The sequence below is a fragment of the Vreelandella massiliensis genome, from assembly GCF_900155385.1.
GTDB classification, from domain to species: Bacteria; Pseudomonadota; Gammaproteobacteria; order Pseudomonadales; family Halomonadaceae; genus Vreelandella; species Vreelandella massiliensis.
The window spans coordinates 650,398-707,218 of the sequence record NZ_LT699744.1 but is presented as its reverse complement, the minus strand read 5'-3'; the positions used below and the strand labels follow the sequence as shown (position 1 = coordinate 707,218).

Sequence of the window (56,821 nt, the reverse complement as noted above, 5' to 3'; positions counted from 1 at the left end):
GAACCGCGATAGCGCCAAGGCTGCCCCCAAGGGCAGCACCAAAGAGAGCGCCAAGCAGGACGAAAAAGCCAGCGCTAAACCCGAACCCAAAGCGAAGCGCCAAGGCGACGCCGAGGCGCGCAATACCCAACGCGATAGCACGGCAGACAAAGAGAGCGTCAGTAAGGGCGATAACGGCGAGAAGCGCAGCGGCCCAACCCGCACCCGCAACCGCCGCCGCCATCCGCAGCAGGAAAAAAGCGACGCCAAGGGTGGCCACCAGCGCAGCGAGACGCCTCAATCGCCACAGGCAGATAAGCCCGATAGCAGCAAAGAGCGCGAAAAAGAGAGCGCCAAACCGGCACGTAAACCAGCACCGGCTACCGCTGAAGCCGACACACCGGCGCAAGACGATGGCAAGCCGAAGCGCACGCGCAATAATCCGCGCAACCGCTCGCGCCAGCACGCCATCAATCCCAAGGCGGAAGCCGAGCAGCTAAAATTGCAAACCGAAGCCGCGCAAGCGCCAACTGAAGAGACGAAGCCCGACGCTCAGCCGGAAGCCAAGCCCGATGCTCAACCGGCTGCCCAAGCCAAACCTGAAGCAGCACCGCAACAGGCACAAGAGGCGGCAAAAACCGAGAGTGCGCCTGTTCAAGCGGAAAGCCGTGAACCAGCCGAGGCGGAGTCGGAGACGCCCAACGCGGTGACCAAGGCGCCAGCCGAAAGCCAAGCGGCGGCGCCCACGGAAGAAGCCAAGCAGCCGGTAATAGCACCTGAGGCCCAACCTGCTCAGCCGCAGGAAGCTGATGCTCAACCGGCAGCACAAGCCGACGCTGAGCCGCCTGCGGCACCTAAGGTTGAAGCAGACGCCAAGGTCGAACCGGCACCTCAGGATGAATCGGCCACCAAAGCTGAACCGACACCCAAGGATGAGCCTGCTCCCAAGGCGGAATCTGCCCCTCAGGATGAGCCTGCTCCAAAGGCGGAATCAGCTCCCGAGACGTCGCAGCTCAAGGCCAATGAGCCCGCCTCTAGCCAACCCGCCGTGGAGACAGAGAGCAGCGAGGCGCCCGCCACGCCGGCTCGCGACGAAAAACAGCCGACGCAAGCGACCGATGATGCCTCCGCTCCTGCCGAGCAGGCCCAAGGCAAAACGGAAAGCCGCTCTACGGCAACCAAATCGCGCCGTCGTCGTCGCGCACATAATGACCCGCGCGAGCTACGCAAGCGCCAGCAGCAGGACGCCAGCGGGGAATAACCCCTAAGCGTCGCCAAAAAAACCCGGCGTTCATACCGAACGCCGGGTTTTTTTATGCTTCCCCTTCCCAACCCTACAAGCAGCGCGGTTCGATCTCCAGCGCCACGCCAAAGCGTGCTTGAACCGTGGTGGCGATCTGTTCGGCCACCTGCAGAAGCTCATCGCGATCGCCACTGCCAAAGTGCACCAGCACCAGGGCCTGATGCGCATGCACGCCAAAGGCGCCGAAACGCGCGCCTTTCAAACCGCACTGATCAATCAACCAGCCCGCCGCGACTTTGTAGCGCCCATCCGCCTGAGCAAAGTGCGGCATGTCGGGGTGAAGTGTCAGCAGTTGCGCGGCTTTTTGGGCGCTCACCAAAGGGTTTTTAAAAAAACTGCCGGCATTGGCAAGCTGGGCCGGATCGGGAAGTTTCTGCCGACGAATATCGCAGACGCGCTGGGCAATTTCCAAGCTACTTGGCCGCTTGCTCACGCGGCTAGCCAAATCCCCATACCCCAGTACCGGCCGCGGCGTGCGCGAAAGGCGCAGCGCGAGTTGCGTAATAATGACCTTACCCGCCAGTGCGCGTTTGAACACGCTGTCGCGATAGCCAAAGGCGCACGCGTCACGGGAGAGCCAACGCAGGGTTTCATCGTCGCGCGACATCACCTGCACGCCATCCAGTACATCGGCAAGCTCCACGCCGTAAGCGCCGATATTCTGCACCGGCGCCGCTCCGCAGTCGCCGGGGATGAGGGCGAGATTTTCAACGCCCCACAGCTCCCGCTTAGCCAGGGCCATGACCAGCGAATGCCAGTTGACGCCTGCACCAACGTACGCCATCACGCCATCATGGTGCGCGTGTAGCCACCACTGGTTAAGCCGCGGGCGAATCACCGCTCCGCTCAAGCGTGCCGGCAGTAATACATTGCTCCCCCCGCCCAAAAGGTGAAGGGACAAACCACGCTCGCGCGCATCACGGACGCAAGCAGCAAGCGCGTCGTGGGTTTTAGGGGCGGCAAAGCGCGAAGCGACAGCGGGCAAACGCAGCGTATTGGCACCGCTAAGGTCGACGTCACGCTGCCAATGCGGTGCTGGGGTCATTTCGCCGACCGGATATGGTCCAGCAAACCGTGAGAGGCGCTTTCGATCAAATCAAGCACCTCTTCAAAACCCTGCTCACCGCCATAGTAAGGGTCCGGTACCTCGGCATCCGCGTGGCCAGCAAAGTCCAGCAAAAGCCCGACATGACCGGGGTAATCGCTCGGCTGCATCGCGCGAATCGCCCGCAGATTGTCGTGATCCATGGCCAAAACGTAATCGAAACGCGCAAAATCATCGGGGGCTAGCTGGCGCGCACGCAGCGCGCTAATATCGATGCCGCGCAGTTTGGCCGCGGCCTGGGCACGCAGATCGGGCGCTTTCCCCACGTGCCACGCGCCGATCCCGCAGGAGTCCACGCTCACCGGCTGCAGCAGGTTTTCGCTGTCGAGCACGTGACGAAAGACGCCCTCAGCGCTGGGCGAGCGACAAATATTGCCTAGGCAGACAAACAGCACGTTCATTCAGCCTCCTTATTATTCAGCCGTTGAAAATGCGCCCGTACCCGCGCCAGGTCCTCCGGGGTATCCACGCCGGGCGGGTTCACCTCGCACGCCAGCGCCACTTGAATCGCGTGCCCGTGCTGCAGCGCGCGCAACTGCTCAAGCTGCTCCAACTGCTCAAGGCTTGACGGCGGCCAGTCGCGATAGGCGTACAAAAAGCTCGCCCGATAGGCATACAGGCCAATGTGGCGCAGCCAGGCATCGGTGGCCAGTAACTCAGGGCGCGCCGCGAAATGCTCGCGATCCCAAGGGATAGGGGCGCGCGAAAAGTACAGCGCGCGGCCGTCTAGCGCACGTACAACCTTGACCACGTTAGGGTTAAAGAGCGCCTCCACCTCCCCGATCGGCTCGGCCAGAGTGGCAATAGAAGCCTCGGCATCGTCCGCGAGCCGCCAAGCCACTTGATTGATCAACGCGCTGGGAATCAGCGGCTCATCGCCTTGGACATTGACCAGCAGCGCCTCGTCGTCAAGCTGTAAAGCGTTTGCGACCTCGGCCAGACGATCGGTGCCGGAGGGGTGATCATCGCGCGTCATCACGACTTCAGCGCCATAGGGGGCCAAGGCATCACGAATACGGCGATCGTCGGTCGCCACCACCACACGACTGGCCTGACTTTCGCAGGCGCGCCGCCAAACATGAGCGACCATCGGCTCGCCGGCAATGGGCAAAAGCGGCTTGCCCGGCAAGCGGGAAGAGCCAAAGCGCGCCGGGACAACAGCAATAAACTCCGCTGTCGCCATTTACGCCTCCCCGGTGCGGCCAGGTGAGGTGGGGAGCTTTTCGTCGGCGTCCATTTTGCGCGCCTCTTCCGGCAGCATCACCGGGATATCGTCTTGAATCGGATAGGCCAACCCGTCATAAAGACAGTGCAGCTCGCCCGTGTCGCGATCGTATTTGAGCTTGCCTTTACACAGCGGGCAGACCAGCATCGCCAACAGTTGTTTATCCATCACGTTATCTCCTCGGAAAGAGTTGCGAGCCGTGCGGTTAGCCACTGCTCGAATTCGGGCGTAAGCGTCGCCTCCACATCCAACACCCAGCTATCGGGCGGGGCGACATCCCGACATTTGACCGCATCTTTGGCCGTCATGACCAGCGGGCGGGGCTTCTCAGCGGGCGCAAAACAGAGCGAAGCGGCATCAAAGCGGTAGTGGTCGGGAAAGGCATGCCACTCACCATACACACCCAGCGCTTTCAGCGTGGCAAAAAAGCGCTCGGGACGGCCGATGCCCGCCAACGCGTGCACCGGTAGCGTAAACGGCAGCGGCGAAAGCGGCCAGCGCTTATTGGTCGCAAGCTCGCGCCAGCCGATGGGTTCAAGACGCATCGGCGTTGCGGCGCGCTTGTCCAATGCCTTTCCCAGTGAGGGCAGCGCGGTCTGCGGTCCGCCGTTGATCAGTAGCGCATCGACGCGCTTTAGGCGCTCGGGTGGTTCGCGAAGCGGCCCGGCGGGTAGGCAGCGGCCGTTGCCGAGTCCGCGCGCGCCGTCCACCACGGCCAACTCAATATCGCGCCCCAAGGCCAGGTGCTGCAAGCCATCGTCGCTGATGATCACGTCACACCCCGCCGCGACAAGCTGCTCTGCGCCGCGTGCGCGCTTGGGGTCTGCCACCACCGGCAAGCCGGTCTGCTGGGCGAGCATTAGCGGCTCGTCGCCGCTTTGTGATACAGGCGTGTCCGGCGTCACCCAGAGCGGGTATCGCGGCGCGCGACCGCCATAACCGCGTGTCACGATACCGGGGCGATAGCCCCGCTCACTTAGCCAGCGTGCAAGCCAAGCGACCAAGGGAGACTTACCCGTGCCGCCCAGGGTAATGTTGCCGACCACAATCACCGGCACCGGCGCCCGCCACACGGGGCGTTTTCCACGATGGTATGCGGCCTCGCGGCGCGCCATCACGGCGGCGTACAGCGCACCCAGTGGGCGCAGGGGGTAAAGCCAAACACTGCCCCGGTAAGCGGCTTTCAGCCAGCGCTCGGCCAAGCTCATTCTGGCGTCTCTTGTGACCGCGACTCCTCTTGAAACTGCAGCTGATGGAGGGCGGCATAAGCCCCGTCTTTCGCCAGTAGCGCCGCGTGGCTGCCCTCTTCAATAATGCGGCCCTGCTCCATCACCACAATGCGATCAGCGCGCTCAATGGTCGAAAGCCGGTGGGCTATTACCAGGGTGGTACGGCCCTTGCACACCGTCTCTAGCGCCTGCTGGATATAGCGCTCCGATTCGGTATCCAGCGCGGAGGTGGCCTCGTCCAGAATCAGAATCGGCGCGTCTTTAAAAATCGCGCGGGCGATGGCCAAACGCTGGCGCTGCCCGCCGGAAAGCATCACGCCGTTATCCCCCACCAGGGTTTGGTAGCCGTGGGGCAGCTTTTCGATAAACTCGTGGGCATACGCCGCCTGTGCCGCTGCCTCGATCGCTTGTGGGTCAGCGTTATCCGCGCCGTAGGCAATATTATCGGCAATCGTGGTGTTAAATAGCGTGACCTGCTGGGAGACAAGCGCGATTTGTCGACGCAGCGGCCCTAACTGATACTCGCGAATATCCACCCCGTCGATCGCGATGCTCCCTTCAGTGGGACGATAAAAGCGCGGCAGAAGGCTCACCAGCGTCGATTTACCACTCCCCGAGCGCCCGACGATCGCCACCATCTCGCCCGCCGCGACGTGCAAGTTAATCCCATGGAGTACCTCGGGCTGCTCTTGGGCGTAGCGAAAACGCACGTTGTCCAACTCCACCTTGCCCTGCAGACGCTGGGGCTGTATCTGCCCCTCATCGCGCTCGGCGGGTTCGTCTAGCAGTCCGAACAACTCGGTAGCCGCCGCGATTCCCTTCTGGATTTCGCTGTTGATTTCGGTCAGTTGGCGCACCGGCTTGATCATCAGCGCCGCGGCGGTAATAAAGGCGACAAACTCGCCTGGGGTCATGTTCTCCAAAAGCGCCGGCGCCATCGCCAGCCACACCAAAATCGCCATGGAGATCGCGACCAGCATCAGGATCACCGGCGAACTGATCGCCTTGGTCATCGCCTCTTTCATGCTTTGGCGGCGGTTCTCCTCGCTGACGCGAGTAAAGCGTTGTTTCTCGAAGTTTTCCGCGCCGTGGGTGCGCACCACGCGGTGGCCAGAGAGCGCCTCGGAGGCGACGTGGGTCACATCACCCATGGAGTGCTGAATACGCTTGGAGATGCGCCGAAAGCGCTTGCTGACATAGTTGACCACCAGCGCAATCAATGGCGTGACCGCTAGAAACAGCAGCGTTAATAGCCAGTTGGTCCAGAAAAGATACCCCAGCAGGCCGATCACAAAGAGGCCTTCACGCAGCAGGATAGTAACCGACTTCGTGGCCGCCCCCGCGACCTGTTCAACGTGATAGGTCACCCGCGATACCAAGTGCCCACTTGAGTGGTGATCAAAGAATACGCCGGGAAGGTGCAGCAGGTGCGCGAAAACATCACAGCGCAGCGTATGGATGACATAGCGCCCGACATAGGCCATGAAATAGGTACTTAAAAACGTCCCCAGCCCGCGCGCCGCGAACATGAACACCACAAACAGTGGCAGAAAAAGACGAAAGCTGGCGTCGGGATTTTGAATCCCGTCGATAAGGCGCTTCATCAACTCGGCAAGCGCCGTGCTAGAGGCGGCATAGATGGTGAAGCCGACGACAGCCAGCGCAAAGGCGCGCCAGTGTGGCTTTACGTAGCTTAAAAGACGTTGGTAAATAGCCCAACCGGATTCCGTCACACGCGCTCCTGGCGATCAGTTAGTGGCAATACGTTGCTGGGAAGACATCATGCAAAGTGCCTGGTAACAAGGTGTTAGAAGCCCTGTTTTCAATCACTGTTTTCAGGACCCGTTTTTTACCTGCGCTACCGTGCGCAGGATTCTACCTTATCCCCCGCAGCATCAACACCGCTGAAGAGTTGCACCTCGGCCTCGCGTGGGCGTTACCGTCAGCGGCTCACCGGGGGTCAGCCAGAACGTCAGGGCGCCATCTTGCGCCGTGCTCCACAGGCAGCTTTCCTGGCGGCGAAAACGGCGCACGACTCGATCGTCCGGGTGCCCGAACGCATTATCTCGCCCAGCGCTGAAAACCACATGGCGAGGCGCGGTGTGGCGCACAAACTGCACGCCTGAACTGGTGTGGCTACCGTGATGACCCGCAACCAACACACTTAGCGGCGTATCAAGATCACCGAGCAAGCGGCGCTCCACCTCGGTGCCCACATCGCCAGTGATCAGCAGAGTATGCTCGCCCACGCTCACTTTAAGCACACAGGAGCGATCATTATTCGAGTACGTATCGGCCTCCCCTTTGGGCGGCCACAAAAGCGCATAACGCACGCCCTCTTGCTGCCACCGCTGACCGCGATGGCAGGGCGTGACCGCGGGTGTCTCTACCTTGGCGCCTTGAGGGGCTAGCCAGCGCGTCACGTCATGCTGCTCTATCAACCCTCCCACGCCACCGGCATGATCATTGTCGTCGTGACTGATAATCACGCGATCAAAGCGCTGCCCCGGCGGCCATAGCGTACTCAGTGGCATAAAGCCCGAGCGAAAGCGCGGCCCGGTATCAAACAACAGACGCGCGTTGGCACTTTCAAGTGCCACCAGCTGCCCCTGGCCAACATCCAATACACGCACCCGAAGCGCGCCCTCGGGCCAGGGCTCACTTCGCGGCACCACCACCATCAGAACTACCAGCACAAGCGCGCCGACGCGCAACGCCCAAGGTGTTGCGGGCAACCCCCAGCAAAGTGCAAGCCAGATCAACCCAAGCCCCAAGGGTACGCTCAGCCGTGCGCTGGGCTCCCAAAGCGGCGCCCAAGCAACAGCCAGCGCTAGTCCCTGATGTAGCCACTCAAGCAGCCAACTAAAGAGCCACCAGGGTATGTCACCTAACAGGGGCAGGGGTGCCAGCAGCCACCCCAAGAGCGCACTGGGCACCATTAGGGTGCTCACCCACGGCACCGCCAGCACGTTAATGAATGGGGCTGCCGGGGCAACGCGGCCAAATGCCAGCAGCACAGCCCCGGCCATCAGCGGTGCTAACAGCAGTTGCGTACGGCACAGCGCCCATAACCACCCGCGAACACCGCGCGGACGCGCCCTACCCTGCCAGATCACAATCAGCCAGGCGACTGCCACAAAGGAGAGCCAAAACCCGGGCCGCCATAAAGCGAGCGGATCAAGTAGCACTACCATGGCAAGCGCCAGCCACCACGCTTGCCATGCCCCAGGCGCGTGGCGACCGCTCAGCACCCAGAGCCCCATCAACGCCATGATCGTGGCCCGCATCACCGGCGGCCCCAATCCAGCCAAAACAGCGTAAGCCACCGTGAAACCCGCGGCTAACCACCAGGGCCAGGCGCTAAGCTTCCAGTTATGTGGCGCGATTAATCGGACCCACCTGCTTACCAGCAGCAGGCTAAAAGTGGCAATCAAGCCAATGTGAAGCCCCGAGATCACCACCAGATGCGTCGTGCCACTGGCATTAAGCAGCGACCAGTCATCCGCCGTCAGCGCATCGCTCGCCCCCAGTGTTAACGCCGCCAGCCAGCGTTTGGCAGACGGGTCGAGCGGTTGTCGGTCGAGGTAATCCAGAGCCTCGCGACGTAGGGAAAAGACGCCATCTGCTTGCAGCGAAGGCGTGGGCGTTTGGCGCACATAGCCGGTGGCATGGATCCCCTCGCGCCATAGCCAGGCGCGATAATCAAAGCTATGCGGGTTGCGAAAGCCGTGCGGCGGGCGCAGCCGGAGCGTCATTCGCCAGCGCTCACCGGGGAAGAAAGCGTGACTGCCGTAGGCGCTGACGCGCACTTTTCGCACCCTATCGCAAGCGGGCCGAGACAGCGGCGCGCCACATTCGAGCACGTTCAGCGTTAGACGCGACAGATCATTACTTTCGCTGACGCTGATCACCTTCGCCTCGACGAGCACGTCCTCCCCGCTGACACCGAGCGGCAGTATGCGCCCCTGCTCAAGGTAAATAGCTGCGAACACGCCTCCACTTAGGGCCCACCAAAACAGCGCGCGTGGTCGCCAAATAGCCAACAGTAGCGCTGTTAACAGCCAAAGGCTTAGCATTAACTCGGGACGAGACACCGCCACACCCGCGCCTGCCGCTCCCGCGCCACCCAAGACGGCTAGTCCCGCTGGTAGCGCCCTACCCAACCGCATACGCTTGCCCTCCTTGGCAAATCCACAGCGTTATCGTCCTACATAGCCGAATGCACTCACTATATGGATAATAGGCCTCTTCACTAGGCAAGAGTATTAGCCATGCCGCGCCGGTTTTTACAGCGCTACATGCCCAGGCCCGATACCCTCAAGCGGCAGCGCTCGTTGCGCTTAGTCGCCCCGTTGATCATTGATGCAAGGCTTTGGTTACTCACTCGGCGCAGCGTGGCGAACGCCTTCAGCGTGGGGCTTTTTTGCGCCATGCTGCCGATTCCTTTTCAAATGCTGGTAGCAGCCCTGGGCGCAAAATTCACCCGCTGCAATCTGGCGCTTTCGGTTGGGCTGGTATGGATTACTAACCCTTTGACCATGCCGCTGATTTTCTACGGCAATTACCGTGTCGGCGCGTTTTTTCTGGATACGCCGGTGCGTGAGGCGCCCGATCGAATTTCCACACGCTGGATCGCCGAGCAGATGCAAGACATCATGCCGGCCCTGCTATTGGGCTCACTGATTACCGCACTACTCCTAGCGCTACTTGCCAATGTCAGCATCCGCCTGATTTGGCGCTGGCATGTCTCGCGCAACTGGCGGCAGCGGCGGCTAAAACGCCAGCGCCGCCGAGCCCAAATTGAATCTGAATTTGATGATTAAACCTGGTGACTACTCTTCCTCGACCAACTGTCCGGCATCAAGTTTTAGGACGCGATCCTGGTGGGCGGCAAGGCTTGTGTCGTGAGTCACGATAACAAACGCACAAGCGCTCTCCTTGGCCAGCTCATCCATCAGCGCCAATATCGTCGCAGCCGTGGTTTGATCCAGATTCCCCGTGGGCTCGTCCATGAGCACCAGACTTGGGTCGGTCACCAAGGCCCGCGCAATTGCCACGCGTTGTCGCTCACCGCCGGATAACTCGCCGGGTTTGTGGTCTGCCCGCGCCTCCATGCCAACACTCGCGAGCAGCGCCAATGCCCGCTTCTGTGCATCATGCTTACGCTGCCCGCGAATAATCAGCGGCAGGGCGGCATTTTCCACCGCGGTGAACTCCGCCAGCAAGTGATGAAACTGATACACAAAGCCAATATAGCGATTGCGAAACCGCCCTAACGCTGCCTCATTCAAGCCCGCCAGCGACTCGCCGCCAATCACGACGCGCCCTGAGGTGGGGCGGTCCAAACCGCCCATCAAGTTGAGTAGTGTCGTTTTACCCGAGCCAGAACTGCCCACCACGGCGACACGCTCCCCGGCGCGCACGCTAAGCGATAGGTTATCCAGCACGGTGAGATCGCGAGGCCCTTCGCTATAGGTGCGCGTTAGGGCTTGGCACTCCAGCATCACTGGCGCGCCCTCTTCCGTGGACGAAGCGGGCATGGACGATGTTGACGAGGACGTATGTGACGAGGGCATAGCGGTATCCTTACTCATAGCGCAACACATCGGCAGGCTGTATGCGAGCAGCACGCCAAGCGGGATAAAGGGTCGAGAGGAACGTTAGCCCAAAGGCTGCCGCCACGATACGGCCGACATCGTCCCAGTGCAGGCGCGAAGGTAAATCGCTGATAAAGTAAACGCCGGCATCTAGGAATTGAATGCCCAGCACCGCTTCGATCCAGCCAATCACATCCGAGATAGTCAGCGCCAGCAGCACGCCCACCAGCACGCCAATGGCGATACCAATCACGCCGATGGTCACTCCCTGAACAATAAAAATGCCCATAATCGAGCGCGGGGTAGCACCAATGGTGCGTAAAATGGCGATATCCGCGCGTTTATCGGTCACCACCATGACAAGTGTCGAGACGATATTAAACGCGGCTACCGCGATAATCACCGTCAACAGCAGCGCGATCATGCGTTTTTCCATCTGGATCGCTTGGAACAGATTACCGTGGGAGTAGGTCCAGTCGCGGCCGCGATAGTTGGGTCCCAGCTCGTTGACGATATCCCGGGTGACTTGGCCCGCCACGAAAAGATCATCCAATTCGAGGCGTATACCACCAACCGCCTCCCCTAGCCGTGCCAAGCGCTGCATATCCTCTATGTGGGCATAGGCCAAATTGGCATCAAGATCCGCCCCTACGCTAAAAATCCCGCTGACAGTAAAGCGTTTCAAGCGCGGAAACACGCCGGCGGGCGTGATCGAGGCTTCCGGCACTAAGAGGGTAACGCGATCGCCCACGCCCACGCCAAGCTGGCGTGCGAGCATGGAGCCCAACACCACATTCCATTCGCCCGACTGAAGATCCTCCAAGCTCCCTTGGTGCATATGCTCACCAATAATCGAGACCTGATTTTCCCAGTCAGGGTGAATGCCGTTCACCATGGCCCCCTGGTTGCGGCCGTTGACGGAAAACATGCCCTGCTGCTCCACATAGGGTGCGGCGCCAATGACTTGTTCACGCGCCATCAGTTCGTTGGCCAGCGACTCCCACTCAACAAGCCCGCTACGCGACTCAATTTTGGTGTGCGGAACCATCCCCAAAATGCGGGTGCGCAGTTCGTGGTCGAAACCGTTCATCACCGATAGCACAAGAATTAAAACGGCAACCCCAAGCATCAGCCCCAGCATCGAGGTAAGGGAAATAAAGGAAATAAAATGGTTCCGGCGTTTAGCGCGCACGTAGCGCAGCCCCACCAGAAAAGGCAATCGATCGAGCATGGCGTTAATCCTTATCAGCGAGCGCTCATGGTACGGTTTTTTTCGCTTGTCTGCATGTGCCCGGCCGCGCCTTTGGGTTTATCATGGCGCGGTTTTTCCGGCATCGACCCACAAGAGGCTTCACGTTGGCCACGACGACTTTCCGCTTGCTACCTGAATGGCATCCACAGGACGCTGTTTTGCTCACCTGGCCGCGCCCCGAGGGCGATTGGGCGCCACTACTTTCCCGTATCGAGGCCACGCTTGAACGCATTGTCTTGGCCAGCGTGCGCTACCAACGCGTCTTGATTAGCGCCCCCGATAGGGCAACGCAAGCGCGCCTGATCAAGACCTTTGCCGCCTACGGTGTCGCGCCCCACCTGCTGTGTATCCTCGTCGCTGCAAGCGATGACACCTGGACACGAGATCACGGCCCGATCGGCGTCGCCAATGCTGAGGGCGCGCTTCGCCTTTACGACTACACCTTTACCGGCTGGGGGGGGAAATTCCCCGCGGCTCAGGATAATCAGCTTAACGGTAGGCTCAAAGAGGCAGGTGTCTGGGCTTGCCCGGTGATACCGCGCGACCTGGTGCTCGAAGGCGGCGGCATTGAAACCGATGGCCTGGGCACACTGCTCACCACCGAGGCGTGCCTGTTAAATCCTAACCGTAACACCGAGCCCTCCCAACATGATATCGAAGCCGCGCTGAAAGAGGACCTGGGTATTGAGCGCGTGCTGTGGCTGAAAAATGGCCACCTGGAAGGCGACGACACCGATAGCCATATCGATACCCTGGCCCGCTTTTGCGCCCCGGATACCATTGCCTACGTGCGCTGCGACAACCCCGCGGATCCGCACTTCCCGGCATTAAAAGCAATGGAAGAGGAACTTAGGGCGTTTCGTCAGTCAAACGGTGAGCCGTATCGCCTGATCCCCTTGCCGTGGCCGGAGCCAGCCCATGACCCTGAAGATGGTCATCGCCTGCCCGCCACTTACGCCAATTTTTTGATTATCAACGATGCAGTGCTCGTTCCCAGCTACGCTGACCCGGCCGATGTGGTGGCGTTAAATGCGCTGGCGCTGGCGTTCCCTGAACATACGCTAATTCCCATTGACTGCACCAGCGTGATTCGCCAACACGGCAGCCTGCACTGTCTGACCATGCAGCTGCCGCGAGGCAGCGTCAATGGCGCACTATTTGCACAGGAGTCATCATGACGAACAAGTTGACCGTGGGCCTCGTTCAACAGCGCGCATGGCCCGATAAAGCGCAGAGCCTGGACGAAAGCGAGACGGGCATCCGCGCGGCGGCCGCACAAGGTGCCAAACTGGTGCTGCTGCAGGAGCTGCACGCTACCCACTATTTCTGCCAATACGAAGACCCGGCCCTTTTCGATCTCGCCGAGCCCCTCGATGGCCCCACCGGTCAGCGCTTGGCCGCACTTGCCCGTGAGCTTGATATTGTGCTGGTGGGGTCGATCTTTGAGCGCCGCGCCGCGGGGCTCTACCACAACACCGCTGTGGTATACGACCGCGATAAAGGCCGCGTCGGTCACTATCGCAAGATGCACATCCCCGATGACCCGGGCTTTTATGAAAAATTCTACTTCACCCCGGGCGACGTGGATGATCGCCGCGACAGCGGTTTTACCCCCATCGACACCTCGGTGGGCAAACTCGGGGTACTGGTGTGCTGGGATCAGTGGTATCCAGAAGCGGCCCGCCTGATGGCGCTCGCCGGCGCCGAGCTTCTGCTCTACCCCACCGCCATCGGCTGGGATATCAACGATGATGACGCCGAGAAACAGCGGCAAAAGGATGCCTGGACGCTGATTCAGCGCGCCCACGGCGTTGCCAACGGTTTGCCGGTGCTCGCGGCTAACCGTGTAGGCTTTGAAGCGGATCTTTCCGGTGTGGGCGATGGCATTGCGTTTTGGGGTGGAAGCTTTATCAGCGGCCCTCAAGGCGAGCTTCTCGCCCATGCGGGCGAGGACACCGAGCAACTCGTCGTCACGCTGGACATGGCGCGGTGTGAGAACACAAGGCGCATTTGGCCGTATCTTCGCGACCGGCGTATCGACGCCTATGGCGACTTAACCCGCCGCTACCGCGACTAGCCCAAAACGCCACGGCCCGCTATCAAAGCGGGCCGTGATGATATAAGCAGATCAAAAGCGTTTCCGTCGGCTCGTTGGCGTCAGCTCACATACGCTTCACTCGTGGTCGCACTCCTTCCAAAAGTCGCGAATTGAGGCGATACCTTGAGCCCCCACGGCGCGGGCATGATTGGCATCAAAGCGCGTCATACCGCCTAACGCAAACACCGGCATCCCGGCACGCTCCACCAGCTGTTGGAAATCGTGCCAGCCCATTGGCGGCACATCGGGGTGCGAGGGCGTCGTGCGTAGCGGGGAGAGCGTGACAAAATCACAGCCTAGCACCGCGGCTTGATTGAGCTGCGCGGTGTCATGGGTGGAGGCCGACAGCCACTTGCTCTCCGCAATCGGCCGACGCTCAAGCTGCATCAGACGCTCACTGGTCAAGTGAATGCCGTCTGCATCCACCTCATCGAGTAGCGCCGGTTCGCCGTTGAGCAGCAGTCGCGCGCCGTGCTCGCGACATAGCGCAAGCGCACGCTGCGCCCGCGCGATAAAGCCATCGCGGTCAAGCGATTTGGCACGCAGCTGCACCAGGCGAATACTGTCCTCTTTTAAGGCGCGCTCAAGGCGGGCATCAAAGCGCGCCTCATCCGCTTCTTCCGCCGTGATTAAGTACTCCGTGGGCAGCATAACCGCGCGCAGAATCGGCAGATTTGCCGCCGGGAAGGGGTAGTTGACCAGCTCACTCATCGGCACCCAGCGCACCGCCTGCCCTTCGCGACCAAAGGGCTCACCCGAGAACGCATGCACTTGCCAAACATCGAGCAAGATATGCTTATCCGGGTATTCATGATGCACACGAATCAACGGCTGAGCACAGGTGATCTCCACCCCCAGCTCTTCGTGAAGCTCACGCTTTAACCCTTCCAGGCCGGTTTCGTAGGGGGCCAGCTTGCCGCCGGGAAACTCCCAAAGGCCGCCATGATCCACGTTAGAGGGCCGGCGTGCGATCAGTACTTTTTGTTTATCGGCACTGATCATGGCGGCCGCCGCGACGTGGACCCGTCGTTTTACCATTACATTCATTGCATCTTTATCCGCTAATTTGCTTACCGACCGGAACCGCGCTGTGCGCTTACTCAACTTGACGCACGCTTTAGCTGCGGTAGTCGGCGTTAATCGTCACGTACTCGTGGGAGAGATCCGATGTCCATACCGTGGCGCTCTCCTCTCCTCGGCCTAATGTAATCGCGATCGTGATCTCCTCACGCGCCATTACGGCACTCCCCGCCTCTTCGCTATAGCTCAACGCTCGTCCGCCGTTTTCCACAATGCGCACTTCATCGAGGTCGATCACGACGCGGTTCACATCGAAATCTGCCACCGGGGCACGACCGACAGCGGCGAGAATACGCCCCCAGTTCGCATCCGAGGCGTAAAGCGCGGTTTTGACCAGCGGCGAGTGCGCCACGGTGAACGCCACATCCAGCGCTTCCTGACGGGTTTCGGCTTCATCCACCTGCAGCGTGACGAATTTGGTCGCGCCTTCGCCATCGCGAATAATCGCCTGGGCGAGCGTTGTCATCACACGCTGCAAGGCGCTACGGAAAGCCGTGATCTCGTCATCCGTTTCAATCACGGCGGACTGGCCCGTCGCCGCCAACATGCAGGCATCATTGGTCGAGGTGTCGCTATCCACGGTGATGCAGTTAAACGAGCGATCCACCGTCTCGCGCAACAACTGCTGCAATAGCGGCTGCGCAATAGCGGCATCCGTTACCACAAACCCCAGCATGGTGGCCATGTTGGGTTTGATCATTCCGGATCCTTTGGCAATCCCGTTAATTGTGACACGCTTGCCACCCACCTCGAGTACGCCACTTGCCCCCTTGGCGAGGGTATCGGTAGTGAGAATCCCCTCGCCCGCTTGCTGCCAAGCGGTTTCCCCGCTATCGCAAGCGTTAAAGGCATCGGGAATGCCGGCGAGCAGCGCGTCCATCGGCAACGGCTCACCAATCACCCCAGTGGAGAAAGGCAGGACCGCCTCCGGCGCTACACCGGCCTGCTCAGCCAGTGCTTCACAGCTATTTTGCGCATCACGCATGCCAACGTCGCCTGTACCGGCATTGGCGTTGCCCGTGTTAATTAGCCAGTAACGCGGGGTTTGCTGATGCGCCTGACAGTGGGCCAAATGCGCTTTTGCCACGTGAACCGGCGCCGCGCAGAACGCGTTACGGGTAAAAACACCCGCCATCGTGGCGTTTTCGGGAAGCTCAATAACCACGAGATCGCGACGATCGGCCTTTTTAATCCCCGCCATGGTGCTGCCAAGGCGTACGCCTTGGATCGTGGGCATTGCTGGAAAAGGTATCTTTCCTACCGCCATATCGTCCTTCCTTCGCCAGTAAAGAGGGCTAAAAATGGGTTAGCTACGTTGGGCATTAACTCAGTTTACCGCAGCACTGCTTGTATTTTTTGCCGGAGCCACAGGGGCACGGGTCATTACGCCCGACCTTGGGGCCTTCACGCCGTACGGGACGACCGTCGGCGCCGGGAGGCGTCGCGGCGTTTTCCGCGTCGCTATCAACGGCTGGATCGCCGTGGCGACTGTCAGCGCTTGCCTGCTCACGCTCAAGGGTTTCGCGGCGCTTGCTCTCAAGGGCTTCAACCTCTTCGGGCTGGCGCACTTGAACGTGGCTCAAAATACGGGTCACGTCCGCTTTGATATTGGTCAGCAGGTGCTGGAAGAGTTCAAACGACTCGCGCTTGTACTCCTGCTTGGGGTTTTTCTGCGCATAGCCGCGTAGGTGAATACCCCGGCGCAGATGGTCCATCGACTGCAGGTGCTCTTTCCAGCGCGTATCGAGCACTTGCAGCATGACCTGCTTTTCAAATCGACGCATCAGTGTCTCACCCGCGGCTTCCACCTTGGCCGCGTAGGCGTCACGATGCATTTCATGCAGGCGTTCGCGCAGTTTCTCTTCGCTAAAGCGCTCATCTTCTTGGGCCCACTGCACCACTGGGGCTTCGAGATTGAACTCCGTTTTCAAGTGCGCTTCGAGCCCCGCTAGGTCCCACTGCTCTGCTAGGCTTTGCGGCGGCACAAAGTCGCTGATGGCATCCTCCATCACTTCTTCACGAATGCCGACCACCGCTTCCGACACATCGTCCGAGGCAAGAATTTCATTACGCTGCTCGTAGATCACGCGGCGCTGATCGTTGGCGACGTCGTCGTACTCAAGAAGCTGCTTACGGATATCAAAGTTGCGCCCTTCGACTTTCTTCTGGGCACGCTCCACCGCGTTGGAGACCATTTTATGCTCGATCGCCTCACCATGCTCAAGCCCTAACGCCTGCATCAGGCGTTTAACGCGGTCGGAGCCAAACAGCCGCATCAAGCTATCTTCCAAAGAGAGGAAGAAACGCGTGGAGCCTGGATCACCCTGACGCCCGGCACGGCCACGCAACTGGTTATCGATCCGGCGCGACTCGTGCCGCTCAGAGCCCACCACGTGCAAGCCACCCGCTTCCAGGACGGCGTCGTGGCGCTTCTGCCACTCGGCTTTTAGCGCGTCGACCTGTGCCTGGCTAGGATTATCAAGCTTGGCGACTTCGGCCTCCCAATTCCCCCCCAGCACGATGTCGGTACCCCGACCGGCCATATTGGTGGCAATCGTCACCGCCCCCGGCCGACCTGCCTGGGCGATAATTTCGGCTTCGCTTTGGTGCTGCTTGGCGTTGAGGACGTTAAAATCGATCTTTGCCTCTCGCATCAAGCCTGCCAGATACTCAGACGTTTCGATCGATGCCGTGCCGACCAGCACCGGGCGCCCCGCGTCGGTTTCCGCTTTCACATCTTTGATGATCGCTTCGAATTTCTCCTCAGCGCTGAGGAAAACCAGATCGTTTAAGTCTTTACGCACCAGCGGCCGATTGGTGGGAATCACCACAACGTCGAGACCGTAAATTTGGCGGAATTCGAACGCTTCGGTATCAGCGGTACCGGTCATGCCCGCGAGCTTGTCGTAGAGGCGGAAGTAGTTCTGAAATGTGGTCGAGGCGAGCGTTTGGCTTTCACGTTGAACGGTGACGCCCTCTTTCGCTTCAACGGCTTGGTGCAACCCTTCCGACCAGCGCCGCCCGGGCATACTGCGACCGGTATGCTCATCGACGATGACGACCTGTCCGTCGCTTACGATGTAATCAACGTCTTTGAGGTAAAGGTGACGGGCACGCAGGGCCGAGTGCATGTGCTGGAGCAAATTGAGGTTTTGCGCGGCATAAAGCGAATCCTCTTCGCCCAATAGCCCCTCTCCTCGCATCAGCTCTTCAACTTTATTGTGGCCCTGCTCGGTTAACTCGACCTGCTTATGCTTTTCATCGAGCAGAAAATCGCCGACAACCGTTGGCTCTTCGCCTTCAATCTCTTCGCCCTTTTCCAAGTGCTGGGCAAGCCGATTGACGATACCGTAAAGTTCGGTGTTTTCATCGACCGCGCCCGAGATAATCAAGGGCGTGCGCGCCTCATCGATCAAAATCGAGTCAACTTCATCAACGATCGCGTAGTGCAACCCGCGCTGGACTTTATCGTCAAGCGAGAAGGCCATGTTGTCACGCAAATAGTCGAAACCAAACTCATTGTTGGTGCCGTAGGTAATGTCGCACTGATACGCGTGACGCTTCTCGGGTCCGCTCTGGCCGGCAAAAATCACGCCGACCGATAACCCTAAAAACTCATACAGTGGCCGCATCCACTCGGCATCACGCCGCGCGAGATAGTCGTTAACCGTGACGACGTGGACGCCCTTCGCCGGCAAGGCGTTGAGATAAACCGCAAGGGTAGCCACCAGCGTTTTACCCTCACCGGTTTTCATCTCCGCAATGCGGCCACGGTTTAGCGTCATGCCGCCAATCATCTGGACGTCGAAATGACGCATACCCATCACGCGCTTGCTCGCCTCGCGAACCGCCGCAAACGCCGTGGGAAGCAAACTATCGAGCGGCTCATCGTCATTAAGCCGCTGACGCAGTTCCAGCGTTTTATTTTGTAACGCTTCATCGCTTAAGGCCTCGAACTCACCTTCAAGCGCATTGATGTGCTGGACGCTTTTGTGCATCCGTTTAACATCGCGGTCATTTTTTGAGCCGACCACTTTACGCAATAAATTATTGATCATGAAACATCCAGTTAACTAGGCAGTGTGGTGTACGCCTTGCAGAAAGCAGGCCAATAACATTAACGCATCACACTTCTGTAGGCGGGCCACGCCGAGTCTGCACATCTTGGGCAGCGACAAACGCCACCATCACTGCGCTCACAGACGCTTTGATGGATTTATGCCTCACGTGGCGCGGCGGGAGTAAATACGTCGCCAAATAGCGCCGCAGCTGACGTTTAAGCGCGATTCCACGCGAGTGCGCGCGCAACACCGCCGGCACCCACAGGTAGATACTCACGCTGCGCTCACCGTTTCGCAGCGCTTCCGCCGGGTGTAAACTTGCCGGCAATAAACAGCTCACGAGAAGCCCCGCTAACCACCAGCGCGCTGCGGCGTACCGGCGTGGCGACCGGAACGAACTCAACGTAGCATTAGGGGTGGCAGGCATGCAGTGGGGTGCTCCTCGGCGTGTTAGGCTGTTGATAATGAGACGTTACTCTCCCCTGCCAAGTTTCGGACGCTGAGGAGTTAAGCGCATGAGTATAAAGGTTAAGCGTTCTCGCGCACAGCCCATCGCCCAACTGCTCAATCAGCGCGGCGACCTAGGTCTTTTGATGCGCCAATCGCGCTTGATTGACCAAGCGCAACGCCACCTACGCGCGCACCTGCCCGAAGAGATGCGCGAGCATGTATTTGTTGGCGGCTTTCACCAGGGCAAACTTACCCTTATTAGCAGCCAAGCTAGCTGGCTAACCTGGCTGCGATTTGAGCAGTCGCGCCTGCTGGATTTGCTGCATCAGCTTCCAGGCTTCGAAGGTGTAACCGGGCTTGCCTTTAAAGTACGCCCCGTGCGGCCGGTCATTCCGCCAAAGCGCAATTCGAGAACGCTCTCATCCAGCGCGGCACAAACGCTTAACGCCTGTGCCGACGAGACCGATGACCCTGCGCTCAAACGTGCCCTGGCAAAACTGGCCTCGCACGCCAACCGGCCCTCAGATACATAAAAGCACCGCTTCAGCGGTGCTTTTAGCATGTCGTATAGCTTCTTTACCGGCCCTGTCACTCTAACACGTTGAAAGTTACGCCATGGCCGGGGCGGCATAAGAGATCGGCGCGACCGCGCGCTCTTCCTCAAATGTCACAATTTCATACGCCTCGGGCTGGGCGAGCAGTTCACGACACAGCTGATTATTCAGCGCATGGCCTGACTTAACGCCGCGGAACTCACCAATCAGGCTATAGCCCAGTTGATAAAGATCTCCGATGGCATCCAAGACTTTATGCTTGACGAATTCGTCATCGTAGCGAAGCCCACCCTCATTCACGATACGGTAATCGTCGACCACGATAGCGTTATCCAGGCTGCCGCCCAGCGCCAAGTTATTAGAACGCAAAAACTCAATATCACGCATGAAGCCAAAGGTACGCGCGCGAGACACCTCTTTGACAAAGGAGGTGGTCGAAAAATCGATGCGCGTGGTTTGGTGTTGCTGCTCAAAAACAGGATGATCAAAGTCAATGGAGAAAGTGACTTTAAAGCCCTGGTGCGGCAAGAAGACAGCTTCTTTATCCCCATCCTGAACGGCCACGCGCTCTTTGATGCGGATAAACTTTTTCGCCGCCGACTGCTCGAGAATGCCCGCTGACTGGATCAAAAACACAAAGGGGCTGGCGCTACCATCCATAATGGGCACTTCGGCAGCACTTAAATCAATATAGGCGTTATCGATGCCAAGCCCTGCCAAGGCCGACATTAAGTGCTCTACTGTCGCCACTTTAACGCCGTGGTGAGAGAGCGCCGTGCAAAGCGTCGTATCCTCTACTAACTCTGCTCGGGCCGGCACTTCAACCACAGGATCTAAGTCGGTTCTGACGAACACGATCCCGGTGTTGGCCGGTGCGGGACGTAACGCCATGTCCACTCGCTTACCAGAGTGAAGCCCAACGCCTGTGGCTCGGATAACGTTTTGCAGGGTGCGCTGTTTGATCATGGGCAGTGGTCGTACTCTGGTCGCAATGAAGGAGGATGGCGAAGTCGCGATAACATGGATTATCGAACAGTGTTCATATTAGCAGCAAACGTACGTTTTACCAATAAAAAGCACGCTTGCTGCCTTTTCCTGTTCAACAGCCATCGATCGATCAATCGGCTTGACGACGCAAAAACGCGGGGATATCCAAGTAGTCATCCGCCTCTGCGGCACGGCGCTTTTCCGGACGTGGCTTGGCCTGTGGCTCAGGGGCTTCGGCGCGCGCCGCAGCCGCTTGTTGTTGGCGCATCACCGTCGGCTGCTGCAGTTTGCGATAATCCGAGGATGTATCGACCTGAACGCGACGTGCGGGCTCACGGGCAGGCGCTGCTTTCGCTTGATTGCCATCAAGACCCGCTGCCACCACGGTCACGCGCAACTCGTCGGACATCTCCATGTCGATAGAGGTGCCCACCACGATGGTTGCCTCTTGCGAAGCGAACTCTTGAACCGTCGCCCCGACATCGTTGAACTCGCCAATGGAGAGGTCCGGCCCGGCCGTGATATTGACCAGAATCCCACGCGCACCGTGAAGATCAATATCTTCAAGCAAGGGACTACGAATGGCTTTCTCAGCTGCTTCGCGAGCACGATTTTCGCCCGTTGCGCCACCGGTTCCCATCATAGCCATGCCCATTTCGGACATCACCGTGCGCACATCGGCAAAGTCGACGTTGATGATACCGGGGCTGGTAATCAGCTCGGCGATACCCTGAACGGCGCCCAACAGAACGTCATTAGCCGCGCTGAAGGCGGTAAGCAGGGTCGCATTTTTGCCCAATACGGAGAGGAGCTTTTCATTGGGAATGGTGATCAGCGAGTCAACATGCTCGGAGAGCTCTTTCATGCCCTCTTCCGCGGCACGCATGCGCTTAGGCCCCTCAAACGGGAACGGACGCGTTACCACGGCCACGGTAAGAATACCCAGCTCTTTCGCCACTTGGGCAACCACCGGCGCCCCCCCAGTGCCCGTACCGCCGCCCATCCCGGCGGTAATAAACACCATATCCGCTCCATCTAAGAGCTCCGCGATGCGATCGCGGTCTTCCATGGCGGCTTGGCGACCCACATCTGGGTTGGCTCCCGCGCCAAGGCCCTTAGTGATTTCACTACCCAGTTGCAGTACTGTCTTTGCCGCTACGCGCTTGAGTGCCTGGGCATCGGTGTTGGCGCAAATAAACTCAACGCCTTCAATGTTGCTTTCCACCATGTGGTTGACGGCATTGCCACCGCCACCGCCGACGCCAACGACTTTGATGACCGCACTGCTCGAGGGTGCGTTATCTACCAGTTCGAACATAGCCCCTTCTCCTGAACCGCGCTTGCGGCCCTGTCAGAAATTTCCTTTGAACCAGCCCTTAATTTTTACTAATGGCGAGCTGTCCTTTGTTAATTCGCGTCGCGCCCCATCATGGCGACCCCCCACGGTTCCTTTAATACTTTGGCCTTCACGCTGGTGTCCGTGACGTGCTTCTTGCAAAGCGTAGTGCAATAACCCCACCCCCGTCGCATAAATAGGGTTGCGAACGACATCGGATAGCCCTTTGACATTTTGCGGACAGGCAATCCGCACTGGCATGTGGAAGATCTCTTCCGCCAGTTCGCTGACCCCTTCCATCCGCGATGTGCCGCCGGTTAGAACAATCCCTGCCGCCACCATGTCCTCATAACCGCTGCGCCGTAATTCGTCGCGCACCAGGGTAAAAAGTTCTTCATAACGCGGCTCGACCACTTCAGCCAGGGATTGGCGTGAAAGATCCCGCGCGGGGCGATCTCCAACGCTAGGCACTTTAATCATTTCATCGCTTGCCGCAAGCTGGGTCAATGCGCAGGCGTACTTTACCTTGATCTCTTCGGCATGCTGGGTCGGTGTACGCAGCGCCATGGCGATATCGTTTGTCACCTGGTCGCCCGCGATGGGAATGACCGCCGTGTGCCGAATCGCGCCTTCGGTAAAGATGGCCATATCGGTGGTGCCGCCACCGATGTCGACCATGCAAACACCGAGTTCACGCTCATCTTCTGTTAGCACCGCCATACTGGAGGCGAGCTGCTCAAGAATAATCGCGTCAATTTCCAGCCCACAGCGGCGCACACACTTCTCGATATTCTGTACGGCGTTAAGCGCCGCGGTCACTAGGTGGACCTGAGCCTCCAAGCGCACGCCTGACATGCCTAGTGGCTCTCTAATACCGCCTTGCGCGTCGATGGCAAACTCCTGTGGCAAAACGTGCAGCACGCGCTGCCCTTCAGAAATCGCCCGGGCCCGCGCCGAGTCGATCACGCGGTCAATATCTGAGGTCGTTACTTCGCGATCTTTAATCGCCACGACGCCGTCAGAGTTCATCGAGCTGATATGACTTCCCGCCACGCCGACATAAACCGAGTGAATGTCGCATCCCGCCATGAGCTCTGCTTCTTCAACGGCGCGCTGGATTGACTGAACCGTGGACTCGATATTGATCACCACGCCGCGTTTCATTCCCCTTGAGGGGTGCGAGCCGATGCCGGCAATCTCGATGCCGCCATCATCCGTCGGCTGCCCGACAATAGCCACTACCTTGGACGTTCCTATGTCCAACCCGACCACCATATTGGATACGTTTGGTGAACCTGCCATGAGTCGGGATATCTCCTTATCGCTACGAGTTGCAAAGAGTCAAAAGCGTTACTTACACCATGGGGCGATATACGCCACCAAGGTTAATTAGGCTATACAAAAACGCATGGTATCGCAGTGGTGCGGATATAACGATCGTTATGCGCCACAATACTGCGCTGGCGACATAATTTAAACCCCAAATAAGGCGGTTTCCACGTTGGCAACCGCTCACTTTTGCATTCCCCGCTTTGAAAGTGATTAAAAAGTTTAAGCGTACTCTCTTAGGTACTCTCTTAGCTGCGGGCAAATCGTCACGAATAGGGGAGAGTTTGACAAAAGAGTGCACAACGCCGCGAAGTGCCCAAAACGACGTTGCGTTAATCAGCGTTTGCCTTTCAAAATTATTCAACCGTTGCGTCAAACGTCTCTTCGCCATGCCAAGAAACCGCCACCCCATTGGGGTAACGCAGATCGATATAGCGAATGGCATCGGTAAAACGGTGCAGTTCGCGCTGCCAAGAGGCCGCCAGGCGTGCCAAGCGAATATCATGCTGGCGCCGACCCAGCATAATCCAAGTATCATCATTGATTTGTAGCCGCCACGCCCCGCGAGGCTCCAAACGCAACTGCTGCAGGGTTAACGATAAGCGTGAAAAACGCGGCGTAAGCGACTGATAATAGTCCAACACCTCTTCACTGCTCCCCACAGGCCCCGCCAAATCGGGCAGATCGGCCGGCGCCTCTAGGGGAGCAAAGGCAAAAGGCTTCCCTTCGGGATTGAGTAGGAAATCATCATTCCAGCGCGCGATGGGTTCCTGTTCGATTAGCTCAAATACCAAAGTGTTGGGCCACTCCCTAGAGACACGAGCTTCATAAAGCCAGCCAATATCCAGCGCGCCATCTCTAAGCTCACCCAGATCCACCGAGAGCCAAGTCGCATTGCGAACCAGCGGCGCAAGCTGCGTACGCAAATACTCGGCGCTGACGTACTCCCACTCCCCCCGGATTGAGACTCGCTCCACCGGCCGGTCTAACCATAGCCAAAGCGCGCGGCCTCCAGCGCCGATAAGCAGCACCAATAGCAAAAGGCCAAACCAGGCATTACGCCGTTTCATGGCCACCCAATACGGCATTGTCGGCGCGCTTTGCGGTGGCCAAGATATCGAGGACGAGTTGATCAAAGCCGATGCCCGCGTAAGCCGCCGCTTGCGGCACCAGGCTGTGATCGGTCATCCCCGGCACGGTGTTAACCTCAAGAAGCCAAAATTTACCCTCGTTGTCCCGCATCACATCGACCCGCCCCCATCCCGAGCCCCCAATCGCGGCGAAAGCACGCTGACACAGGGCCGAGAGCTCGGCCTCGTCGGCCGCTGAAAGGCCGCAGGGCAAGTGGTACTGCGTGGTGTTGGAGAGGTATTTGGCTTCGTAGTCGTAAAATCCGCCGGGCACCTCAACGCGAATGGCAGGCAGGGCGTTACCCGCCAGCAGCGCCACTGTGTACTCTTCGCCCACGACAAAGCGCTCGGCCATAACCTGCGCATCAAAGCGTGCCGCCTCATGATAAGCTGATATCAGCGCCTCTTTTGAGCGAACAATATTGATCCCAAGCGTGGAACCTTCATGCACCGGTTTGACAATCAGCGGCAGCCCCAAGCGCTCAGCGACACCGGCCCAGTCGCAGTGCTCATCCAGAATGACGCTTTCCGGCGTGGGCAGGTCAAGCGCTTGCCAGACGAGCTTCGTGCGCTGTTTGTCCATCCCCAGTGCAGACGCCATCACACCGCTACCGGTGTAAGGAATCCCCAAAAGCTCAAGCGCACCTTGTAATGCCCCATCTTCGCCGCCGCGACCATGGAGCGCGATGAATACTTTATCGGGCGCTAGCTGCTCCAAGCCGGTCAACCCTCTCTCGCGCGGGTCATACCCCACCACATTGAGGCCTTGGCGTTTGAGCGCTGCCAGAACGGCCGCGCCACTTTTCAGCGAAACCTCGCGCTCTGACGAGAGTCCGCCATAAACCACCACCACGCTCTCTTGGCGCATTTTGTGTGCCGACAACGATTCACTCACAACGCCACCTCATCAAACGAAAGCTTCGATGCCGCAAGACGCAGGGAAATCCCCCCGACATCCCCCGCCCCTTGCGTGATCAAAATGTCACCCGGGCGAAGTATGTTTTTCAATAACCCGGGCAGCTCCTGCTTGTCCTCGACAAAGATCGGGTCTACCTCGCCGCGCTGGCGGATGGAGCCGGCAAGCGTTCGTCCTTCAGCGCCGGGAATCACGGCTTCGCCGGCGCTGTAGACATCCAGCAATACCAGCGTATCCACCTGGGAAAGCACGCGGACAAAATCTTCATAAAGATCGCGCGTGCGAGTGTAGCGGTGCGGTTGATAGAGCATGACCAGGCGGCGCTCCGGCCATCCCGCGCGCACGGCTTGAATAATCATGTCCACTTCGCGGGGGTGGTGGCCGTAGTCGTCCACCAGCATGATCTCACCCTCTTGCTGGGGTGAGGGGAAATGGCCATGAACCTGAAAACGCCGCCCCACGCCGGCAAAGCTTGAAAGCCCGCGCAAAATCGCGTCATCACTGACGCCGGCGTCGGTCGCTACGACGATAGCCGCCATGGCGTTGAGCGCATTGTGGCGTCCCGGCATCGCCAAACGAACGTCAAGCGGCGCGGCATCCCCAGGGCGCAGCGCGGTAAAGGTCACTTCCCCCCCTTGCTGGGAAAAGTTGGCGATGCGGTAATCTGCATCCGCATCAAAGCCGTAGGTGACAAACTGGCGTTTTACCTGATCGCACAGCTGACGGACATGCGCATCATCGATACACAAGACGGCGAGCCCGTAAAAAGGCAGGTTGTGCAAAAACTCGATGAAGGTGCTTTTTAAGCGCTCGAAATCGCCGCCATAGGTCGCCATGTGGTCGGCATCGATATTGGTCACAATCGACACCATCGGCTGCAGGTGTAAAAACGAAGCATCCGACTCGTCCGCTTCGGCCACCAGGTAATCACCCTCCCCTAGGCGCGCATTCGTTCCCGCACTGGTCAACTTGCCGCCAATGACAAAGGTGGGATCAAGCCCTCCTTCAGCGAGGAGCGTCGCTGTAATACTCGTCGTGGTGGTTTTTCCGTGGGTGCCGGCCACCGCGATACCGTGGCGAAAGCGCATTAATTCAGCGAGCATTTCCGCTCGACGGACCACGGGCACACGATGCTCGTGCGCCCAGTCAATTTCTGGATTGGTGGCATCAATGGCGCTGGAGACCACGACCACATCGGCTCCTTCAACGTGCTCACGAGCATGGCCGATGGCGACGCTGACACCGCATTGACGCAAACGTTCGACCACAGGCGACGCCTTAAGATCGCTTCCGCTCACTTGATAGCCTTGATTCGCCAGTACTTCGGCGATACCGCACATGCCCGCGCCTCCAATGCCAACGAAATGAATGCGTTGGATTCGGCGCATACCGGGGCCATTAACACGGCGCGGCTTAGGGGCTTGGGGGGTTATGTCAGTCACGCACACTCTCCTTCTGGGCAAGTGTCAAACAGCCTTGCATTAGCCGCTCGGTCGCATCGAGATAGGCGCCTTGACGTGCGTTTGCCGCCATTGAGGCAAGCACATCAGGGCTCAATAAGTGACTTAGCTCTTGGTCAAGTCTTGCCTCGGTCAATGCCGACTGCACCACACAAACGGCAGCGTTTGCTTCGACCAACACTTGAGCATTAATACGCTGATGATCATCCACCGCAAAAGGAAACGGCACAAACAGCGCGGGCTTCGCCGCCGCCGCCAACTCTGCCACCGTCAACGCCCCTGAACGACAAACCACGAGATCCGCCCAGTCGTAAGCCTCGGCCATATCGTCGATAAAAGGGCTTACCCTGGCCTCGACGCCTTGCGCCTGATACGCCGCCCGGGTGGCTTCATCGCGATTTTTGCCGGCCTGATGCCAGACGTCGGGACGTTGCGCCGGGTCTATTTTGGCTAAGGCCGGCGGCAGGCGCTCATTTAACGCGACGGCCCCCAATGACCCACCTACGATTAAAAGGCGTAACCGCCGCGAGCGCATTTCCTCCGCCTGACGAGGCGTTTCTCCCAGTGCGGCAATATCCGCTCGCACCGGGTTACCAATCACCTCGGCGCGCTGGCCAAAGGCTTGCGGGAATGCGGCATAGGTGCGCTTTGCCAAACGTGACAGCGTGCGATTTGTTAGCCCGGCAACGGCGTTTTGCTCATGGATGACAAGGGGTGTACGGCTCAACCAAGCGGCAATGCCGCCGGGGCCACTGGCAAAGCCGCCAAGCCCCACCACCACATCGGGACGAAAGCGGCGTATGATGGCACGCGCCTGCCATACCGCGCGGGCAATATTGATCGGCGCTTTAAGCCAACCGCCCACACCGTTACCCCGCAGACCGCTGATACGCAATTGATGCAGCGGTATCCCCGCATCGGGAACCAGTTGGTTTTCAATCCCCCTGGGGCTCCCTAGCCACTGAACTTCCACATTTTGCGCTTTCAGCGCCCTTGCCAGCGAAAGCGCCGGGATCACGTGGCCACCGGTGCCTCCCGCCATGATTAATACACGTTGACACGCCGTCATTATCTCGCGGCTCCTTGGTTTTGTTTCGCGACCACTTGCTCGTTCCCCGTCTAAGAAAGGCGCGGCTCGCGACGCGCTTTATAGGGAGTGGGCTTACGCCGGGGCTGTCGGCGGGGTTCAACATCGGGGCGCAGCAACAGTCCAACCATGATGCCTGTCACCAGCAGGCTAGAGCCGCCATAGCTGATAAGCGGCAGCGTCAATCCTTTGGTCGGCAGCAAACCGGAGCTCACCGCCATATTGATAAAAGCCTGGGCGGCAATGATAAAGCTCAGCCCGTAGCTCACATAGGCACCGAAAAGGTGCCCGGCAATTTCGGCACGCCGGGCAATCAATAACGCCCGTATAATCAGCAGCGTAAAAAGTAGCACCAAGCTAATAGCCCCGATCATCCCCAGCTCTTCTGCCAGGACGGCGAAAATAAAGTCGGTATGCGCCTCGGGCAGATAGTGAAGTTTCTGCACGCTATTGCCCAGGCCGGTGCCAGTGACATGGCCGCGACCAAAGGCAATCAGCGCCTGTGTTAGCTGATACCCGGTAGCGAATTGATCTGCCCAGGGGTCGAGAAAGCTGGTCCAGCGAGCCAGGCGGTACGGCTCTATGACCACTAGCAGCACCGCCCCACCACCCAGCAGCAGTCCTATTAGCAGTAGTAAAAACATCGAAGCCCCGGCCATCACCAGCATGCCAATCACCGCAATGCTATACACCACCGCGCCACCAAAGTCCGGCGCGGCAAGCAAGAGCCCGACCGGCAAAGCCAAGACCACTAACGGCCGCCATACACTTAAGGCGCGGCGGCGTAATTCGTAGGTAAAACGCGACATAAACGCCGCCATGTAGAGCACCAAGCCCAGCTTGCCGAATTCAGACACCTGGATACTGGGAAACGGCCCGGGTAATGCAATCCAGCGCTTGCTGCCGTTGATTTCCTGACCAATAAAGAGCACCAACCCCAGTAGAAATAGGGTCGCAAGCATCAACAAACCGGCATTCTGCCGCCATGCTTCCAAGGGAAGGCTAACCACCGCAAGGGTTGCCAGGATCGCCAAAAAGAGAAAAATGCCGTGCTGGCGCACATAGTAAAAGCTACTATCGAGCAGGCCGATCGACGCCGAACTGACCATGACCCAGCCCAACGCCGCCAGCGCCATCGCCGCCATCAAAAGCCAAATATCACAGGGCAAGTCGCGCGCTGAAAGGGTCGTTTGCCAACGCTTAAGCCAAAGGGTCATAAACGCTCCTGCTGAGAGGCAGCGTACTTTTTCACCCAGTGGCAAAAGACCTCGCCCCGGCGCTGATAGTTAGGAAATTGATCCAGACTTGCGCACGCCGGCGACAGCAGCACACAATCGCCCGGCTTGGCGGCACCTGCCGCCGCTTCCAGTGCCTCGGTTAAACCGGCGAAGCGATGCGTTTCCACGTGCGCGTTTAACGCGGCCTCAAGGCGGGGGGCGTCACGCCCAAATAGCAGCGCTTGGCGTGCGTAAACCCCAAGTGGGTCAGCTAAAGGAGAGAAGTCAGCCCCTTTACCATCGCCCCCGGCGAGCAAAATAAGCTGGCCGCTAAGCGTGGGGCCGATCCCCTCAATCGCCGCCAGTGTCGCCCCTACGTTGGTGCCCTTTGAGTCATTGACAAAGCTCACGCCATTGACCGTGGCGACCCACTCGCTGCGATGTTTCAACCCATTAAATTGACGCAACACATCGATCATTGCCTTACGTTCAAAGCCTAGCAGCCGCCCCATCGCTAACGCCGTCAATGCATTGAGCTGGTTGTGCCGTCCGGTCATACCCAGCTCGCGCACTGGCAGCCAAGGGGTTTTGCCCTGCATCAAACAGAGTTCACCCGCGCTTTTCCCCAGCCCCCACTCCCGATCACTCTCTGTTGGCGCCTTATGCGTAAAGTAAGTGACATCCGCAACGTTACTGGCGGCATCTGGCCAGGTATTGGGGTCGTCGGCGTTGACCACGGCATGTTCAGCCGCGAAAAAAATACGCTGTTTCGCCGCACGGTAGGTCGCCATATCGCCGTGGCGATCCAGGTGATCTTCGCATAGATTAAGAAATGCCGCGCACTTGGCGCCCAGTTGGGGCGTGGTTTCGAGCTGGAAGCTGGAAAGCTCCAGAATATACAGCTCTGACTCGGGTTTCTGCGCCAAAAGATCGAGCGCCGGGGTGCCTAGATTACCGCCCACCGCCGCGTTTACGCCTGAGGCTAAGGCCATTTCTCCCAGTAGCGTGGTCACGGTCGATTTGGCATTGGAACCGGTGATCGCGGCAATGGGTGCCGTGGCCGCGCGCACAAAAAGCGCGATTTCGCCCACAACGCGAGGTTCACCGGTATTGGGGTTGATTGCATCGGCCAAGGCGTCAAGGCCGGGGGCGCGGGGATCGACACCAGGACTTACCACCACTTCTTTCACTTGGCTAAGGTCAAGCTCGGTTAGCGGGCCGCAATGGATAGCCACGTCGGGATACGCACGTTTGACGTCATCAAGCCCGGGCGGATGCGTTCGTGTATCGGCAATCACAAAAGGCACACCGTGACGTGCCAAATGGCGACAGATGGCACGCCCTGAAATCCCTAGCCCCACCACCACGGTGGCGCCTTTTGGCACGGCTATCATCATGGCCTCCTAGCGAATCTTGAGCGTGGCCAAGCCAAGCAGCACCAGCACAACGGTGATAATCCAAAAACGTACGATGACCCTTGGCTCTGGCCACCCTTTCAATTCGTAATGGTGGTGCAAAGGGGCCATACGGAAGATACGCCGCCCGGTCATTTTGTAAGAGCCCACTTGCAAAATGACGGAGACAGTCTCAAGGACAAAGATGCCCCCCATGATGAAAAGCACGATCTCTTGGCGCACAATCACCGCGACAACCCCTAGCGCGGCGCCTAGCGCTAACGCACCCACATCGCCCATAAAGACTTGCGCGGGATAGGTGTTAAACCATAAAAAGCCGAGCCCAGCGCCTGCAATCGTGGCGCAAAAAACCGCCAGTTCGCCGGTGCCGGCGATGAAGGGAATGTGCAGGTAGTTGGCAAAGACGGTATTGCCGCTGGCGTAGGCAAACACTGAAAGCCCCATGGCCACCAAAACAGTGGGCATAATGGCCAAGCCATCGAGACCATCGGTTAAGTTCACCGCGTTGGAGCTGCCCACGATGACCAAATAGGTCAACACGATATAAAAAACGCCCAATGGTATGACAATATCTTTAAACACCGGGAGTAAAAGACTGGTTTCCACCGGTGTCGCAGCGGTGAGATAGAGCACGGCAGCGGCGCCAAGCCCCACCACCGACTGCCAGAAATACTTCCAGCGTGCCGGCAAGCCACGGGGATTTTTCTCCACGACTTTGCGGTAGTCATCCACCCAGCCAATGGCGCCAAACCCAAGGGTCACGCCGAGCACCACCCAGACATAGTGGTTAGTCAGGTCGCCCCAAAGCAGCGTGCTCAAGGCAATGGCGATCAGAATCATCGCCCCGCCCATGGTGGGCGTGCCCGCTTTAGACAAATGGGACTGTGGGCCATCATCACGAACCGCCTGGCCAATCTGCCCCTCCACCAAGCGCCGAATTACCCATGGACCAAGCCATAAACAGAGCAGGAGTGCGGTAAGAGACGCTAAAATAACGCGCAGCGTCAAATAGTTAAACACCTGTAAGCCCGGTTGAAACTGCGCTAAGAAATTCGCCAAATGGAGTAACATGAACGGCGGTTACCTTATGGTTAACATGATGTTTCTAAGTATGAATCGTCTATGCGCAACGCCTCGACCAAACGCTCCATTCCAGCGCTACGCGACCCTTTGACCAATAAACTGGCATTAGGCGGCAAGGCGTGCACCAGAAACGCCTCAAGTGCGGCATAGTCAGCAAAATGATGCCCTTGACCAAACGCCTCGCTGGCGGGTTTTGCCGCTTCCCCGAGCGTCAACAGTTGATCGACGCCCAGCCTGGCAGCATGAGCCCCCACCTCTGCATGAAGCGCGTCTGACTCGGTGCCAAGCTCCCCCATGGCGCCTAGCGCGCACCAGCGTGGCCCCGGAAAGCGCATAAGCGCCTCCAGCGCGGCTTTCACCGCACCGGGGTTAGCGTTATAGGAGTCATCCAAAAGCGCGCCACCTTGGCGGTGCGAGACTACCTGAAGGCGCCCCGGCAAGGCGGTAAGCGTTGACAGGCGAGCGACCACCTCATCGCTTGGTACCCCGATACTCAGCGCCGCGGCCGCGGCCGCCAAGGCATTGAGCACATTGTGCTGGCCCACTAGCGAAAGCGTGACGCGACCAAGCGCCTGCCCGTTTTTAATAAGCGTAAAAGCATAACGCCCTTGGGCATCACAAGAAAGCGCCTTGGCGCTTACCTGGGCCTCGGGGTGCAGGCCAAAGCTCACTACCTGCCTTGGCGCTGCGCACTGCTGCCAAAAGTGAAAGTAGCGATCATCACGGTTAAGCACCGCCGTGCCATGAGAAGGCAAGGCGTGCAGAATTTCGCTTTTGGCCTGGGCAATTTGCCCCATGCCACCAAACTCGCCCACGTGCGCGCCAGTCACGTTAGTGATCACCGCCACTTGGGGCTTGACCAAAGGAGCGGTCCAAGCGATTTCGCCTAGGTGGTTGGCCCCTAACTCGACAACAGCGGCACGATGTGACGCACACAACCCTAAAAGGGTTAACGGTGCGCCGATATCATTATTTAGGTTCCCCTGGGTCGCATGCACCGTACCGTAGGCTTTCAGCAACGCCGCGGTCATCTCTTTTACCGTGGTTTTGCCGCTGTTACCCGTAATCGCTACCACCGGCCCTTGCCAGCGCTTTCGCCACGCGCATGCAAGCAGCCCAAGCCCTAGCCGCGTATCTGCACAGATGATCTGGGGAAGCGGGCACTCATCGTCACGCTGAGATACCAGAGCCGCCACGGCACCCTGCGCATACGCCGAGGCAAGAAAAGCGTGGCCGTCAAAACGCTCCCCTTTTAGCGCGACAAATAGGCATCCCGGTGAGATACGACGTGAGTCCGTTACGACCGACGTCACGTTTAACGCCTCATCGCCGCCCGAGCATTCGCCCCCTACCGCATGCGCTACCTCTTTTAGCGTTAACGCGGTCATGCTTGGCCTCGTGCGTCCAAGGCCTTTTGCACTTCGTCGCTATCCCGATACGGCTCACGCTCACCGTTTATCTCTTGGTACGCTTCGTGGCCTTTACCGGCTACCAGAATGACATCATCGGGGCCCGCGCTTGCGACCACATGCGCAATCGCGGCACGCCGATCGCCGATCTCGGTGACGTTATCCGCCTGACTAAAACCTGAGAGGATCTCCTGGCGGATCGCCGCGGCGGACTCGCTACGCGGGTTATCATCGGTCACCACGCAGTGATCCGCGTGGGCCTCGGCAACGCGCGCCATCTCCGCTCGTTTGCCGCTATCGCGATCCCCACCGCAGCCAAACACGCACCATAAGCGGCCGGCATGACCTAAATGGGCTTGCAACGCCTGCAGCGCCTTATGCAGTGCGTCCGGTGTATGCGCGTAATCCACCACCACACTTGGGGCGCCATCTCGCTGGTATAACTCCATGCGACCGGGTACCGGCGCAATATGCGCCGCGGCACTCACGAGCGCGTCGATGGATTCGCCCAAACCGTAAAGCGTGGCCATGGCCAACAAGACGTTATCCAGATTAAAGCGCCCCATCAGGGCAAAATTGAGCACTTTCTCCTCGTCAGGCGTGGCGATAACCGCCTGCTGCCCTTTGGCATGGGGCGACCACTCAAGCACGCGTAGCGTTACCGCTTCGTCTTGCCCGGTCGCCAATACCCGAACCTCGTCCGAGCAGCCTGACAACATCAGCCGCGCAAGAGGATCATCGCCATTGACCACGGCGAGTTCCAGCTCCCTGCGGCGAAACAGCTTGGATTTCGCCGCGGCATAGGCGGCCATGCTGCCGTGATAATCCAGGTGGTCGCGGGTTAGGTTGGTGAAGACACCCACTTTGACATCCACCGCATCCAAGCGATTTTGGTCAAGCGCGTGAGAGGAGGCTTCAAGAGCAATACGACGCACGCCGTCATGGGCCATTTCGCCCAGCGTGGCTTGCAGTGCCAGCGGCCCCGGCGTGGTCAAGCCGCTATCCGCCAATGTGCCGGTGCGCCCCACCCCCAACGTGCCGACCACTCCCGCAGGCGTACCGAGCTGATCGCTTAGATCGGCGATATAGTGAGTGACCGAACTTTTGCCGTTGGTGCCCGTCACGGCGATCACGTCGATATCGCTTGGCACTTTGAACAAAGCGCGGCCCAGCTCGCCCAAGCGCAGCGACAAGTGCGGCATAACCAGCACGCGCCCCTCAAGACTCACGTCGCCATTACGTGCGTGGCTGAGCACCAACGCGGCTCCCGCATCAAGTGCCGCCTCGATAAAGTCGCGCCCGTCACGCTGACTGCCGGGCACGGCGATAAAAATATCCCCTGGCTTAACGAGGCGTGAATCGGTGATCAGTCGCACGTTGTCAGGCAACCCGGGTAAGGCTTCTGGCAGCTTTGCCGTTGGCCATACCTGCTTGAGCGCCGTGACTACATCGCGTGAACTTAATGTCATGCTTTCTCCTTCAAACCTAGGGCACCTCATGATCTGGCGGGACATCCAACAGCCGCAGTGCGTTGCCGGTGACGCTGGAAAAAACCGGAGCGGCCACGGCCCCCCCGTAAAACTCACCGGCTTTGGGGTTATCAATCATCACAACGGTCACAATACGCGGATCAGAGATCGGTGCGACACCGGTAAACACGCTACGGTAAGCGTTGGTGTCGTACCCCGAGACTCCCGTTTTACGCACGGTGCCGGTTTTCCCACCGACGCGGTACCCCTCTACCCGCGCGCGACGCCCCCCTGAGTAAGCGCCAACCGAAGATTCCAGTATACGCAGCAGATCATTCGCGACCTCAGGGTCAATCGAGGGAATGCCTTCCGGCGCTTGCCTCAGGCGCAACAGGGAAGGCGGCATCCTGACACCGTTATTGGCAATGGCGGTGTAAGCGCTCGCAAGCTGCAGGGCCGTCACGGATAAACCGTAACCATACGATAGCGTGGCTTTCTCGCTACGCGACCAACGAATTGGGGCCGGCAAACTGCCCGCCGATTCGCCAGGAAAGCCCGTACCGGGATTATGCCCAAACCCCAGCTGGTTGTATTTTTCCCAAATCGCCATGTCGTGAAGCTCTAACGCCAATTTAGACATCCCAATATTGGACGATTTTTCCAAAATCCCGGCCAAATCGAGCTGCCCATAATCGCGAATATCACGAATCGTATACTCATCAATGCGCATCCAACCGGGGGAAGTATTCACCACAGTATCGCGATCAAACTGGCTACTTTCCAATATCGCCGCCATGGCGAGGGGTTTCACCACCGAGCCGGGCTCAAACACATCCACCACCGCCTGGTTGCGCAGCCCGCGGGGATCGAGGCCGGCGCGATTATTGGGGTTGTACGAGGGTAAGTTCGCCATCGCCAGCACTTCGCCGTTGCGTGCATCCATCATCACCACCACACCGCCATCCGCGCGATGCTCGGCAACCGCCGCGCGCAGTTCGCGGTATGCCATGTACTGAAGGCGCTGATCGATGGCCAGGGTGAGCTCTCCGCCGGGCTCTGCCTCTTTCAACACGCCGAGCTCGCGGATCAAGCGGCCACGGCGGTCTTTAAGAATCCGCCGCTGCCCCGGCTGGCCGGCCAAATAGGGTTGGTAGGCCAGTTCCAGCCCCTCTTGCCCCACGTCATCCACGTTGGTCACCCCCAGCAGTTGCGCGGCGACCTCACCGGCAGGGTAGTAGCGTTTGTACTCCTGCTGGGAGTACACCCCCGGGGTGCGCAAATCGAGAATATGCTGGGCGGCTTGAGGGGTCATATGGCGGCGTAAGTACATGAACTCATGCTCGCTAAAGCGCGCCAGGCGTGCCTCGAAATCAAGCAGGTTCATACCCAGGGCTTGGGATAGCACCACGCGCTGCAGAGGGTCTTGGGTTAACTCTTGCGGGTTCGCCCATAACGTCACCACCGGCGTTGAAATCGCCAACGGCTCTCCGTTGCGATCGGTGATCATACCGCGGTGCGCAGGAATCGTTTCATGCCGCATTGTGCGCGCATCCCCCTGGCTCTGGAGAAAGGGGCGATCAATGACCTGCAACAGCGTGATGCGGCCAATGAGTACGACAGCGACGGCGACAATGGCGCAAAGCACTAGCAGAAAGCGGCCACCGGCAAGCGGCGGCGCGATGGGAGTGGCACGCGATGAAACGCCTCGGTTTGCGCGACTCACGGCCGAATCACCTCAACGTCGTGGACATCGGGAATGCGCATGTTCAAACGCTCGGTCGCAATACGCTCCACTCGGGCCGGCGTCGACCAAGCGCCCTCTTCAAGCAACAGCTGACCCCACTCGGTATGCAGCTGATTTTTCTCCTGCTCCAAGCGCTGAAGCTCGGCAAACGCAACGCGCGTTTGATGGGTGGTGATGACCACGGCTAGGCCTGTGCCCAGACACAGCAAAAACAGCAGCGCGTTGAAAAGGGGCCACAACCGAAAGCGCAGGCGAAATGGCCACTCGGCACGCATCGATGCGGCCCACTGCTGAACATTGATCCGTGCCATTCCTAAGCCCGCTTACGCGCCGCACGCATCACCGCGCTACGCGCGCGTGGGTTTTCCGCCACTTCTTCCTCCGTAGGGCGCTGACCTTTCCCAAGGGCCTCTAAACGGCGATTAAGCTGGTCATCGCGAATAGGCACGCCCCGGGGCAAATCTGTATCGCCACGCACGTGATGGCGAATAAAGCGCTTGACGCGGCGGTCTTCCAGGGAGTGGAAGCTGATCACCACTAAGTGACCGCCAGGCGCAAGCGCGTCTAGGGCAGCTTCTAGGGCGGCGTCGAGCTGTTCGAGTTCGCCATTGAGGTAAATACGCAGGCCTTGAAAGGCTTTGGTCGCCGGATGCCGGCCCTTTTCCCAAGCCGGGTGCGCAGCTTTTAGCACCTCGGCAAGATCCACGGTATGGGTAAAAGGTTGTTCACGGCGGCGGGTAACGACGGCACGCGCCAAGCGCTTGGCAAAGCGCTCTTCACCGTAGGTTTTGAACACCTGGGCGATGTCAGCCTCGCTGGCTCGCGCAAGGAATTGCGCCGCACTTTCGCCTTGAGTCGGGTCCATTCGCATATCAAGCGGGCCATTGCGCATAAAACTAAAGCCCCGCTCGGGGTCATCTAGTTGCGGCGAAGAGACACCCACATCGAGCAAAATTCCCGCGAGCTTACCGTGAACGCTTTGCTCGCGGGCAACATCCGCCAGGCGAGCAAAATCGCGCTGCACCATGGTAAAGCGGGGGTCATCTATCTCGGCGGCCGCCGCTACCGCCTGCGGGTCGCGGTCGAGCGCGATCAAACGCCCCGCCTCGCTTAGGCGAGATAAAATAACCCGTGAGTGACCGCCACGTCCAAAGGTGCCATCCAGATACACGCCATCGGGCTGATGCACGAGCGTATCGACGGCGCCGTCAAGCAGTACACTGGTATGACGAAAGCGATTAGCGGCGTTTGCCGCCTCTGATGCTGGCATGTAGCTCTCACACAGAACGATGGCCTGACCCACTTGGGGTGATGGCGCATGGCATTGTCAGGAGAGCGCGCTAAGTCGCTCTTTGCATGATTGGGGAGTCGGCCGATAAGCCGGGTTCTGTCGTGGACAGCCATTCCTCTAGGCGCTACGTTACCGCAGCGCTCAAGCAACCTACCCGGACCCAGCGCGGGCCACGCCATTGGGTCCCTATTTGGTCTTGCTCCGAGTGGGGTTTACCTTGCCACGCACTGTTGCCAGGCGCGCGGTGCGCTCTTACCGCACCCTTTCACCCTTACCGGCCTCGAAAGGCGTAGGCGGTCTACTCTCTGCTGCACTTTCCGTCGGCTCACACCGCCCAGGCGTTACCTGGCACTCTGCCCTATGGAGCCCGGACTTTCCTCCCCTGCCCGCAAAGGCAGCGGCGACTGTCTGGCCAACTCCGGCGGCAAGCATACCAGCGCCCCCGCCCGGCCTCAATCATCGCTTTTGATTGCTTGTAGTCGGGCATACCAACTCTGCTTGCGGCCACCGAACACACGGGCGGCAACCGCGGCGCTCTGTTTGACGCCGACACCCTCCGCTAATAGCGTTTTTAACAGCGTCTCTTCCGAAAATGCGTGCTGACTCTGCTCGGTTCTGGGCGGCGCCCCATGCACCATCACCACAAACTCACCCCGAGCCTGATTGGGATCCTCCTCTAGCTGAATCAAAAGCTCCGCTGGCGTGCCGCTCAGAAACGTCTCGAAGGTCTTGGTCAGCTCGCGGGCAAGCACCACCTCACGCTGCCCCATCACCTCACTGAGCGCCGCGAGCGTAGGCACAATACGGTGCGGGGATTCATAAAACACGAGCGTTGCTTCATGCCCCTGCCACTGTTCGAGCGCTTGTTTGCGCACGGCGGGCTTGGCAGGCAGAAAACCCGCGAAAGTAAACCGATCCGTGGGAAGCCCAGCGGCGGATAGCGCGGTGATGAGCGCTGACGGGCCGGGCACGGGAACAATATGGCGCCCCCGCTGGCGCAGCGCGCGGACAAGCACAAACCCAGGGTCACTGATCAGCGGCGTGCCGGCATCGCTGATCAGCGCGATATCCTCGCCCGCCGCGAGATAGCGGTCGAGCTGCTCAACGCGCTGGGCTTCATTATGATCATGCAGGGAGAGCATCGGCACATTCAGCCCCAAATGGGCGAGAAGCCGTCCACTATGGCGCGTATCCTCCGCGGCAATTCGCGCTACACTACCAAGAGTTTGGGCAGCGCGGGGCGAGAGGTCTTGTAAATTCCCAATCGGTGTAGCAACCACGTACAATGTTCCGGGTTGTGATGCATCTAGACACGACGCACTTGCAAATGACGTACCTGGAAACGATGTGCCCGAATGACCGTGTGTCATCTTTACTCCTGGTGAACGAAAAACGGCAGCGCCAATGGCAACTAAGGAAGGATACATGAAACCGCTATATCGTGGCTTACTCTCCCTGACGCTCACGGCCCTTTTTGTAGCGGGCTGTGCTGTTCAGCAGCCACCTAGCGTGGTCGACCGCGTGCCCGATGAGGACCCCAACCGCCTTCTCAGCCAAGCCCAGGAGCAAGCGCCCGCACAAGCCGCGCAAACGCGCCTGGAGGCAGCGACGATTTACGCGCGCCAAGGCCTGCGCGACGAAGCCTTTGCCGCCGCCGATAAACTGGATGCCGGGCAGCTGTCTGAATCCGAGCGCGTGCGCTGGGCGCTCCTCTACTCAGGGCTTGCCCGTGCACTGGATGAGCCCCGCGCGGTTTTAAAAGCCTCCGCGGTCCTTGAGCAAGAACTGGCGATGTCGGCTGACCAACAGCAAACCCTGCAAGAGCGCAGACGCTGGGCGCAGGACGCACTCGACCAGCCGGACCCTGAACGCTTTGCGCTACCCGAATTCAGTGTAGACGTGGAGCGGATAGCGGTATTTTTACCCGAATCCGGGCCGCTGGAAAATGTCGCCTCGGCGCTTGCCACTGCAATACGCCGCCATCACGACATGCAAGATAGCGACATACAGCTTCGCTTTATCGATGCCGCCCAATACGATCTCGACACACTTTATGACCGCGCTGAGCAAATGGGGGCGCAAATGGTCATTGGCCCCCTCGACAAAAGCCAAGTGACAGCACTAGAGCAGCGCCCAAGCGTGCCACTGCCCACCTTGGCGCTTAATTACGGCAAGAACCCACATAATCAGGCCACGCGCTTATTTCAGTTCGGCTTATCGGCGGAAGACGAGGCCCGTCAAGCAGCGCAGCGCGCCTGGCTGGATGGCCATCGCCAGATGGCGCTCATGGTGCCCGATAATGATTGGGGCCGGCGGGTCGGCGAAGCCTTCTGGAACGAGTGGCGCGAACAAGGCGGCGAGATCACTAACGCGGTGCGTTACAACCCCGATAGCGCGGTTTCCAATTCGGTAAAGACCGCCCTTAATGTGCGCGGTGAGCGCGCCCAGCTAGATAATATCGACGCTCTGTTTTTGCTCGCCGTCCCCGACTATGCGCGACAAGTTCCGCCTACCCTCGATTATTACTACGCCCCAGAGCTACCCATTTACGCTACGTCGCACCTCCACGAAGGGCAGCGACAGCCGCGCTTAGACCAAGACTTAGACGGTGTGATGTTCATGGATATTCCCTGGCAAATACCCGATGCGGCGGTGGGCGGAGAAGAAGTCCTGCCCTTTTACGCTACGTATCGAGCCTTGCGCGAAGAGAGCGACGCCTCGATGTTCAGCCTTAAAGCAATGGGGGTTGACGCTTTCGAGATCGCGACCAACTTAGAGGCCCTGACCAACGCTGAAAGCCTCAATGGCGCAACCGGGCGTCTTTACCTTACCGCTGATGGGCGCATCTACCGCGAACTGCCTTGGGCGAAGTTCCAGAACGGCACCCCGGCACCGATCCTCATTCAAGGGTTATCAACATCCGATGAGCCATAACGCTCAAACGGCACGTGCGCGGGGTGCGGCGATTGAGCAGCGAGCAGCCGAGTGGCTTCAGCTGCGCGGGCTGACACTTTTAGGCCGCAATCTGTGCGCTAAAGGCGGCGAGCTGGACTTGGTAATGCAAGACGGCGACACGCTGGTGTTTGTCGAGGTCAAGCACCGGATGACCACGCAGTTTGGCCACCCGCTAGAAGCCGTCACCGCGAAGAAGCAGCAGCGTCTTGTACACGCTGCCCGGGTGTATCTCGCTAAACGTCAGCTGTGCTGCCCGTGCCGCTTTGATATTCTAGCCGTTGTGGGCTCGCCGCCTGACTTAACCTTCGAATGGGTACAAGCAGCCTTCGACGCATTTTGACGCCAGCAATCAGGATCTTTAGATGGATTTTCAGTCGCGCATACTTGGCCATTTTAACGCCAGCATTGATACCAAAACGTACGCCAGTGAAGTGTTGCCCCCTTTCATTGAGGTCGCCAGCCAAATGATGGTGCAGAGTTTGGTCAATGAGGGCAAAATTCTTACATGCGGCAACGGTGGAAGCGCAGGCGACAGTCAACACTTCTCCTCTGAACTGCTGAATCGGTTTGAGCGCGAACGCCCGAGCCTCCCGGCGCTAGCACTCACAACGGATACCTCGACACTCACGTCGATTGCCAACGACTACACCTACAACGAAGTGTTTTCCAAACAAATCCGCGCCCTGGGACAGCCGGGGGATGTGCTGCTTGCCATCTCCACTAGCGGTAACTCAGCCAATATTGTTCAGGCGATTCAGGCCGCGCACGACAGAGAGATGACCGTCGTGGCGTTAACCGGGCGTGATGGAGGCGATATGGCGTCGCTTTTGGGGCAGGATGATTGTGAAATCCGCGTGCCCGCCACCTCCACTGCGCGCATTCAAGAAGTACACCTTTTGGTGATCCACTGCTTATGTGACTTGATTGATGAACAACTCTTTGGCGGCGCCGTCTAATATTACTAAAGGCGCTTAAGACGTTTCCGGTTGATTACCCAACCATCCGTGGCGCATCAGGCGCTATCACGTGCCACCACTCTATTAAGGAACACTCTATGTCCGTTATCCCCTTTTCCTCACGCTGGCTGACGGCCGCCTTGCTGTTTGGACTGCTGATGCTCAGCGGCTGCGCAACCCAAACCGCCTCTAACCCCGATAATTACGGTAACCGAAGCAGTGACGTCGAAGCGGTTGACGCCGTCATCGAACGGGAAGTGGAAAAAGCCCTCGCCCGCACCGACGGCCGACTGGAAGACGCACGCATCCGCCCGCATAGCTATAACGGCGTTGTACTGTTGGTCGGCCAAGTCCCCAGCGAAGAACTCCGCGAGATGGCGGGCAGGGTCACCAAGGATATCCGCGGTGTGGAAGAGGTTCACAATGAGCTAACGATCGCCGCGCGACTTCCTGCTGGGCAGCGCCTGACCGATAGCTGGCTGACCACCAATGTGATTAGCCAATTAGCCACAAACGACCGTATTGACTCCTCCAAGCTAAAAGTGACCACCGAGAATGCCAGCGTTTATCTCATGGGTATCGTGTCACGTAGCGAAGCGGATCGGATTGTTAACGCCGCCTCGAATGTAAGAGGCGTTCAGCGAATTGTTAAGGTTTTTGAATACTTAGACTAACAGAGCCTTTATAACAACAAGGCCTCGATGTGCGTCGAGGCCTTGTTGTAAGCGCGGATCAAATGTAGCGATCTTATCTATTTAATTACCCGCAGCGTCGGCTTTTTCTTGCCGCTGGAAGCGCCTTTTTTAGCGGAAGATTGCTTATCCCCGCCCTCATTGCCTTTACCTACTTCCTCTTCATCACCGGCCTGCTCGCTTGGCCCAGTCACTGAAAGTTCAGGCTTTCCAGGGGCGTCGCTATGGGACTCGGCCTCAGCCGACTCCTCTTCATCAGCGGCGTCAAGCTCTGGTTCATGGCCAAAGACCATGCCCGCGCCATTCTCGCGCGCGTAAATAGCAATCAATGCGGGCGTGGGAATCATCACCTGCATCGGCTGGCCACCAAAGCGTGCATTAAAGCCAATGGCTTGATTTTCCATAAAAAGATCGCGCACTGCCGTAGGGGCCACATTAAGGACGATCTGGCCGTTTTGCACAAACTGTTTCGGCACTTCAACGCCCGGCTGAGTGGCATCGACCACCAGGTAAGGCGTCAGTTCGTTATCAACCAGCCATTCGTAAAGTGCTCTCGCCAGATAGGGGCGACTGGAACGCATGATGTTCCCCTCCTACCGTTTGCCCAAGATTACCCTCTGATAGAGGCAGGGACAGAGTGAATTATGCGCGCATCTCTTTTTCGCACTCATTCAACGAGGCTTTAAATGCCTCACGCTCAAAGACACGCGCCATATAGCTCATCAGTGGCTGCACTTGCTTCTCCGGCAACTCGATATTCAGCTCCGGCAGGCGCCACAAAATGGGTGCCAAGCAGCAGTCAACCAGCGTAAATTCGTCGCTCATGAAGAAGGGCATATCTTCAAAAATAGGCGAAATACCTACCAAGCTCTCACGAAGCTCTTTGCGTGCTTTATCCGCTTCCTTTTTACCCCCGGTACGAATCTGTTCGACCTTGGGACACCATTCGCGCTCGATACGGTGCATCCAAAGACGGCTCTGGGCACGCGCAACGGGATAAACCGGCAACAGCGGCGGATGCGGGAAACGCTCGTCTAGGTACTCCATCATTACCTTAGACTCGTAAAGCACCAAATCACGATCCAATAGCGTCGGCACGCTATTGTAGGGGTTCAAGTCCGCTAGCTCTTCGGGAGGATGCTCGTCGTTGACCTCAACGATTTCCACCGCGACTCCTTTTTCAGCCAGCACAATACGTACCCGATGGCTAAAGTGATCATCATTACCTGAGTAAAAGATCATCGACGACCGTTTGGCCACTACACCCATGAAATCATCCTCGCATCAAACCAACTTAAGATCATAACACGCAACTAACTTCGCCGGGTAAAACAGACAAATGGATTACCGCTAGCAACACAAAGGGCGCGCGACACATGCCGCACGCCCTTTGCTACGCGTCATACTCGTTTAATGAATATCGCGCCAGTACTCACGCTTCAGCAAGTAAGCAATCACACCGAAAATAAAGATAAAAATCAGCACTTTCGGCGCAAGCGCTTGAGCTTGAAGCTTAGATGGCTCGCCCGCATAAGCCAGGAAGTTGGTAAGGTCGTAAACGGCCTTTTCAAACTCTTCTGGCTCTAGCTCACCTGGCTGTGTCACTTGCAACACTTCGCAGGACTGATACTTGCCGGTCAGCGGATCAAGCTCTGCACCCTCAATGTGTCGGTCGGTCTGTGCACACACCTTCTCTTGAACACCCTGCAAGGGCTCCAAGACGTTAGGCATTGCGACCAGCTCAAACACCGCGTTATTGACACCTGTCGTTGTGCTCGGATCTTTATAAAAGCTCAACAGGTAAGAGTAGATCCAGTCCGTACCGCGTAGACGGGCTTCCAGGGTCAAATCGGGCGGCGGCGCGCCGAACCAACCTTCAGCATCATCGCTATTCATCGCGATGTGCATCTGGTCATTGAACGCAAGAGCAGGCGAAAAGATAAGATTCTCTTCCACCAGGTCCTGCGGCATACCCAAATCTTCCGCCGCGCGCGAGAAGCGCTGATGCTCTAACGAGTGGCAGCCCATGCAGTAGTTCACATACAGCTGCATCCCATTTTGCAACGACTCTTTATCGGCCAGGTCTGGCTCCATGGAGTACGGCACGCTAGTGCCACCAGCGGCCATCGCCGTTACTGGGAGCAGCGCGAATAGCAGTGCAAATAGTTGCTTTTTCATTAGCCAGTCACCCTTTCCGGAACGGGTTTAGTCTTCTCCAGCTTGGTATAAATTGGCATAAGCAGGAAGAAAGCGAAGTAAATGGCTGTACATACTTGAGCCAGGATAGTACGGGCGCCGGTCGACGGCAGTACACCCAACACCCCGAGGATGACAAAGCTGATAGCAAAGAGCGTAAGCATCACTTTGGACATCCAGCCCTTGTAGCGCATGGAGCGTACCGGGCTACGGTCAAGCCACGGCAGAACAAAGAGTATGGCAATCGCACCGCCCATGAAGACAACACCCAAGAACTTAGCATCAAGACCAAAGATCGAGAATGTAATCGCACGCAGGATGGCGTAAAACGGTGTGAAGTACCAAACCGGGGCAATATGATCCGGCGTCTTGAGCGGGTTCGCGGGCTCAAAATTGGGCTTCTCAATGAAGTACCCTCCCCCTTCTGGGAAGTAGAACACCACAATGCAGAAGACAAACAGGAACACCGCCAAACCCACCAGGTCTTTCACGGTGTAGTAAGGGTGGAACGGGATGCCGTCCAACGGCTTACCGGTTTCATCCTTCTTCTTCTTGATGTCGATACCGTCTGGGTTGTTGGAACCCACTTCGTGCAGCGCAATAATGTGCAGTACGACGAGCGCCAAAATGACGATCGGTAGGGCCACAACGTGAAGCGCGAAGAAGCGGTTAAGCGTAATGCCGGAAATCAGGTAGTCGCCGCGCACCCACTGGGCCAGATCAGGACCAATGCCGGGAATAGCGGAGAACAGCGAGATAATAACCTGAGCCCCCCAATAAGACATCTGACCCCACGGCAGCAGGTAGCCCATAAAGGCTTCCGCCATCAGCGCAAGGTAGATGGTCATACCGAAGATCCAGACTAACTCGCGCGGGGCTTTATACGAACCATAAAGCAGCCCACGGAACATATGCAGATAAACGACGACAAAGAAAGCGGAAGCGCCGGTGGTGTGCATATAGCGGATTAACCACCCCCACTCCACGTCGCGCATAATGTATTCAACGGAATCAAACGCCCCCTCGGCTGAGGGGTTATAGCTCATGGTCAGCCAGACGCCGGTTAAAATTTGGTTAACCAGCATAAGCAGGGCTAACGAGCCAAAAAAGTACCAGAAGTTAAAGTTCTTCGGTGCGTAGTACTTCGATAGATGATCTTGCCACATTTGCGTGGCGGGAAAGCGGTCATCGACCCAACGCATGATACCGCTTTCAGCCTTGGCTTTATTTGGATTACCCATCAGGCAGACTCCTCATCTTCGCCAACGATAATGATATCGTCGCTTTCAAAGCGATACGGCGGCACTTCGAGGTTGGTAGGAGCAGGAACATTGCTAAATACGCGACCAGCCAAATCAAAGCGAGAGCCGTGACAAGGGCAGAAGAACCCCCCCGGCCAGTTATCCGTCCCCACCCCTTCCGCGTCAGGCTCGGGGCGATAAAGCGGGGAGCAGCCTAGGTGTGTACAAATACCAATCAAAACACCGATATCGCGCTTAATAGAGCGTAGTGTTCCCGACACATAGCTTGGCTGCTGCGGCACTTCTGAGTTGGGGTCAGCTAACCGGCTGACATCCAATGACTCAGTCCGCTCAATCATTTCGGGTGTACGATTGATAATCCACACCGGGCGACCGCGCCACTCCACCGTCATTCGCTGACCTGGCTCTAGCTTGGACACATCCGCCTGTACGGGAGCACCCGCTGCTCTCGCCTTGGCACTAGGCTGCCAAGAAGCCACAAAGGGAACCGCAACCCCGACAGCACCTACCGCCCCCACTACGGAGGTAGCACCTACGAGGAAACGGCGCCGACCTTTGTTTACGCCGTTATCTGCCATTTTTGGTTTCTCCCATCAGCTTACCCGTACCGCCACAAAGGCATATTGCAGCGACAAATATCAAATGCGCTCTATGGTAAAAAAACTAAGCGCTCTGCACAAGAACAACCGCCCTTGACCAAGGTGGAAGAAAAAGCACAAATTATTGATATTTAAACAAAAAAAACGCCCAGGCCTGTGACCTGGGCGTTTTGCCGCATTGCGCTAAAATTAACGCTTAGAGAACTGCGGACGACGGCGTGCTTTACGCAGACCGACTTTCTTACGCTCAACCTGGCGAGCGTCACGCGTAACGTAGCCCGCTTCACGCAGCGCAGGACGCAGGTCTTCGTTGTAGTTCATCAGGGCACGGGTGATACCGTGGCGAATCGCACCGGCTTGCGCCGAGCCGCCGCCACCTTCAACGGTCACGTAGACGTCGAACTGGTTCAGGGTATCGGTCAACTCGAGGGGCTGACGAACCACCATGCGGCCCGTTACACGACCGAAATATTGATCAAGCTCGCGGTTGTTGACAGTGATCTTGCCGGATCCCGGCTTAAGGAAAACGCGGGCGGTGGAAGTCTTGCGGCGCCCGGTACCGTAATACTGCTGTGTCATGGCGAAGATTTCCTCAGATGTTCAGTTCAAGCGGCTGTTGAGCAGCGTGCGGATGCTCGGCACCAGCATAGACTTTCAGCTTGGAGTACATAGCGCGACCCAGCGGGCCTTTCGGCAGCATGCCTTTAACGGCAGACTCGATAATACGCTCGGGGGCATGATCGATCATTTTATCGAACGTCATCGAACGCAGGCCACCCGGGTAACCGGTGTGGCGATAATACGTTTTCGCCTTGGCTTTGTTACCGGTCACTTGGACTTTCTCGGCATTGATCACGACGATGTAATCACCGGTATCAACGTGAGGGGTAAATTCGGGCTTATGCTTGCCACGCAGGCGGCGAGCAATCTCGGTGGCCAGACGACCGAGCGTTTTGTCCGTCGCGTCGACAACATACCAGTCGCGCTGGACGGACTGCGGCTTAGCACTGAACGTCTTCATGGATGAAATCACCAGATTAAGTGTGTTGGGTACCCTTAAGCTCTCTAATAAATAAAGCGCGAAAGCTTAGTACCATCCCTATTTTTCTTGGTTGCCCACTAAGATCAGTGGGCAACGTTGAGCGAGGCGGCATTCTACAGTAAGAGCCACATTGAGTTAAAGGCTTTTTTGCTTTAAAACTGTGACAGCTCTTCCCTTGTGATAGCTCTCCCCCATCTCCAGGCCCGGCTAGCTGCCAAACCCTACCTTTCGGCTAGGGCTTATGCGCCAAAGCGAGATAGTCGTGCGACTGCATCTCTTGCAGACGCGAAAGGGTGCGCTGAAACTCAAAGTCCAGCTTGCCGCCGCTATAAAGGGAGGCAATAGGCACTTCTGCGGACATAAGAAGCTTGACGCCGCGATCGTAAAACTCATCCACCATATTGATGAAGCGCCGCGCCTGATCATCGGATTTTGCTCCCATTTGCGTCACATTGGACACCAGGACGGTATGAAACTCCCGCGCGAGCTCAATATAGTCGTTCTGACTTCGCGGCCCATCGCACAGCTCGCGAAACTCAAACCACACCACGTCGTCGTGAATACGGCGCGTTTTTAATACCCGATGATTCACTTCCAGCGGCGCATCGAGTTCCCCTTCATGGCCGGAGATTTCCCTGAAGCTACGCAAAAGCTCGATTTCCGCCGCATCATCGAGCGGGGCGTGAAAAATCTCGGCACGCTCAAGCACGCGCAGGCGGTAGTCGATTCCCGAGTCGACATTCACCACGTCGCAGTGGCGATTGAGCAGTTCAATAGCGGGAATGAATCGCGCACGCTGCAGGCCATCTTTGTAGAGATCGTCGGGAACGATATTTGACGTAGCCACCAAGACAACGCCCTGCTCAAACAGCGCTTCTAGCAAGTTAGCCAAGATCATGGCGTCGGTAATGTCTTTGACAAAAAACTCGTCAAAGCAAATCACACGCGCTTCGGCGGCGAACTTGCCGGCGATCAGCTTGAGCGGGTCTTTTTCGCCCTTATAGTGATTTAGCTCGTTATGTACTCGCTGCATAAAACGGTGGAAGTGCGTGCGCATCTTATCGGCAAAGGGCAGCGCTTCGTAAAAGGTATCGACAAGGTAGGTCTTTCCCCGACCCACACCGCCCCAAAAGTAGAGACCACGCACTCGCGGCAGGACGGGATGCTCTTTTTTAGGCGCAGACTTGCCCATGAAACCCGCCATCTTTGCCTTTAGCCCCTTCTTGGCCGCTACCTTTTTAGGCTGGGTGGTGGGCGTGCTGACAAGATCGTCGTACAGCCTTTGCAGGTGCTCGACGGCCGCCTTTTGCGCCGGGTCGTATTCAAAGCCATCCCTTTCAAGGTCTGCGCGATAGCGCTCCATAGGGGTTTTAGGTCGAGTCACAGCGTCTCCATGAGCAGAGGTGAAGGCCATAGCATAAATCTCCAACAGCTCGCTTTGAGCCAATATTGTCAGTCGCACAATATTCAGTGGCGCAAGTTTATACGCCGAAGGCACGCAAAGCACATGAGCGCATTGACCCAAGTGCCTGACAGACGCCTATAATAGCCGGAAAACACATGGCTGTTGTCGAGATGTCACTGATACAGCCCACAAAGCGGTGCTAGGGAGAGAGATGTGGAAGCAAGTACTGAGCTGATGTTTGCATTAATTAGCGCTGTGGTAGGTATCGTTGTAGGCGCCTTGGGCTATCGCCTCACCAGTAAAAGTCAGCACAATGTCACCGCTATGCAGCAAAAGCTTCTGGAAAGCGAGCGACAAGTCGCTGAACTCAAAAAACGCATGGGGTCGCACCTACTTGAAACGCAGCAGCGCCTCGACACGATTCGCGATCAAGCAAGCGTGCTTGAGCAGCAGCTTAGCCAAGAGGCCCAACACTGGCATTTGAGTGATGATGCGTTTCGCCATCTTGACTTAAGCGGCCTGCGCACCACCGAAGCGAACGAAGCAGAAGGGAGTGCTAAGCCGGCAGCGCCAGGTGTGCCACGCGATTACGCCGATGGCCAAGGCGGCACACTATCCGAGGACTTTGGCTTAAAAGAGGCAGACAAAACCCCACAGCCACCCCGCTATTGACCGCCAGCTTGCGACGAGCCGAAGACCAGAACGACCCCGCATCAAGCGGGGTTGTCGATATCGACAAAGCGATGCTCAATACCCAGCTCAGCGGCCAACCACTCACCTAGCGCCTGCACCCCATAACGCTCGGTGGCATGATGACCCGCCGCTATGTAGTGGATACCCATTTCGCGGGCGAGGTGGGTGGTGCGCTCGGAAATCTCACCGGAAATGAACACTTGCGCTCCCCCTTCGTAGGCGGGGATGATCATGTCCTGCGCGCCACCCGTGCACCATGCAATGCGCTCAATCTCACCGACACCCGGTGCCTCAATCACCAACGGGACCCGCTTAAGCTCGCGTGCAATGCGCTCTGATAGCGCTGTAAGCGGCTGAGCCTCGGTGCGCCCTTGCCATAAAAGCCCGTCACCCAGCTCGGCATCGAGGCAACGCTCAAACTGCCACCCCATCCGTTTGGCTAACTGGGCATTATTGCCAAGCTCAGGGTGTGCATCGAGTGGCAAGTGATAGGCCAATAAATTAATGTCGTGGGTAAGCAGCGTTTTAATGCGTCGCTGCTTCATCCCCGTCACCGCCACGGGCTCATTCTTCCAAAAATAGCCGTGATGCACGATAACCGCATCCGCCTCCCATGCGACGGCCTCATCCAGCAACGCCTGACAAGCGGTGACGCCAGTAAGCACGCGCTGTATGCGCCCTCGCCCTTCGACCTGAAGCCCGTTCAACGTAAAGTCCTTAAAGCGGCCAGCGTTTAGCTTGTGCTCACACGCGGCCACCAGCACATCGCGTTCCACCATCAAACTCTCCTCCGGAAGATCAAACTGAGTGAAATATCTGTCGACGCGACCGCTCCAGAAGCCATTTTGGCCCTGTCGCGACCTGCGGAATATCGGCAAGTGATGTTATCATCGCCTATCCAAAAAAGGCGTTTTGACCGTAAAACGGCAGCGCCTGACAAAGTGCCCACTAAGGAATGACCATGCAACGTTTCGTACTGCCTTATATATGGCCCATTATGACCGGCATATTGTTCGCAGTACTCTTTCTTGCGCTATTTCCCGACCGGGTTCCCAACCCCTTATCGTCGCTGTCTCCGACGCCGGACGATACCTCTGACCCCGCACTTGTCACTACATCAGAAACAGAGTCCGATACCCAACGCCCCAAGCCCGATGTGGAGCAAGCCCCTCCCTTAACGCGCAATGAAGGCCCCGCAAGTTACGCTGACGCTGTCAACCGTGCCGCGCCGGCGGTCGTCAATATTTACTCCTCGCGCATTGTTGAGCGAGACCAACACCCTTTGATGTCGGACCCTTTCTTTCAGCAGTTTTTTGATGACGATGACGCCGCCCAGCAGCAGCGCATGCTTTCAAGCCTTGGCTCAGGCGTCATCGTGAGCCAGGACGGTTATGTTCTGACCAACCACCATGTGATTAATGGCGCCGATGAAATACAGGTGGCACTGCGCGACGGGCGCGAAACCATCGCCCAGGTGATCGGCACTGACCCTGAAAGCGACTTGGCCGTGCTACACATTCCTTTAGATGACCTTCCCGTTATTGCCTTGACCGACTCAGCCGATGTGGCCGTGGGCGATGTTTCGCTTGCCATCGGCAACCCCTTTGGGGTGGGCCAGACGGTCACCATGGGCATTATAAGCGCCACAGGGCGAAGCCACTTAGGCTTAAACGCTTATGAGGACTTTATCCAGACCGACGCTGCCATTAATCCCGGGAATTCCGGTGGCGCACTGATCAACTCAGACGGCGCTTTGGTGGGCATCAACACAGCGATTTTTTCTCGCTCGGGTGGCTCACAGGGGATTGGGTTTGCCATTCCGGCCAATCTGGCACACAGCATTTTGAATGAACTTGTGACCCAGGGAAGAGTGATTCGCGGCTGGTTAGGAATTGAAGCGCAGGCTTTATCCCGAGAGCTTGCCGCCTCTTTTGGGCTACGCACTCCGCAAGGGATGATTATTGCGGGGGTCATCCAAGGCGGGCCTGCCGATAAAGCAGGCTTGCAGCCGGGCGATGTACTGCTTGCGGTCGATGGCCAACCGGTACTGGACGCTCGCGCTACGATGAGCGATATCGCCGCCATCGAACCCGGCACGAAGCTGCCGCTCACTATCGTACGCGGCGGTGAAGTCATGGACGTCACGCTTGAAGTGGGTGAGCGCCCCGTGCCGACACTCCCCACCACCCGCCGCCCGCCGCCCGCCTAATCCTAACGCTTAACGGCGGATGCGATACTCGGCTGAACGGGCGTGCGCCGTTAACGACTCCCCGCGGGCCAGCTCCGAGGCTATTTCACCCAGTGCTGAAGCCCCCTCCGCCGAGCAGTGGATAATGGATGAGCGCTTCTGGAAATCATAAACCCCAAGCGGTGAGGAGAAGCGTGCGGTACCCGAGGTGGGCAGCACGTGATTGGGCCCAGCACAGTAGTCACCCAGCGCTTCTGCCGTATAGCGCCCCATAAAGATCGCCCCCGCGTGACGAATATCGTCCAACCACTCATGGGGATCCGCAACGGAGAGCTCTAAGTGCTCTGGGGCAATACGGTTAATAAGGGCAATGGCCTCGGTTTTATCCTGGCACGCAATCAGCGCTCCGCGCCGGCGCAGCGAGGCCCGAACAATCGCTTCACGTTCAAGCGTCGGGAGTAATCGCTCGATTGACGCCTCTACGGCCTGCAAGTGCTCGGCATCCCAGCTAACGAATACCGCCTGAGCGTCTTCGTCATGCTCTGCCTGAGAGAAGAGATCCATGGCAAGCCAATCAGGGTCGGTTTGCCCATCGCTGACCACCAAAATCTCCGAGGGCCCGGCAATCATATCAATCCCGACCTGACCAAAGACGGCGCGCTTGGCGGTCGCCACGTAAATATTACCCGGCCCTACAATTTTATCCACGCGCGGAACCGTTTCGGTGCCATAAGCGAGCGCGGCCACCGCCTGAGCGCCACCGATGGTGAAAACGTAGTCCACCCCGGCCAAGTGCGCAGCCGCCAGCACCATATCATTAACCACCCCATCCGGCGTCGGCACCACCATAACGATCTCGTTGACACCCGCGACGTGGGCAGGAATTGCATTCATGAGCACCGACGAGGGGTAAGCCGCCTTCCCCCCAGGTACATAAATCCCCGCGCGGTCTATCGGCGTCACTTTCTGCCCCAGCACCGTGCCATCGGCCTCGGTATACTGCCAAGACTCGGGCTTTTGCCGCTCGTGATAGCGCCGAATACGCTCGGCGGCAGCGGATAACGCTACGCGCTGCTCAGTAGGAAGCGCGTCAAAGGCTTGCTCAAGCTGCTCGGGCGTCAGCGTAAGCTCGCTCATGGCGCTGACCGACAAACGGTCAAACCGATTGGTCGTCTCGATCACGGCCGCATCGCCACGCTGCTTAACCTGCGTCAGAATGTCGTTCACGCGGTGCTGAACAGCATGATCCGACACACCCTCCCAATCGAGTAGCGTATCCAAACGCTGGGTAAAATCCGCATCACGGGTAGAAAGCCGCGCCACCGTCGGCGCTGTTACCGTATCGCTCATGGCTACCTCTTCTGGGGTTAAGGGCTAACCGGCTGACTCTGACGTTTTGTTACCGCCGCACCCAAGCGCTCAATAAGCGGCTTGATTTGGGCGTGCTTCATGGTCATTGATGCCTTATTCACGACCAAGCGGGTGCTAATGGGGGCAATCAACTCGCGAGGCTCCATCCCATTGGCACGCAACGTATTACCGGTATCGACAATATCCACGATTTCATCGGCCAGGTTCATGATCGGCGCCAGCTCCATCGCACCGTAAAGCTTAATGACCTCCGCCTGGATGCCTTGCTCGGCATAATAGCGCCGCGCCACATTGACAAACTTGGTTGCCACACGGCGGCGAGCACGGCCTGGCGCCTCTCCGGCCGTCCCCGCGGTCATTAGCTTGCAGCGGGCAATGGCTAAATCGAGCGGCTCGTAAAGATTTTCAGCGCCATGTTCAAGCAACACATCTTTACCGGCGACCCCCATATCCGCAGCGCCAAGCTGCACGTAAGTGGGCACATCGGTTGCGCGAATCACGACCAACTTCACATTAGGCAGGTTGGTATCAAACAAAAGTTTACGGCTTTTGCCCAAGTCTTCTGCTGGCGAGATACCCGCATCAGCCAACAGCGGAAGCGTTTCTTCCAGAATCCGCCCTTTAGAGAGCGCTAAAATCAGTTGCTTACTCATCGTCATTGCCAATGGTTAGTGCGTGGCTTAGCCCGGAATACGGCGAATACGCGCCCCTAGCTGCTGTAGCTTCTCTTCAATGCACTCATAGCCACGATCAATATGATAAATACGGTCAACCAGGGTCTCCCCTTCGGCCATCATCGCGGCGATTACCAGCGATGCCGAGGCGCGCAAATCGGTTGCCATCACCGGCGCGCCAGAGAGCTTCTCCACGCCGACGATCAAGGCCGCATTACCTTCCAAGGCAATATTGGCGCCCATACGGTTGAGCTCTTGCACGTGCATAAAACGATTTTCAAAGATCGTCTCGACGACCCGCGAACTCCCCTCGGCAACAGCATTCATCGCCACAAACTGCGCCTGCATGTCCGTGGGGAACGCCGGGTATGGCGCCGTGCGAATATTAACCGCCTTGGGACGCTTGCCCTGCATATCCAGCGCAATCCAATCCTCACCGGTGGTAATGCTAGCCCCCGCTTCTTCAAGCTTTGCCAGCACCGCCTCAAGAATATCCGCCCGCGTGCGGGTCACCTTCACGCGCCCGCCGGTCATGGCCGCGGCGACCAAGAACGTGCCGGTCTCAATACGGTCGGGCATCACATCGTGCTCGCAGCCATGCATCCGCTCGACGCCTTCAATCACGATGGTATCGGTGCCATGGCCGGTAATCCGCGCGCCCATTTTGATTAAGCACTCGGCCAAATCGACAATTTCGGGTTCGCGGGCGGCGTTTTCCAACACCGTTTTGCCTTCCGCGAGCGTTGCGGCCATCAGCAAGTTTTCGGTTCCTGTCACCGTGACGGTATCGAAAAAGATCGTGGCACCTTTCAGCCGGCCATCGACCCGCGCCCGAATATAGCCATTTTCAACCCGAATTTCCGCGCCCATCGCTTCCAACCCACGAATGTGCAAGTCGACCGGACGCGACCCTATCGCACAGCCGCCAGGGAGTGATACATCCGCATGGCCAAAGTGGGCTAAAAGCGGCCCCAGCACCAAGATGGAGGCGCGCATTTTTTTCACCAGCTCATAAGGCGCATGGCAATGCGTTACCTGAGCACCATCGAGCTGAATGCTCAACTTCTCTCCCATCACGGGCTCGACGCCCATCCGCCCCAATAGCTCAAGCGTGGTGGTGATATCCTGCAGATGCGGTAAGTTGCCGATCACCACCGGGCCGTCAGCGAGCAGGCTGGCGCACAGAATGGGTAAGGCGGCGTTTTTAGCCCCACTCGCCCAGACTTCGCCATCGACGACTCCGTTACCCGTAATCAGTAATTTATCCATACAGCCCGCCGTTACTGGGCGTTTTCGGGCGCATTTTCCCACTGCGCCGGTGTGTAGGTTTTGATGCTAATCGCGTGAAGCGCGCCTGAGGCGATCTCATCGCTTAAGGCACTGTAGACAAGTTGCTGACGCTTAACAGGCGACAGCCCCTCGAAGACCTCACCAACTGCAACCACTTGAAAATTGCAGCCCTCGCCTTGGATATGGAACTGGCATCCGTCAAGGCGCGACTCAAGTAGTGCTTTTACCTCACTGGGTTGCATGAGTAGAAAACTCCTGTGAAAACGTCGGGGAAAGGGGTGTAATGATAAAGAAAAGCCACGGCTTTGGCGATGCGTTGCCGCACACCCGTGTCAAAAGGCGCAGCTTAACCTCCGCCATCGGTTAACAAAACGGGCTTTTTTAGTCGGAAGAAGCCATTTCACCCGTCGGGTCTTGTAGTAGGGCATCAAGCTCGGCCAAATCTGCCAAGCGCTGAAGCGGGGCCGAAAGCGACACCGAAATGACATTGATATGGCGCTGCTGGCACATGCGCAACCACTGCAAAAGCACGCTAAGCGCCGCACTACTGGCTTTCTCTACGCCGTCAAAGTTTATCCTCAGCGCATCAAGTGACGTGCCTTTTATCCACTCCCCTCCAGCGGCCGCCAAGTCAGCGGCGACGCTGGTTCCCACGTCGCCGCTGAGGGAGAGCGTTTGCTCATACTGCTCAAGTACCACATCTTGCTCCGAGAACAACGCACTCACGCGTTGCCCCCTTCTTCGAGCTCTTCGACACCCACGTCGGGCGACCACCCCTTGATCACCGCGTCGTAGTCACGACTATTATCGCGCATTGCTTGGTCAAACTGATTACGGAAAGTTAAGCCCAAGTTAATGCCATTGACGATGACGTTGACCACCCGCCATTCACCGTCGGAAAGGCGCAAGGTATAACTTACCGGATAAACGTCGCCGTCATTTGCCACCACTTCCATCTCGACGCTCGCCTGGTCGTCATAGCGACGCTCACTTTGATTTTCAAGCACGCGGATCTCGTCGTAATCAAACGTCACAAGTCCCTTGGTGTAGGTATCGATCAGCGTTTGACGAAAGACATCCACGAAACGACTGCGCTGCTCTGGAGTGGCATTGCGAAAGTAGCTGCCCATGACGCTGGCGCCGATGTAGCGAAAGTCCGCGACGGACTCAAGGCTCTTATCCACCTCTTTTTTAAGTTCATCGATATTTTCCTGATAATACGACTCGCGCTCCTCCAATTTCGTCATGAAGGCGTTAATATTATTGCGCACGACCTCCACCGGCCCTTTTTCTTGCGCCTGTAGCGTCAGCGGCAGTGACAACATCAACGCCGCACAAAAGGCAACCAGACCACGCGCGATACTCATACGGTTAATTTTTACGCTATTCATAGCTTCTTCACCCTTTATTTAAATCACCGATAACGCAATGCGTCACTCTGACCTAGCCGCTCGCCATGCTGGAAACAAACTGCTGAATCAACTCTTCCAGCACCAGAGCCGACTGGGTATCGCGAATGGTATCCCCGTTTTCCAGTACTTCCGGGTCGCCCCCTGTACTCAATCCCACGTACTGCTCGCCGAGTAACCCAGCGGTTAATATCGCGGCCGTGCTATCGCGGGAAAGCTCGCCTTCCAATTTGCTGTCCAGGCTCATCACCACCCGGGCGTCAAACCACTCGGTATCGAGTTC

Annotated in this window: 56 protein-coding genes and 1 other RNA gene (2 of these 57 running past the window's edge); 11 read left to right on the top strand and 46 right to left on the bottom strand. The window is 58.1% G+C overall.

From position 1 onward, the window contains the following. Positions 1-1,240 carry the final stretch of a ribonuclease E gene (gene rne / locus BQ9846_RS03275; RefSeq protein WP_075879176.1) on the top strand. Its footprint begins 1,832 nt before the window's first position, so the window shows 1,240 of its 3,072 coding nt (coding positions 1,833-3,072); its start codon lies beyond the left edge, outside the window; the stop codon is at positions 1,238-1,240. Positions 1,241-1,313: 73 nt separating this feature from the next. Here the strand turns inward: rne and murB are convergent, their stop codons facing one another. The 7 genes from murB to BQ9846_RS03240 form a co-directional block, all read right to left on the bottom strand. Next, positions 1,314-2,327, bottom strand: coding sequence for a UDP-N-acetylmuramate dehydrogenase (gene murB / locus BQ9846_RS03270; protein ID WP_075879175.1), 1,014 nt, complete (start codon positions 2,325-2,327; stop codon positions 1,314-1,316). Then, positions 2,324-2,788, bottom strand: coding sequence for a low molecular weight protein-tyrosine-phosphatase (locus BQ9846_RS03265; RefSeq protein WP_075879174.1), 465 nt, complete (start codon positions 2,786-2,788; stop codon positions 2,324-2,326). Before BQ9846_RS03265 ends, murB begins: the two co-directional genes overlap by 4 nt. Next, positions 2,785-3,570 (bottom strand): 3-deoxy-manno-octulosonate cytidylyltransferase, encoded by a 786-nt coding sequence (gene kdsB / locus BQ9846_RS03260; RefSeq protein WP_075879173.1) that lies wholly within the window; start codon positions 3,568-3,570, stop codon positions 2,785-2,787. Before kdsB ends, BQ9846_RS03265 begins: the two co-directional genes overlap by 4 nt. Continuing rightward, the gene (locus tag BQ9846_RS03255; RefSeq protein ID WP_075879172.1) at positions 3,571-3,780 is read right to left on the bottom strand and encodes a Trm112 family protein; all 210 of its coding nucleotides are present in this window, start codon (positions 3,778-3,780) and stop codon (positions 3,571-3,573) included. Then, on the bottom strand, positions 3,780-4,820 hold the full coding sequence (gene lpxK / locus BQ9846_RS03250) for a tetraacyldisaccharide 4'-kinase (RefSeq protein ID WP_075879171.1): 1,041 nt from the start codon (positions 4,818-4,820) through the stop codon (positions 3,780-3,782). Before lpxK ends, BQ9846_RS03255 begins: the two co-directional genes overlap by 1 nt. Next, positions 4,817-6,574, bottom strand: a complete 1,758-nt coding sequence (gene msbA, locus BQ9846_RS03245) for a lipid A export permease/ATP-binding protein MsbA (protein ID WP_075879170.1) — start codon at positions 6,572-6,574, stop codon at positions 4,817-4,819. Before msbA ends, lpxK begins: the two co-directional genes overlap by 4 nt. Positions 6,575-6,736: 162 nt before the next feature. Continuing rightward, a complete protein-coding gene (locus tag BQ9846_RS03240) occupies positions 6,737-9,010 on the bottom strand; it encodes a DNA internalization-related competence protein ComEC/Rec2 (RefSeq protein WP_075879169.1) in 2,274 nt (757 codons plus the stop codon). A gap of 102 nt (positions 9,011-9,112) precedes the next feature. On the opposite strand from BQ9846_RS03240, the gene BQ9846_RS03235 reads away from it, so the two are divergent. Then, complete coding sequence (locus tag BQ9846_RS03235) at positions 9,113-9,664, top strand: DUF2062 domain-containing protein (protein ID WP_075879168.1); 552 nt, start codon at positions 9,113-9,115, stop codon at positions 9,662-9,664. A 9-nt stretch (positions 9,665-9,673) separates the two neighbouring features. Here the strand turns inward: BQ9846_RS03235 and BQ9846_RS03230 are convergent, their stop codons facing one another. Then, positions 9,674-10,381, bottom strand: a complete 708-nt coding sequence (locus BQ9846_RS03230) for an ABC transporter ATP-binding protein (RefSeq protein ID WP_075879477.1) — start codon at positions 10,379-10,381, stop codon at positions 9,674-9,676. Between the two features lie 46 nt (positions 10,382-10,427). Further along, positions 10,428-11,669 (bottom strand): lipoprotein-releasing ABC transporter permease subunit, encoded by a 1,242-nt coding sequence (locus BQ9846_RS03225; RefSeq protein ID WP_075879167.1) that lies wholly within the window; start codon positions 11,667-11,669, stop codon positions 10,428-10,430. A gap of 83 nt (positions 11,670-11,752) precedes the next feature. On the opposite strand from BQ9846_RS03225, the gene BQ9846_RS03220 reads away from it, so the two are divergent. Both BQ9846_RS03220 and BQ9846_RS03215 read left to right on the top strand, forming a co-directional pair. After that, positions 11,753-12,868, top strand: a complete 1,116-nt coding sequence (locus BQ9846_RS03220) for an agmatine deiminase family protein (RefSeq protein WP_075879476.1) — start codon at positions 11,753-11,755, stop codon at positions 12,866-12,868. Beyond that, positions 12,865-13,767 carry a carbon-nitrogen hydrolase gene (locus BQ9846_RS03215; RefSeq protein ID WP_075879166.1) on the top strand — a complete coding sequence of 301 codons (903 nt, stop codon included), beginning with the start codon at positions 12,865-12,867 and terminating at the stop codon, positions 13,765-13,767. The genes BQ9846_RS03220 and BQ9846_RS03215 overlap by 4 nt, the downstream gene beginning before the upstream one ends. A 96-nt stretch (positions 13,768-13,863) precedes the next feature. On the opposite strand, the gene BQ9846_RS03210 is transcribed toward BQ9846_RS03215, so the two are convergent. The 4 genes from BQ9846_RS03210 to BQ9846_RS03195 all read right to left on the bottom strand — a co-directional run bounded on the left by BQ9846_RS03210 (position 13,864) and on the right by BQ9846_RS03195 (position 19,356). Then, a complete protein-coding gene (locus tag BQ9846_RS03210) occupies positions 13,864-14,835 on the bottom strand; it encodes a Nudix family hydrolase (RefSeq protein ID WP_235818893.1) in 972 nt (323 codons plus the stop codon). Between the two features lie 70 nt (positions 14,836-14,905). Further along, positions 14,906-16,135, bottom strand: coding sequence for a bifunctional glutamate N-acetyltransferase/amino-acid acetyltransferase ArgJ (gene argJ / locus BQ9846_RS03205; protein WP_075879164.1), 1,230 nt, complete (start codon positions 16,133-16,135; stop codon positions 14,906-14,908). A 55-nt stretch (positions 16,136-16,190) separates the two neighbouring features. Next, complete coding sequence (gene secA, locus BQ9846_RS03200; RefSeq protein WP_075879163.1) at positions 16,191-18,926, bottom strand: preprotein translocase subunit SecA; 2,736 nt, start codon at positions 18,924-18,926, stop codon at positions 16,191-16,193. 67 nt (positions 18,927-18,993) lie between these two features. Further along, positions 18,994-19,356 (bottom strand): hypothetical protein, encoded by a 363-nt coding sequence (locus tag BQ9846_RS03195; protein WP_075879162.1) that lies wholly within the window; start codon positions 19,354-19,356, stop codon positions 18,994-18,996. Positions 19,357-19,444: 88 nt separating this feature from the next. Between BQ9846_RS03195 and BQ9846_RS03190 the strand changes: the two genes are divergently transcribed. Beyond that, positions 19,445-19,912 (top strand): DUF721 domain-containing protein, encoded by a 468-nt coding sequence (locus tag BQ9846_RS03190; RefSeq protein ID WP_075879161.1) that lies wholly within the window; start codon positions 19,445-19,447, stop codon positions 19,910-19,912. Between the two features lie 75 nt (positions 19,913-19,987). Here the strand turns inward: BQ9846_RS03190 and lpxC are convergent, their stop codons facing one another. The 17 genes from lpxC to rsmI all read right to left on the bottom strand — a co-directional run bounded on the left by lpxC (position 19,988) and on the right by rsmI (position 39,092). Next, entirely contained in the window at positions 19,988-20,899 is a 912-nt protein-coding gene (gene lpxC / locus BQ9846_RS03185; protein ID WP_075879160.1) for a UDP-3-O-acyl-N-acetylglucosamine deacetylase, read from the bottom strand. Positions 20,900-21,050: 151 nt separating this feature from the next. After that, a complete protein-coding gene (ftsZ, locus tag BQ9846_RS03180) occupies positions 21,051-22,238 on the bottom strand; it encodes a cell division protein FtsZ (protein ID WP_075879159.1) in 1,188 nt (395 codons plus the stop codon). 33 nt (positions 22,239-22,271) lie between these two features. After that, the gene (ftsA, locus tag BQ9846_RS03175; protein WP_075879158.1) at positions 22,272-23,558 is read right to left on the bottom strand and encodes a cell division protein FtsA; all 1,287 of its coding nucleotides are present in this window, start codon (positions 23,556-23,558) and stop codon (positions 22,272-22,274) included. A 383-nt stretch (positions 23,559-23,941) separates the two neighbouring features. Then, entirely contained in the window at positions 23,942-24,655 is a 714-nt protein-coding gene (locus tag BQ9846_RS03170; protein ID WP_075879475.1) for a cell division protein FtsQ/DivIB, read from the bottom strand. Beyond that, complete coding sequence (locus BQ9846_RS03165; RefSeq protein ID WP_075879474.1) at positions 24,642-25,583, bottom strand: D-alanine--D-alanine ligase; 942 nt, start codon at positions 25,581-25,583, stop codon at positions 24,642-24,644. The genes BQ9846_RS03170 and BQ9846_RS03165 overlap by 14 nt, the downstream gene beginning before the upstream one ends. Positions 25,584-25,606: 23 nt before the next feature. Next, complete coding sequence (gene murC, locus BQ9846_RS03160; protein WP_202403073.1) at positions 25,607-27,019, bottom strand: UDP-N-acetylmuramate--L-alanine ligase; 1,413 nt, start codon at positions 27,017-27,019, stop codon at positions 25,607-25,609. A 46-nt stretch (positions 27,020-27,065) separates the two neighbouring features. Continuing rightward, the gene (murG, locus tag BQ9846_RS03155; RefSeq protein WP_075879156.1) at positions 27,066-28,160 is read right to left on the bottom strand and encodes an undecaprenyldiphospho-muramoylpentapeptide beta-N-acetylglucosaminyltransferase; all 1,095 of its coding nucleotides are present in this window, start codon (positions 28,158-28,160) and stop codon (positions 27,066-27,068) included. A gap of 50 nt (positions 28,161-28,210) precedes the next feature. Beyond that, positions 28,211-29,395: a putative lipid II flippase FtsW gene (ftsW, locus tag BQ9846_RS03150; protein ID WP_075879155.1), complete on the bottom strand. Its 1,185-nt coding sequence runs from the start codon at positions 29,393-29,395 to the stop codon at positions 28,211-28,213. Continuing rightward, complete coding sequence (murD, locus tag BQ9846_RS03145) at positions 29,392-30,789, bottom strand: UDP-N-acetylmuramoyl-L-alanine--D-glutamate ligase (protein ID WP_075879154.1); 1,398 nt, start codon at positions 30,787-30,789, stop codon at positions 29,392-29,394. Before murD ends, ftsW begins: the two co-directional genes overlap by 4 nt. Before the next feature lie 9 nt (positions 30,790-30,798). Beyond that, positions 30,799-31,881 (bottom strand): phospho-N-acetylmuramoyl-pentapeptide-transferase, encoded by a 1,083-nt coding sequence (mraY, locus tag BQ9846_RS03140; RefSeq protein WP_075879153.1) that lies wholly within the window; start codon positions 31,879-31,881, stop codon positions 30,799-30,801. A 20-nt stretch (positions 31,882-31,901) separates the two neighbouring features. Further along, the gene (locus tag BQ9846_RS03135) at positions 31,902-33,281 is read right to left on the bottom strand and encodes a UDP-N-acetylmuramoyl-tripeptide--D-alanyl-D-alanine ligase (protein ID WP_075879152.1); all 1,380 of its coding nucleotides are present in this window, start codon (positions 33,279-33,281) and stop codon (positions 31,902-31,904) included. Next, positions 33,278-34,771 carry a UDP-N-acetylmuramoyl-L-alanyl-D-glutamate--2,6-diaminopimelate ligase gene (locus tag BQ9846_RS03130; RefSeq protein WP_075879151.1) on the bottom strand — a complete coding sequence of 498 codons (1,494 nt, stop codon included), beginning with the start codon at positions 34,769-34,771 and terminating at the stop codon, positions 33,278-33,280. Before BQ9846_RS03130 ends, BQ9846_RS03135 begins: the two co-directional genes overlap by 4 nt. A 16-nt stretch (positions 34,772-34,787) precedes the next feature. Next, on the bottom strand, positions 34,788-36,494 hold the full coding sequence (locus BQ9846_RS03125) for a peptidoglycan D,D-transpeptidase FtsI family protein (protein ID WP_083651451.1): 1,707 nt from the start codon (positions 36,492-36,494) through the stop codon (positions 34,788-34,790). After that, positions 36,491-36,826, bottom strand: a complete 336-nt coding sequence (gene ftsL / locus BQ9846_RS03120; protein ID WP_075879150.1) for a cell division protein FtsL — start codon at positions 36,824-36,826, stop codon at positions 36,491-36,493. The genes BQ9846_RS03125 and ftsL overlap by 4 nt, the downstream gene beginning before the upstream one ends. Before the next feature lie 2 nt (positions 36,827-36,828). After that, positions 36,829-37,785: a 16S rRNA (cytosine(1402)-N(4))-methyltransferase RsmH gene (gene rsmH / locus BQ9846_RS03115; RefSeq protein ID WP_075879149.1), complete on the bottom strand. Its 957-nt coding sequence runs from the start codon at positions 37,783-37,785 to the stop codon at positions 36,829-36,831. A gap of 90 nt (positions 37,786-37,875) precedes the next feature. Then, positions 37,876-38,226: RNase P RNA component class A (gene rnpB, locus BQ9846_RS03110), an RNA gene on the bottom strand. A 32-nt stretch (positions 38,227-38,258) separates the two neighbouring features. Continuing rightward, positions 38,259-39,092 (bottom strand): 16S rRNA (cytidine(1402)-2'-O)-methyltransferase, encoded by an 834-nt coding sequence (rsmI, locus tag BQ9846_RS03105; RefSeq protein WP_075879148.1) that lies wholly within the window; start codon positions 39,090-39,092, stop codon positions 38,259-38,261. A 139-nt stretch (positions 39,093-39,231) separates the two neighbouring features. On the opposite strand from rsmI, the gene BQ9846_RS03100 reads away from it, so the two are divergent. The 4 genes from BQ9846_RS03100 to BQ9846_RS03085 all read left to right on the top strand — a co-directional run bounded on the left by BQ9846_RS03100 (position 39,232) and on the right by BQ9846_RS03085 (position 42,391). Next, positions 39,232-40,740 carry a penicillin-binding protein activator gene (locus tag BQ9846_RS03100; protein ID WP_075879147.1) on the top strand — a complete coding sequence of 503 codons (1,509 nt, stop codon included), beginning with the start codon at positions 39,232-39,234 and terminating at the stop codon, positions 40,738-40,740. After that, entirely contained in the window at positions 40,730-41,101 is a 372-nt protein-coding gene (locus BQ9846_RS03095; protein ID WP_075879146.1) for a YraN family protein, read from the top strand. The genes BQ9846_RS03100 and BQ9846_RS03095 overlap by 11 nt, the downstream gene beginning before the upstream one ends. 22 nt (positions 41,102-41,123) lie before the next feature. Then, on the top strand, positions 41,124-41,717 hold the full coding sequence (locus BQ9846_RS03090; protein WP_075879145.1) for a phosphoheptose isomerase: 594 nt from the start codon (positions 41,124-41,126) through the stop codon (positions 41,715-41,717). Between the two features lie 98 nt (positions 41,718-41,815). Beyond that, a complete protein-coding gene (locus BQ9846_RS03085) occupies positions 41,816-42,391 on the top strand; it encodes a BON domain-containing protein (protein WP_075879144.1) in 576 nt (191 codons plus the stop codon). 77 nt (positions 42,392-42,468) lie between these two features. Here BQ9846_RS03085 and BQ9846_RS03080 read toward each other — a convergent pair whose 3' ends face one another. From BQ9846_RS03080 to zapE, 8 genes are all read right to left on the bottom strand, one after another. Continuing rightward, positions 42,469-42,990 carry a ClpXP protease specificity-enhancing factor gene (locus tag BQ9846_RS03080; protein WP_075879143.1) on the bottom strand — a complete coding sequence of 174 codons (522 nt, stop codon included), beginning with the start codon at positions 42,988-42,990 and terminating at the stop codon, positions 42,469-42,471. A 61-nt stretch (positions 42,991-43,051) separates the two neighbouring features. Further along, positions 43,052-43,678, bottom strand: coding sequence for a stringent starvation protein SspA (gene sspA / locus BQ9846_RS03075; RefSeq protein WP_075879142.1), 627 nt, complete (start codon positions 43,676-43,678; stop codon positions 43,052-43,054). A 141-nt stretch (positions 43,679-43,819) separates the two neighbouring features. After that, the gene (locus BQ9846_RS03070; protein WP_075879141.1) at positions 43,820-44,587 is read right to left on the bottom strand and encodes a cytochrome c1; all 768 of its coding nucleotides are present in this window, start codon (positions 44,585-44,587) and stop codon (positions 43,820-43,822) included. Next, entirely contained in the window at positions 44,587-45,846 is a 1,260-nt protein-coding gene (locus tag BQ9846_RS03065; RefSeq protein ID WP_075879140.1) for a cytochrome b, read from the bottom strand. Before BQ9846_RS03065 ends, BQ9846_RS03070 begins: the two co-directional genes overlap by 1 nt. Beyond that, a complete protein-coding gene (gene petA, locus BQ9846_RS03060; protein WP_075879139.1) occupies positions 45,846-46,445 on the bottom strand; it encodes a ubiquinol-cytochrome c reductase iron-sulfur subunit in 600 nt (199 codons plus the stop codon). The genes BQ9846_RS03065 and petA overlap by 1 nt, the downstream gene beginning before the upstream one ends. A gap of 210 nt (positions 46,446-46,655) precedes the next feature. Then, entirely contained in the window at positions 46,656-47,045 is a 390-nt protein-coding gene (rpsI, locus tag BQ9846_RS03055; protein WP_075879138.1) for a 30S ribosomal protein S9, read from the bottom strand. A 13-nt stretch (positions 47,046-47,058) separates the two neighbouring features. Continuing rightward, the gene (gene rplM, locus BQ9846_RS03050) at positions 47,059-47,487 is read right to left on the bottom strand and encodes a 50S ribosomal protein L13 (protein WP_075879137.1); all 429 of its coding nucleotides are present in this window, start codon (positions 47,485-47,487) and stop codon (positions 47,059-47,061) included. A 253-nt stretch (positions 47,488-47,740) separates the two neighbouring features. Continuing rightward, complete coding sequence (gene zapE, locus BQ9846_RS03045) at positions 47,741-48,871, bottom strand: cell division protein ZapE (RefSeq protein ID WP_422821877.1); 1,131 nt, start codon at positions 48,869-48,871, stop codon at positions 47,741-47,743. A 255-nt stretch (positions 48,872-49,126) separates the two neighbouring features. Between zapE and BQ9846_RS03040 the strand changes: the two genes are divergently transcribed. Beyond that, entirely contained in the window at positions 49,127-49,585 is a 459-nt protein-coding gene (locus BQ9846_RS03040; RefSeq protein ID WP_075879136.1) for a Z-ring associated ZapG family protein, read from the top strand. Between the two features lie 41 nt (positions 49,586-49,626). Here the strand turns inward: BQ9846_RS03040 and BQ9846_RS03035 are convergent, their stop codons facing one another. Next, positions 49,627-50,385: a Nif3-like dinuclear metal center hexameric protein gene (locus tag BQ9846_RS03035; protein WP_075879135.1), complete on the bottom strand. Its 759-nt coding sequence runs from the start codon at positions 50,383-50,385 to the stop codon at positions 49,627-49,629. A 182-nt stretch (positions 50,386-50,567) separates the two neighbouring features. Between BQ9846_RS03035 and BQ9846_RS03030 the strand changes: the two genes are divergently transcribed. Next, positions 50,568-51,815: a S1C family serine protease gene (locus BQ9846_RS03030; protein WP_075879134.1), complete on the top strand. Its 1,248-nt coding sequence runs from the start codon at positions 50,568-50,570 to the stop codon at positions 51,813-51,815. A 9-nt stretch (positions 51,816-51,824) separates the two neighbouring features. On the opposite strand, the gene hisD is transcribed toward BQ9846_RS03030, so the two are convergent. The 7 genes from hisD to mlaD form a co-directional block, all read right to left on the bottom strand. Then, the gene (hisD, locus tag BQ9846_RS03025; RefSeq protein ID WP_075879133.1) at positions 51,825-53,144 is read right to left on the bottom strand and encodes a histidinol dehydrogenase; all 1,320 of its coding nucleotides are present in this window, start codon (positions 53,142-53,144) and stop codon (positions 51,825-51,827) included. A gap of 17 nt (positions 53,145-53,161) precedes the next feature. Further along, positions 53,162-53,818: an ATP phosphoribosyltransferase gene (gene hisG, locus BQ9846_RS03020; RefSeq protein WP_075879132.1), complete on the bottom strand. Its 657-nt coding sequence runs from the start codon at positions 53,816-53,818 to the stop codon at positions 53,162-53,164. A 27-nt stretch (positions 53,819-53,845) separates the two neighbouring features. Continuing rightward, on the bottom strand, positions 53,846-55,108 hold the full coding sequence (murA, locus tag BQ9846_RS03015; RefSeq protein ID WP_075879131.1) for a UDP-N-acetylglucosamine 1-carboxyvinyltransferase: 1,263 nt from the start codon (positions 55,106-55,108) through the stop codon (positions 53,846-53,848). An 11-nt stretch (positions 55,109-55,119) separates the two neighbouring features. Further along, positions 55,120-55,371, bottom strand: a complete 252-nt coding sequence (locus BQ9846_RS03010; protein ID WP_075879130.1) for a BolA family protein — start codon at positions 55,369-55,371, stop codon at positions 55,120-55,122. Between the two features lie 139 nt (positions 55,372-55,510). Next, positions 55,511-55,855 (bottom strand): STAS domain-containing protein, encoded by a 345-nt coding sequence (locus tag BQ9846_RS03005; RefSeq protein WP_075879129.1) that lies wholly within the window; start codon positions 55,853-55,855, stop codon positions 55,511-55,513. After that, entirely contained in the window at positions 55,852-56,520 is a 669-nt protein-coding gene (locus BQ9846_RS03000; RefSeq protein WP_075879128.1) for an MlaC/ttg2D family ABC transporter substrate-binding protein, read from the bottom strand. The genes BQ9846_RS03005 and BQ9846_RS03000 overlap by 4 nt, the downstream gene beginning before the upstream one ends. Positions 56,521-56,572: 52 nt before the next feature. After that, on the bottom strand, positions 56,573-56,821 hold the 3' portion of the coding sequence (gene mlaD / locus BQ9846_RS02995) for an outer membrane lipid asymmetry maintenance protein MlaD (protein WP_075879127.1). Its footprint extends 216 nt past the window's final position; 249 of the gene's 465 nt are visible here — the last part of the coding sequence; the start codon falls outside the window, past its right edge; its stop codon occupies positions 56,573-56,575.

Bases quoted from the DNA above. Each gene is read 5' to 3' on its own strand.
- murB (WP_075879175.1), bottom strand. From the start codon at position 2,327: ATGACCCCAGCACCGCATTGGCAGCGTGACGTCGACCTTAGCGGTGCC.
- BQ9846_RS03265 (WP_075879174.1), bottom strand. From the start codon at position 2,788: ATGAACGTGCTGTTTGTCTGCCTAGGCAATATTTGTCGCTCGCCCAGC.
- kdsB (WP_075879173.1), bottom strand. From the start codon at position 3,570: ATGGCGACAGCGGAGTTTATTGCTGTTGTCCCGGCGCGCTTTGGCTCT.
- BQ9846_RS03255 (WP_075879172.1), bottom strand. From the start codon at position 3,780: ATGGATAAACAACTGTTGGCGATGCTGGTCTGCCCGCTGTGTAAAGGC.
- lpxK (WP_075879171.1), bottom strand. From the start codon at position 4,820: ATGAGCTTGGCCGAGCGCTGGCTGAAAGCCGCTTACCGGGGCAGTGTT.
- BQ9846_RS03240 (WP_075879169.1), bottom strand. From the start codon at position 9,010: ATGCGGTTGGGTAGGGCGCTACCAGCGGGACTAGCCGTCTTGGGTGGC.
- BQ9846_RS03235 (WP_075879168.1), top strand. From the start codon at position 9,113: ATGCCGCGCCGGTTTTTACAGCGCTACATGCCCAGGCCCGATACCCTC.
- BQ9846_RS03230 (WP_075879477.1), bottom strand. From the start codon at position 10,381: ATGCCCGCTTCGTCCACGGAAGAGGGCGCGCCAGTGATGCTGGAGTGC.
- BQ9846_RS03225 (WP_075879167.1), bottom strand. From the start codon at position 11,669: ATGCTCGATCGATTGCCTTTTCTGGTGGGGCTGCGCTACGTGCGCGCT.
- BQ9846_RS03220 (WP_075879476.1), top strand. From the start codon at position 11,753: ATGGCGCGGTTTTTCCGGCATCGACCCACAAGAGGCTTCACGTTGGCC.
- BQ9846_RS03215 (WP_075879166.1), top strand. From the start codon at position 12,865: ATGACGAACAAGTTGACCGTGGGCCTCGTTCAACAGCGCGCATGGCCC.
- BQ9846_RS03210 (WP_235818893.1), bottom strand. From the start codon at position 14,835: ATGAATGTAATGGTAAAACGACGGGTCCACGTCGCGGCGGCCGCCATG.
- argJ (WP_075879164.1), bottom strand. From the start codon at position 16,135: ATGGCGGTAGGAAAGATACCTTTTCCAGCAATGCCCACGATCCAAGGC.
- secA (WP_075879163.1), bottom strand. From the start codon at position 18,926: ATGATCAATAATTTATTGCGTAAAGTGGTCGGCTCAAAAAATGACCGC.
- BQ9846_RS03195 (WP_075879162.1), bottom strand. From the start codon at position 19,356: ATGCCTGCCACCCCTAATGCTACGTTGAGTTCGTTCCGGTCGCCACGC.
- BQ9846_RS03190 (WP_075879161.1), top strand. From the start codon at position 19,445: ATGAGTATAAAGGTTAAGCGTTCTCGCGCACAGCCCATCGCCCAACTG.
- lpxC (WP_075879160.1), bottom strand. From the start codon at position 20,899: ATGATCAAACAGCGCACCCTGCAAAACGTTATCCGAGCCACAGGCGTT.
- ftsZ (WP_075879159.1), bottom strand. From the start codon at position 22,238: ATGTTCGAACTGGTAGATAACGCACCCTCGAGCAGTGCGGTCATCAAA.
- ftsA (WP_075879158.1), bottom strand. From the start codon at position 23,558: ATGGCAGGTTCACCAAACGTATCCAATATGGTGGTCGGGTTGGACATA.
- BQ9846_RS03170 (WP_075879475.1), bottom strand. From the start codon at position 24,655: ATGAAACGGCGTAATGCCTGGTTTGGCCTTTTGCTATTGGTGCTGCTT.
- BQ9846_RS03165 (WP_075879474.1), bottom strand. From the start codon at position 25,583: ATGCGCCAAGAGAGCGTGGTGGTGGTTTATGGCGGACTCTCGTCAGAG.
- murC (WP_202403073.1), bottom strand. From the start codon at position 27,019: ATGCGCCGAATCCAACGCATTCATTTCGTTGGCATTGGAGGCGCGGGC.
- murG (WP_075879156.1), bottom strand. From the start codon at position 28,160: ATGACGGCGTGTCAACGTGTATTAATCATGGCGGGAGGCACCGGTGGC.
- ftsW (WP_075879155.1), bottom strand. From the start codon at position 29,395: ATGACCCTTTGGCTTAAGCGTTGGCAAACGACCCTTTCAGCGCGCGAC.
- murD (WP_075879154.1), bottom strand. From the start codon at position 30,789: ATGATAGCCGTGCCAAAAGGCGCCACCGTGGTGGTGGGGCTAGGGATT.
- mraY (WP_075879153.1), bottom strand. From the start codon at position 31,881: ATGTTACTCCATTTGGCGAATTTCTTAGCGCAGTTTCAACCGGGCTTA.
- BQ9846_RS03135 (WP_075879152.1), bottom strand. From the start codon at position 33,281: ATGACCGCGTTAACGCTAAAAGAGGTAGCGCATGCGGTAGGGGGCGAA.
- BQ9846_RS03130 (WP_075879151.1), bottom strand. From the start codon at position 34,771: ATGACATTAAGTTCACGCGATGTAGTCACGGCGCTCAAGCAGGTATGG.
- ftsL (WP_075879150.1), bottom strand. From the start codon at position 36,826: ATGGCACGGATCAATGTTCAGCAGTGGGCCGCATCGATGCGTGCCGAG.
- rsmH (WP_075879149.1), bottom strand. From the start codon at position 37,785: ATGCCAGCATCAGAGGCGGCAAACGCCGCTAATCGCTTTCGTCATACC.
- BQ9846_RS03100 (WP_075879147.1), top strand. From the start codon at position 39,232: ATGAAACCGCTATATCGTGGCTTACTCTCCCTGACGCTCACGGCCCTT.
- BQ9846_RS03095 (WP_075879146.1), top strand. From the start codon at position 40,730: ATGAGCCATAACGCTCAAACGGCACGTGCGCGGGGTGCGGCGATTGAG.
- BQ9846_RS03090 (WP_075879145.1), top strand. From the start codon at position 41,124: ATGGATTTTCAGTCGCGCATACTTGGCCATTTTAACGCCAGCATTGAT.
- BQ9846_RS03085 (WP_075879144.1), top strand. From the start codon at position 41,816: ATGTCCGTTATCCCCTTTTCCTCACGCTGGCTGACGGCCGCCTTGCTG.
- BQ9846_RS03080 (WP_075879143.1), bottom strand. From the start codon at position 42,990: ATGCGTTCCAGTCGCCCCTATCTGGCGAGAGCACTTTACGAATGGCTG.
- sspA (WP_075879142.1), bottom strand. From the start codon at position 43,678: ATGGGTGTAGTGGCCAAACGGTCGTCGATGATCTTTTACTCAGGTAAT.
- BQ9846_RS03070 (WP_075879141.1), bottom strand. From the start codon at position 44,587: ATGAAAAAGCAACTATTTGCACTGCTATTCGCGCTGCTCCCAGTAACG.
- BQ9846_RS03065 (WP_075879140.1), bottom strand. From the start codon at position 45,846: ATGGGTAATCCAAATAAAGCCAAGGCTGAAAGCGGTATCATGCGTTGG.
- petA (WP_075879139.1), bottom strand. From the start codon at position 46,445: ATGGCAGATAACGGCGTAAACAAAGGTCGGCGCCGTTTCCTCGTAGGT.
- rpsI (WP_075879138.1), bottom strand. From the start codon at position 47,045: ATGACACAGCAGTATTACGGTACCGGGCGCCGCAAGACTTCCACCGCC.
- rplM (WP_075879137.1), bottom strand. From the start codon at position 47,487: ATGAAGACGTTCAGTGCTAAGCCGCAGTCCGTCCAGCGCGACTGGTAT.
- zapE (WP_422821877.1), bottom strand. From the start codon at position 48,871: ATGGAGCGCTATCGCGCAGACCTTGAAAGGGATGGCTTTGAATACGAC.
- BQ9846_RS03035 (WP_075879135.1), bottom strand. From the start codon at position 50,385: ATGGTGGAACGCGATGTGCTGGTGGCCGCGTGTGAGCACAAGCTAAAC.
- BQ9846_RS03030 (WP_075879134.1), top strand. From the start codon at position 50,568: ATGCAACGTTTCGTACTGCCTTATATATGGCCCATTATGACCGGCATA.
- hisD (WP_075879133.1), bottom strand. From the start codon at position 53,144: ATGAGCGATACGGTAACAGCGCCGACGGTGGCGCGGCTTTCTACCCGT.
- hisG (WP_075879132.1), bottom strand. From the start codon at position 53,818: ATGAGTAAGCAACTGATTTTAGCGCTCTCTAAAGGGCGGATTCTGGAA.
- murA (WP_075879131.1), bottom strand. From the start codon at position 55,108: ATGGATAAATTACTGATTACGGGTAACGGAGTCGTCGATGGCGAAGTC.
- BQ9846_RS03010 (WP_075879130.1), bottom strand. From the start codon at position 55,371: ATGCAACCCAGTGAGGTAAAAGCACTACTTGAGTCGCGCCTTGACGGA.
- BQ9846_RS03000 (WP_075879128.1), bottom strand. From the start codon at position 56,520: ATGAATAGCGTAAAAATTAACCGTATGAGTATCGCGCGTGGTCTGGTT.